Source organism: Streptomyces specialis, assembly GCF_001493375.1.
GTDB classification, from domain to species: domain Bacteria; phylum Actinomycetota; class Actinomycetes; order Streptomycetales; family Streptomycetaceae; genus Streptomyces; species Streptomyces specialis.
This window is the reverse complement of sequence record NZ_LN929897.1, coordinates 854,527-909,654: the sequence shown is the minus strand read 5'-3', so window position 1 is coordinate 909,654 and position 55,128 is coordinate 854,527. Positions and strand designations below refer to the sequence as shown.

Below are 55,128 nucleotides of genomic sequence, written 5' to 3'. Positions count from 1 at the left end.
CGGCCTTTGTAGCCGTGGCCGGGCGAGGCCGTCAAGAAGCGCCCGGGAACCGGGCGGCGCGGTCAGCCCGCGGCGCGGGTCAGCTCCGCCGCGCGGCGCACGAACGATCCGTGCAGGTCACGGACGGCGCGGGGGGTCGATCCCGCGATGCGGCGCTGGAGCACCAGCAGCACCCGGGTCCGGTCCCCCGCCACCGGCCGGTGGACGATCGCGCCACGCCGCTCCAGCGGGTCCCCGGCGACGCTGAAGTCCGGCAACACCGTGGCGCCCAGGCCCTCCGCCACCATCAGCTTGCCCATCTCGGCGCCGTCCGCCGTGCACGTGAACGACGGGCGGTGCCCGCGCAGCAGCCGGTGCAGGTACCGGTGCATCACATAGCCGGACCGCATGGCGATCAGCGGCTCCGTCAGCAGCTCGTCGGTGGTGATCTCCGGGCGGGACGCCAGCGGGCTGTCCGGGTGCAGGCACACCACGGGCCGTCCGCGCAGCAGCCGTGTCGTCTCCAGGTCCGGCGGCTGGTCGTCCCCCTCCAGGTAGTTGACCAGCCCCAGGTCGAACCCGCCTTCCAGCAGCCCGCGTTGGATCTCCTCCTGCCGGGCGTCGACCACCTCGACCCGCGTGGTGGGGTGGGCGGCCCCGAAGGCGCGGATGCCGGGGATCAGCAGGGGCACGGTCGCCGTGTTGACCGTGCCGAGCCGGACCGAGCGGCTGACGCGGTGCTGTTCGTCGGCCGCGCTCCGCAGCCGGTCCACCGCCTCCAGCACCCCGGCGATGTGCGGCAGGAGTTCGCGGCCCTCCTCGCTGATCTTCGCGCCGGACCGCTTGCGTTCCAGGATGTCCACGCCCAGCTCGCGTTCGAGATTGCGGACCGTCTCGCTCAACGCGGGCTGCGACATGTGCAGTTCTTCGGCGGCGCGGCGCAGCGAGCCGAACCGGGTGACCGCCGCGAGGTATTCGAGCTGTTCTATCCGCATGGCGTCCCTTCCGCTGCCCGTGCGAGGGGAACCCTATCGCCCTCCCGCCGACAGCGACTATCGAACGGCCCGTTCCGCCGTTATTCTGTGGATGGCTTTCCGGATCGGTCTCGGCATCCGAGATGTCCGCCGGATTTCCTTGACCCACGTGACGCACCCCTGTTTGGATCGGTGACATGAGGACTCGACCGGAGCTGACGCGGCGGCGGCACGTCGACTTCGCGCGTGTCTCCAGCGCCTCCTGTCGCCGCGCCGCCCGCGCCTGAACCCAGCAGGCCCGCGCGCCCCTTTCCCGTCACCGGTCCCCCGCGTCACCGCACGTCGGCGCGAGCGCCGGGCCGTGCGTGCCCTCCCCGGCCGCGCATGGTCCCTGATTTCACGGTGACTTCCCGGTTTCCTTTCCCACCCCCGGTCGACGGACGCCTATTTCGCGTTTTCCGCCGCCCGTTTCTCCGGCGTGCTTTCCCGCGCGTTCCGGACCCCTTTCAAGATCCCTTTTCACGCTCCGCCCGGAGGAGACACGCATGACTGCCGAATCCGTCCCGGAACCCCTGCGATTCGCCTACTGGGTGCCCAATGTCAGTGGCGGCCTGGTCACCAGCACGATCGAGCAGCGCACCGACTGGGGTTACGACTACAACCGCCGCCTGGCCCGCCTCGCCGAGGACAACGGCTTCGACTACGCCCTCAGCCAGGTGCGGTACATGGCCAGTTACGGCGCCGAGTACCAGCACGAGTCGACCAGCTTCAGCCTCGCCCTGCTGCTGGCGACCGAGCGCCTGAAGGTCATCGCCGCGATCCACCCGGGTCTGTGGCACCCGGGCGTGCTCGCCAAGTTCGGTGCCACCGCCGACCACCTCTCCGGCGGCCGGTTCGCCGTCAACGTGGTCAGCGGCTGGTTCAAGGCCGAGTTCACCGCGCTGGGCGAGCCCTGGCTGGAGCACGACGAACGCTACCGCCGCTCCGAGGAGTTCATCCGCGCCCTGCGCGCCATCTGGACCACCGACCACGCCGAACTGGCGGGCGACTTCTACCGCGTGCGCGATTTCACGCTCAAGCCCAAGCCGCTGACCGGGCCCGGCCGCCCGCACCCCGAGATCTTCCAGGGCGGCAACTCGACGGCCGCCCGCGCCATGGCCGGCCGCGTCTCCGACTGGTACTTCTCCAACGGCAAGGACTTCGCCGGCGTCACCGAGCAGGTGGCCGACGTGCGCGCCTCCGCCGCCGCGGCCGGCCGCACCCCGCCCCGCTTCGGCCTCAACGGGTTCCTCATCGCCCGCGACACCGAGGCGGAGGCCCGTGACGTGCTGCGCGAGATCGTCGCCCGCGCGGACACCGAGGCCGTCGAGGGCTTCGGCGCCGCCGTCCGCCAGGCGGGCCCGTCCACCGCCGACGGCAAGGGCATGTGGCAGGACTCCTCCTTCGAGGACCTGGTGCAGTACAACGACGGGTTCCGCACCGGCCTCATCGGCACGCCCGAGCAGATCGCCGAACGCGTCGTCGCCTACAAGCGCCTGGGCGTGGACCTGTTCCTGCTGGGCTTCCTCCACTACCACGAGGAGGTCGAGTACTTCGGGTCCCGCGTGCTGCCGCTGATCCGCGAGCTGGAGGCCCAGGAGGCCGCGGACCGGCCGGTGCCGGCCGGTCCGCGGCCTCCTGGGCCCCTCTCTCTCCCCCACCTATCTCCTCCTGCCGCCACCTAGGAGTCCCGCTCGCTGGTCGGCGGTCATCTCAATACAAAAAGTATCAAGTGGCGCGGACGACGTTAGGCGTTTTCGGCCGTCTCGGTGGCCGAGGAAAGGTGAGAAGGAGGCAGTTCCCGTAGACCCCACCCCACACCCCAGGAGACCTCCCGATGAGCACCGAAGCACCCGCCGCGCACACCGGCCACGCCCCCGCCGACACGGCGACCGGCACGGTGACCGACGCCGGCGCGGCCACCGCCCGCTGGCGCGACCTGCCCCGCCCGACGACCCCGGAAGGGTGGCTGGAACGCGCGGCCGAGGCCGCCGCCGTGCTGGCCACCGACGCCGCCGCCCGCGACCGGGCCGGCGCCACCCCGTACGCCGAGATCCGCCTGCTGAAGGAGTCGGGCCTGGTGACGCTCCTCGGCCCGGTCGAGCACGGCGGGGGCGGCCAGAACTGGATCACCGCCTACCGGGTGATCCGCGAGATCGCGAAGGCGGACGGCTCGATCGGCCAGCTCCTCGGCTACCACTACCTGTGGAACTGGGCGGCCCGGCTGGTCGGCACCCGCGAGCAGTGGGAGCACGTCGAGGCGGAGGCCGCGAGGAACCAGTGGTTCTTCGGCGGCGCCGTCAACCCGCGCGACAGCGACGTCGTCGTGCGCGACGAGGGCGACACCCTCGTCTACACCGGCCGCAAGTCGTTCTCCACCGGCAGCAAGGTCTCCGACGTCACCGTGCTGGAGGGCGTCATCGAGGGCACCGACCGGCACGTCTTCGCCATCGTGCCGTCGGACACGCCCGGCCTCACGTTCCACGACGACTGGGACAACATCGGCCAGCGCCTCACCGAGAGCGGAAGCGTCACCATCGACGGCGTCCGGGTGCCGTGGGCCTCGGCCGCCGGGTATGTCGACAAGACCTTCCAGCCGCGGGTCTACAACACGCTCAACGTGCCCACCATCCAGCTCGTCTTCATCAGCTTCTACCTCGGGATCGCCGCCGGGGCGCTGGAGACCGCGGCCGTGTACACGCGGACCAAGTCCCGCTCCTGGCTGCACGGCGGGTACGAGCGCGCCGTTGACGAGCCCTATGTCGTGGACATCTACGGCGACCTGACGGCCAAGCTGTGGGCCGCCGAGGCGCTGGCCGACGCCGTGGCCGCCGAGGGCCAGCGGCTGCACGACGACCCGGACGCCGTGACCGAGCGGGCGCGGGGCGAATTCGAGGTCCGGGTGGCCGCCGCCAAGGCCCGCGCGACCGACGTCGCCCTGGAGATCACCAGCCGCATCTTCGAGGTGACCGGCGCCCGCGCGACCGCGTCGGCCGAGGGGCTCGACCGGTTCTGGCGCAACGTCCGCACCCACACCCTGCACGACCCGGTCGCCTACAAGCGCCGCGAGGTCGGCCGCCACGTCCTGGTCGGGGAACTCCCCGAGCCCACCTGGTACTCCTGACCGACCGCGCCCGGTGTGCCGGCCGAGCCGGCCGGCACACCGGCCCACCCCCATCCCGCCCATGACCGCATCCCCCGAGGCCCCCACCGCGCCCGCGCCGTCCGCGCCGGACGTCCACGTCATCGGCGACGACGCGGAGGCCCTCGCCGTGGCGCGAACCCTGGCCGATGAGTTCCGCGCCGGTGCCGCCGAACGCGACGCCCACCGGCGGCTGCCGCGCGCCGAGCTGGACCGGCTCACGGCCAGCGGCCTGCTGGGCGTCACCGTGCCCGCCGACCACGGCGGCGCCGACATCGGCGCCGAGACCCTGGCGGAGATCTTCCGGCTGCTGGCCGGCGCCGATCCCAGCCTGGCGCAGATCCCGCAGAGCCACTTCGTGTACGTCAACGTCCTCCGCGCCCAGGGCACGCCGGCCCAGCGGCGCTTCTTCTTCGGGGAGGTGCTGGCCGGACGGCGCCTGGGCAACGCCCAGTCCGAGGCGGGCACCCGGCACGTCCAGGACATCCGCACCCGCCTGGACCCGGCCCCGGACGGCGACGGTCATCTGCTGACCGGCGTCAAGCACTACGCGACCGGCGCCCTGTTCGCCGACTGGATACCGGTCCTCGCCCGCGCCGCGCACGACGAGGACCGGCTGCACGTGGCGTACGTGCCGCGCGACGCGCCCGGTGTCGTCGTCGAGGACGACTGGGACGGCATGGGCCAGCGCACCACCGCAAGCGGCACGGTCCGCCTGACGGGGGTACGGGTGCCCGCCGACCGTGTCGTTCCGCACCACCTCACCTTCACCGGGCCACAACTCCACGGCGCAGTGGCCCAGTTGCTGCACACCGCGATCGACGCGGGGATCGCCGGGGCGGCCCTGGCGGAGGCGGCCGGGTTCGTCCGGACCACCAGCCGCCCGTGGTTCGAGAGCGGCGCGGAGACGGCGGCCGAAGACCCGCTGGTGATCCAACGGTTCGGGGAGCTGTCCATCGCGGTCCGCGCCACCGAGGCGCTGCTCGCGACCGCCGCCCGCGCGGTGGACACCGCCCGCGCCCGGCTGACCGACACGACCGCCGCCGAGGCGTCGATCGCGGTCGCCGCCGCCAAGGCGCACGCCGGGACCACCGCCGTCACCGTGGCGGACGCGCTGTTCGAGGTGGCGGGCACCCGCTCCGCGCTCAACTCCCTGAACCTGCACCGCTTCTGGCGCGACGCGCGCACCCACACCCTGCACGACCCGGCCCGCTGGAAGGTCCAGCACGTGGGCCGCTGGGTCCTCAACGGCACCCCGCCGCCCCCCGCGCTCCCCACTCCCCCCTCCGCCGCGGCGCACAGCCCCGCCGCCCCGGCACGGCCTGCTGTGACCCGCCCGCCCCGTCAAGGAGACGCCCCGTGAGCCTCGACTTCCACTGGTTCCTGCCCACCAGCGGTGACAGCCGCCATGTCGTCGGCGGCGGGCACGGCGCCGCCGTCACCGCCGCCGGAGGGGACCGGCCGCCCTCGGTCGGGTACCTCGCGCAGGTGGCGCGCGCCGCCGAACAGGTCGGTTTCACCGCCGCGTTGACACCGGCCGGCGCGTGGTGCGAGGACGCCTGGCTGACCACGGCGATGGTCAGCCAGCACACCGAACGGCTGAAGTTCCTCGTCGCGTTCCGCCCCGGTTTCGTCTCGCCCACGCTGGCCGCGCAGATGGCCACCACGTACCAGTGGCAGACCGGCGGCCGGCTGCTGCTGAACGTCGTCACCGGCGGCGAGGCACACGAACAGCGCGCCTACGGCGACTTCCTGGACAAGGAGGCCCGCTACGCCCGCACCGGCGAATTCCTCGACGTGGTGCGGCGGTTGTGGAGCGGCGAGACCGTCGATCTGGCCGGTGACCACCTGCGGGTCGAGCGGGCGAAGTTGACCCGGCTCCCCTCGCCCGTGCCCGAGGTGTACTTCGGCGGCTCCTCGCCCGCCGCGCTGGACGTGGCCGCCCGCCACACGGACGTCTACCTCACCTGGGGCGAACCGCCCGCGCAGGTCGCCGAGAAGATCGCCCGGGTCCGCGCCCTGGCCGCGGCCGGGGGCCGGACCGTGCGGTTCGGCATCAGGCTGCACGTCATCAACCGCGACACCTCCGACGAGGCGTGGGCCGAGGCGCGGCGGCTGCTGGCGGGCTTCGATCCCGCCACGGTCGCCGCCGTGCAGGAGAACCTGGCGCGCAGCGAGTCCGAGGGCCAGCGGCGGATGCTCGCCCTGCACGGCGGCGGGCGCGACCGGCTGGAGATCCACCCCGGGCTGTGGGCCGGCATCGGCCTGGTGCGCGGCGGCGCGGGCACCGCCCTGGTCGGCTCCCACACCGAGGTGGCCGACCTCGTCGAGGAGTACCACCGGCTGGGCATCGACGAGTTCGTCCTGTCCGGCTACCCCCACCTGGAAGCCGCGTACTGGTTCGGCGAGGGGGTGCTTCCCGTGCTGGCCGACCGGGGGCTGTGGACCCACCCCGACGCCGGGCGCCGGCCCGAACCGGCCGCCCGGGTCCAGTTCGCCGCCGCCTCCTGACCCGTCCCCCCGGCCCGCCGTTCCTCCCGTACTCCCCCGTTCCTCCGTGTCCCGAGAAGGTGCTCCCATGGCGACCGTCCTGTCGATCTCCGGAAGTCCGTCCCCCACCTCCCGTACCGCCCGTCTGCTGCGCCATCTCGACGGCAGACTCGTCCGGGAGGGACACGCCGTGGTCCCGCTGGACGTGCGGGCGCTGCCGCCGGAGGCGCTGACCGGCGCCGATCCGGGTCACCCCGCGATCAGCGAGGTGGCGTCGCTGCTGGGACACGCCGACGGCGTGGTCATCGGCACCCCGGTCTACAAGGCGGCCTACTCCGGGCTGCTGAAGTCCCTGCTGGACCTGCTGCCGCAGTACGCGCTCGCCGGCAAGACGGTGCTGCCCCTGGCGACCGGCGGCACCCTCGCCCATGTCCTGGCGATCGACTACGCCCTGCGTCCGGTCCTGTCCACCATGGGCGCCACCCACATCACGCCCGGCTGGTTCGTCCTCGACCGCGACATCACGCTCACCCCCGACGGTGACGTGTCCGTCGAGCCCGCCGCCGACGGGCCCCTCACCCAGGCCCTGGGCCACTTCACCACCGCGCTGGACCGCGCCGCGTTCGCCCCGGCCGCCGCCGGCGCGTAGGTCACGCGGTCCCGGGCGCGTCCTCGCTCCGCCGCCCGGCGCGGCGGGCGCGCCAGATCGCGAGCGCGGCGATCAGCGCGGCGGCGACCAGCAGCGCCAGCGGCAGCAGGGTGCCCACCAGCCACAGCGACCGGGCCGCGGAGTCGGCGTAGTCGGCCCGGTCGCGCACGCTGTCGTCGGTGACGCGGACATCGACGTCGGAGACCGGGAAGAGCGTCCCCCCGCCGGCCTCCTCCGTGGTCCTGGCGGTGAAGACCCGGCGCTGGGCCGTGTCCAGGACGCTGCCGGTCTCCGAGTCCCCCCAGACCCGCAGGTCGGTGGTGGCCGCGTAGGTGAGCGGCACGGTGTCGGGCAGCCCCGCCAGGGCGGCGGTGTCCGGCCGCTGCCCGGCGGGCATCGTGGCGGCGATGCCGCTGACGGCCTCCTTCGGCAGCGCGGGGGGCAGCGCGGCGGAGAGGTCCGGGTCGGTGAGCGGCCCCTCGGCGCGGATCCGGTAGCGGTACGCGGTGCGGTCGGCCACCGTCTCGGTCCCGTCGTAGACGGCGTCCACCTCGGTGCTCGTCGCGAAGTCCCACCAGCGGTAGTCGCGCTTCCCGGGGTCCAGGGGCCAGCCGATCACCAGTCCCCGGTGGGGCTCGGCCCCGCTGCCCTCCGGGGCCGGCCGCGCGTCCAGGTCGCGGCGGTCCAGTGCCCAGCGGTGCTTGATGTCGGCGAGGGTCTCGTGGTCGGGCCCGTGGAGGGTCTGCCGGTCGGCGAAGACCGCCGTGTCCCCGCTGGTGTCCACCACCCGGACGTGCCGGTCGACGGTCACGGGCACGTCCCGCTTGACCGCGTTGGCCAGATCGCCGGACTCCAGGGCGAGCGCGTCGAGCAGGGTCGCCTTCCCGGTGTACTGGAGCGTGACGTCGAGGTCGGACGGGACCCGGTGGACGGCCGGGTAGACCGCCAGACGCGTCACGGCCGCGGCGGCCAGCAGCAGGACGGCCAGGCCGCCGAGGATCCAGGTGGACTTTCGCATGGTGCGGCTCCCGGTAGCTCCGTGCCCATGGGCAGTGACCTACGGTTATCACACGCGGGGGCCGTCAGCGGGTCACCGGGCACGGCGCCACGCGCCCGATACGCCGTCCCGTACGGCGGCCGGGGCGTCGGGACCGGAGGAGGGCCGCCCGGAGCGGACCGGTGAGGAGAGCGGCGCACGCGCCGTCGCCCTCCCGGGCACGGCGCCCTCGGCGGGCGGCCGGGGGCCGACACTCCGACGCCAACTCCTTTGAGACACAGATGAGCTGGGGTCGGCGTGCCGGGACTTTCCGGGAGAATCGCGTTCGCCAGGCCGGTGCGCCGGTCTCTAGCATGCCGTCATGGACGCCACCAACCGCCCGCCCGCCGAACTCCCGCGGCCGACACCGGCCGAACGGGAGGATCTGCTGCTGGGGTCGCCCCTGGGACGGCAGTTCCTGTCCGGGTTCGTCGACATCGCGCTGGAGAGCACCCTGTTCGACTCCCTCGGCCTGGGCGACGTCCCCGGAACGGCGACGTTCTCGGTCGGCGTGGGCGGCAGGCCCTGGCGGGTCTGGCGGGCCAAGCGCAGGGAGTGGGACGAGGTACCGGCCGACGAGGTGCGCGCGGCCGTGCGCGCCGCCGTGTCGCTCGGGCAGTGGCGTCGGCTGGGCGGGCTGACCGAGGCCGAGTTGCTGAACGAACTGGCGTCGGTGTCCACGTCGTTCGGGTTCGGCGGCGGTGACGTGGCGCTGTGGGGGCTGACCGGGGTCGCCGCCGAGGAGCTTCGTCCGGTCGCCGCGGCGCTCGCCCGGTCGCCCGCGGCGTCCGGCTGGTGGGAGCCGGTCCGGCGGGCGGACCAGCGCCGCCTGACGTGGACCGGCGCCGGAACGGGACTGTCCGGCATCGAGGACATGGTGCGGCGGGCCATGGCGCGGGAGCGCGCGGCGCACCGGGAGGGCATGGCGCGCCGCCGCCCGGCGCCGGGCGAGCGGAACCTCGGCGCTCTGTGGTGGTCGGCGCCCGGGTTCGCCGAGAACACCTGGACGACCGGGGCGCGGGCCGGTCTGCCGACCATCGAACTCGGGCATTTCATCGACACGTTCATGCCGTTCGGCGAGGCCACGGCGGTCGTCGGGAGCCTGACGGTCGACGAGCGGGCGCGGGTCGCCGAGATCCGGCGCCCGGAGGACTGGCGGGCCCTCGTCGCCCGCTTCCCCCGCGAGGTGACCGGCCCCCACGACGGCGAGTGGCGCACCTGGGGGGACGTGGACGGCCCGTGGTACCTGCCCGACTGGGAGGCGCTCGCCGGTCACTTCGACGGTGTGCACGTCACCATCGGCGGCTGTCTGGCGGCCTGCGGCCTGGTCCAGCCCGTCCGGGACGGGTACACGGTGCTCGCGGGCTGGGTTCCCGACGCGACCGTCTGGGTCCGCGACGTGGCGACCGCGTCCCGGCGGCTCGGCCACTGGCACGGCGACCCGCAGTCCGTCGGCGACTGGGACGACGTCCTGGCCGGCTGGCTTCCGGACGACCCGGCCGCGCCGCCGCGCTCACCGCGATGACCGGCCGGCGGGGAGGGGCCGGGGGTCCGGGGGGGTGGGACCGCGGGGCGCGGACCGGGGAGAATGGCTGACCGGGAACCGGCGAGGGGAGACGAGGTGACGGGCAGGCTCAGGCAGCCGACCGGCCGTTACGCGGGCAGGACCGCCGCCGAGCGGCGGGCCGACCGGCGGCGTCGGTTCCTGGCGGCGGGCCTGGAGCTGTTCGGGAACGGCCCCGGCTACCGCGCCACCACGGGCGCGGCCCTCAGCGAGGCCGCCGGGCTCTCCCCCCGCCAGTTCTACGAGGAGTTCCGCACCCTCGAAGACGTCCTGGCCGCGCTCCACTCCCAGCTCAACGACGCCGCCGAGGAGGTGGCGACAGCCGCGTTGGCGGAGGCGTCCGGCCTCCCTCGGGCCGAGCGGACCGAGGCGGTCTTCCGCGCCTACGCCGCCTACGTCACCGGCGATCCGCGCCGCATCCGCGTCATGTTCACCGAGATCGTCGGTGTCGGCCCGCGCATGGACGAGCAGCGCCTCGCCCGCCGCTCCCGCTGGGTCGACTTCCTGTGCGCCCAGGCCGACAAGGCCGCCCGGCGCGGCGAGATCGAGCCCCGCGACTACCGCCTCGCCGCGATCGCCTTCATCGGCAGCGTCAACGGCCTTCTCCACGACTGGGCCGTGGGCTGGGTGGACGCCACCCTCGACGAGGTCGTCGAGGAACTCGTCCGGGCGCTCCCGGCGTTCATGCGTCCGCCCGGCCAGCCCGGCCGTCCCCGCTGACCTGGGGGGCGGCGTTCTCCACGTCCGCCACGGTGCCCGACATGAGGGTGCGCAGGTGCGCGGTGATGTGCTCGGCCGGCCAGTCCCACCAGGCCACGGCGAGCAGGCGCGCGATGTCCTCCTCGCTGTGGCGGCGGCGCAGGAGCCGGGCCGGGTTGCCGCCGACGACGCCGTAGTCGGGCACGTCGTCCACGACGACCGAGCCCGACGCGACGACCGCGCCGTGCCCGATCCGCACCCCTGGCATCACCGTGGCCCGGTAGCCGAGCCACACGTCGTTGCCGACCACCGTGTCCCCCCGGCCGGGCAGCCCGGTCAGCAGGTCGAAGTGCTCCGCCCACGAGCCGCCCATGATGGGGAACGGGAACGTCGAGGGGCCGTCCATGCGGTGGTTGGCGCCGTTCATGAGGAACCGCACGCCCGTCCCCAGCGCGCAGAACTTCCCGATCACCAGCCGCTCGGGCCCGTAGTGGTACAGCACGTTGCGGGTCTCGAACGCCGTGGGGTCGTCGGGGTCGTCGTAGTAGGAGAACTCCCCCACCTCGATCAACGGCGAGGTCACCAGCGGCTTCAGCAGCACCACCCGCGGCTGGTCCGGCATCGGACGCAGCACCGTGGGGTCGGCGGGCACACCGGGCATGACGATCGTTCCTCCGGGTGGGGTGGCGGTCCCGTCATCCTGCCAAGGAACGCCTCACCGGGCGGGGTGATTTCTCACGGAAATCTCAGCCCGGTCGAAGCGTTCTCTCATGGCGGGTGGTGATCATCGGGGCCCAGCCACTGGGGACGAGCACCGAGTACGTGAGGTGACGGCGATGGCCTCTGCCGCCGAGCGGGCACTGGGCAGACCGCTGAGCAAGCACCGGACCGACGCCGGGCGACGGCGACGGTCGGCCCGGCGGGCACTGGCCGCCGGGGCGGGCGGCGCCGCCGCGGGGGTCGCGGCGTTCGTCGCCGGGCTCCCGGCGTGGGCGGGCGGCGTCCTGCTCGTCGCGGGCCTGACGGGCCTGTGCCGGGGCGTCACGCGCGGCCTGGTCCACCGCCGCCGGGGCACGGGGGTCCTCACGCCCCGCGAACGCGGCCTGGTCCACCGCCGCGCCGGCGCCGTGACGATCGCGCCGTGGCGGGGCATCGTCGCGGTCCGCCGCCCCGGCCGCGTCCGGGCGCCGCTCCGGCTCCTGGGCGACGACGTCGTCTGCCGCGTGGTCCTCCGCGACGGCCGCGTCCTGCGCGTGTCGGTGTTCACGCACGACGCCCGGACCCTGGCCGGGACGGTCGCCGCTCACGCCGGCTCCCCGGACCCGCTGCGCGCCCTCCAGGGCGCGGACTTCTGACGTCCGGGCCGGGCCGCGTGGGCTCAGGCCGTGTCGATGTCGCGGGGTTCCAGGGGGCGGGTCGCCGGGCCCTGGAGCACCTGGCCGTCGATCCCGAAGCGTGAGCCGTGGCACGGGCACTCCCATGTCGTCTCCGCCGCGTTGAAGGAGACCAGGCACCCCAGGTGGGTGCAGCGGGCGGAGACGGCGTGGACGGTGCCGTCGTCGTCGCGGTACACGGCGCAGCGGGCGCCGTCGACGCGGACGACCGCGCCGGTGCCCGGGGGGATCGCGTCGGCGGACTCGACGCGCGGGGTGCGCAGCCGGTCGCCGAGCCAGTGCTTGCCGGTCCTGGCCTGGTGCTTGAGCAGCGCGGGCGCCTCGCGGACCGCGTCCCACAGCCGCGTCGGGTCGTACAGGTCCTGCCACGGCAGCGTGCCGCCGGTCAGCCGCGCGGCGAGGAGACGGCCCGCCATGAACCCGCCGCTCATGCCCCAGCCGCCGAACCCGGTGGCGAGGTAGGCGTGCCGGGCGCCGGGGTGGAGCCGCCCGACCAGGGGAACGGTGTCGGTGGGGTCGGCGTCCTGCGCGGCCCAGCGGTGGCTGATGCCGGTGGCCCCGGGGAAGGTGCGCAGGGTCCAGTCGGCCAGCCGCTCGTACCGCGCGGGCACGTCGCCGGTGCCGGGCGTGAAGCTCTCCCCGGTGACGATGAGGAGCCGCCGCCCGTCGCCGTGGGGGGCGGTCCGCACGGAGCGGGTGCCGTTCTCCTCGGTGATGTACATGCCGTGGGGGTCGGAGGCGGCCGGGACGGGAGCGGCGACGACGAGTTCGCGGTGGACCGACATGCGCGCGAACTGCCCGCCCCGGTCGAAGACGGGGTAGTGGGTGGCGACCACGACGTCCCGGGCGGTCACGGTGTGGCCGTTCTCCAGGGTCAGGCGGCAGGGCTCGCCCTCGGTGAGGCCGGTGACCCGGGTGTGCTCGTGGACGCGGACGCCGCGTTCCTCCAGGTCACGGGCGAGCGCGAGGAGGAACGCGCGGGGGTGGAACTGGGCCTGGTCGTCGAGCCGGACGGCTCCGGCCACCGGGAACGGCAGGCCGGTGTCGGTGGTGAAGACGGCGGGCAGCCCGGCCGCGCGGGCGGCCTCGGCCTCTTCGCGCAGCGCGTCGGCCCCGGCGGGGTCGGTGACGTAGGTGAACGCGGGGCGGCGTTCGAGGTCGCAGTCGACGGCCAGCTCGGCGGCGACCGCGGCGGTCTGTTCGGCGGCGTCCCGCTGGGAGCGCGCGTAGAGCCGGGCGCCCTCGGCGCCGCGGGTGCGGACCAGCCCGCTGTAGACGCGGCCGTGGAGCGCGGAGACCTTCGCGGTGGTGTGGCCGGTGACCCCGGCGGCGATCCGGTCGGCCTCCAGGACCACGACGCCGCGACCGGCCCTGGCCAGCGCCCAGGCGGTGGCCAGGCCGGCGATGCCCCCGCCGACGACGGCGACGTCCGCCTCGGTGTCCTCGGTCAGCGGCGGGCGGGGGGCGGGGGGGGCGCGGTGTCCATCCAGTACGACGACATGCGGGTCGGGTTCCCCGCACGGCGGTTCGCTACCGTCCCCGGGGCTTCCGGGCGGCCGGTGTCGCCCGTTCGCGCGCCAGGGCGACGGCCTGCTTGACCGGGCCCCGGTGCGCCGGGCCGTGGCCGGGGAGGATCAGGTCGGCGTCGAGGGGCTCCAGGACGGTCAGCGCGGCGAGCGTCGCGGCCGGATCGTGGCTGAAGAACGGCGCGACGAGGTGGGGGCCGGAGAACCGCGAGGTGGGGTGGCCGGTGATGAGGGCGTCGCCGGTGACGAGCGCGCCGACCTCCGGCAGGTGGTAACAGGTATGGCCCGAGGTGTGACCGGGAGTGAGGACGGGCACCGGGCGGCCGGGGAGGTCGAGCGGTCCCGCGCCGGGGAACGGCCGCGCCTCGGGCACGCTCACGTGCCGGGACGCCCCGGCCCGGCTGATGGCGAGACTCCACCGGAGGTGGCCCGGCCGCCAGATCCGTTTGACGATGTCCAGCGCGGTGGCCTGCTCCAGGAACTCGCGCCGCGCGTGACGCGCCTCCTGCTCCGAGGTGTGGACGGGGAACGCGCCGCGCCGCAGCAGCCCGGGGAGCGACCCGACGTGGTCGATGTGGGCGTGGGTGATCAGCACGGCGGCGATCTGCTCGGGCCGGTGGCCCAGGACACGCAGCGACTCCACGACCAGTTCCTCGTCACCGGGGTAGCCCGTGTCGATCAGCGTCACGGCGTCGCCCTCGGTCAGGACGATCCAGTTGACCTCGGTTCCCCCGACGAGGTACGTCCCGTCGGCGACCTGGGTGACGGTGGGAGAGCCCATCGCGGACTGCCTTTCGTTGACACGGAGTTCACCAGCCTCCGCAGTCCACCAGCGACCGGTGTCCCGTGTCGAGGGGGCACCGGCGGGGAACGGCGGCCGGCTACCGGGGCGTCCGGCCGAAGATCAGCGCGACCAGGGCCAGGCCCACGGCGCCCCCCGCGAGTTGGGCGCCGACAAAGCCGGGCAGGGAGGCGGGGGCGATGCCCGCGAAGGTGTCGCTGAAGGCGCGTCCGGCGGTGACCGCCGGGTTGGCGAAGGACGTCGAGGAGGTGAACCAGTAGGCCGCGCCGATGTAGGAGGCCACGGCCGGGGCGGCGAGGGCGAGGCGGCCGGCGCGGGCCAGGCCGAAGACGAGCAGGACGAGCCCGGCGGTGGCGACCAGTTCGCCGAGCAGCAGGTGCCCGGCGGAGCGGTCGTGCGTGGACCACTCGACGGCGGGCAGGCCGAACATGGCGTTGGCCAGGACGGCGCCGCCGATCGCGCCCACGGTCTGGGCCGGTATGTACAGCGCGGCCTCGCGGGTGGTGACGCCGGGGCCGCCCCGGCGCGCGGTCCACCGCTCGGCGAGGGTGACGACCGGGTTGAAGTGCGCGCCGGAGACCGGGCCGAGGAGGGCGATCAGCACGCCGAGCCCGAGGACCGTGGCCAGCGAGTTGGCCAGGAGCCGCACCCCGGTGTCCTCGGTCAGGGCGGTGGCCTGGATACCGGAGCCGACCACCACCGCCACCAGGGCGGCGGTGCCGACCAGTTCGGCCGTCGCGCGGCGGAACGGCGGCACGCGCGGCGGGGTGTGTCTCTTCCACACATCTGACGCCGCCGGCGCAGACGAGTGTGTGGAGCTGGGTGGGCGACGTGGAGTCGAAAAAAAAAGAGGAGAGAAATGAAGACGGAGGGGTAAGGGGGGGGGACGGGGGGGGGGGGGGGGGGGGGTTCTTGTTTTTTTTTTTTTTTTTTTCAAGCAGAAGACGGCATACGAGATTTCTGCCTGTCTCGTGGGCTCGGAGATGTGGAGAAGAGACAGCCGCAGACACGGTCCGAGGGCCGCCGGGGGCCGGGCTACATCCGTCCGGGGGGACTCGCGGCCCTCGGACCGTGTCTGCGGTGCCGATGCGGGTGCCTTGCGCTACCCATGAGCGGAATCCGTCCAGTGGCGTCCGCCGCCGGACCGGCCGTCTTATCGGGAGGACAAACAGGATGAAGAGCTCCAGGCTCACCCGCGTCGCCGTCACCGCCGGCACCGCCGCGCTGCTCGTGCTCGGTGCCACCGCCGGAACCGCCGCCGCGGGGCAGAAGACGATCTGCAAGGGGGCCGCCGCCGCCGGAAGCGACTACTTCGCCCTCGAGGCGGGCAGTGCCGAGATCAGCGAGGGCTCCGCCTTCGCCGCCCTGAAGTTCATCTGCAAGCAGCACTGACCAGCAGCACTGACCACAGGTCGGGAACGGCCGCCCGGCGGGCTGCGGGACAGCCCGCCGGGCGGCCACGTTCAGGCGGCGTCGGCCGTCAGGCCGCCGACCTGATGTCGAACTCCTCCCACGAGCCGAGCCAGTCCGTGGAACGGGCCCGCAGCGCGTACTGGCGGGAGCCGGTCCAGCCGTTCTCCATCGCCACGAAGCGGCCGTTGACCACGGACCGCAGCGCGAAGTGGCCGGTCGCCTCGTCGATCCACAGCTCGAACCGCTCCCAGCCGCCCACCGAGGTGGAACGGGCCCGTAGCAGGCCGGTGTCGGAGCCGGTCCAGTCCTTCTCGACCGCGAGGTACAGGCCGGTCGCGCCGGAGAAGATCGCGTAGGTCTCGGTGGTGGCGTCCCACTCCAGGTAGAGGTCCTCCCACGCGCCGTTCCAGTCCGAGGAACGGGCCCGCGGCAGGCCGGTGTACGGAGACGCGTACCGGACCTCGGTCGGCACGAACCGGCCGTTCTTCACCGACTGGAGCGCGTACGGCCCCTCGACGTCCTCCGCCGCCAGGGTGGCTACGCCACCAGCAGTCCGCTGAGGGTGAGGAGAAGAGCGGTGCGCCGTCTCGCGTTACGTCTCACGTTGCGTTTCCTTCGAACGTCGGATCGTGCGGCGGGCAACTCCGCGAGGGGGCACACGCGTCGACCGCCAGGATGGTGATGGCACCGCCCCGGCCCACGCGCCGCCCACGACGGCAGACGCCGGATTCCGTCCGGTGACGAAGAAGACCCCCCTCACACCGCGACCCCCCAGGCCCGCGGCGGGGGGGTCAGGGGTTCCCCCGGACGCAGCGGTGTCCCGCCCCCACCCGCGGGCGACACGGCGGCACCCGGTCCCGATCAGCCACCGCCGCCGCCCCCCACGGGTACACAGTCCCCCCCGCCGGCCGGGGCACCCCCGCCCCCCCGCCCCTGCCGAAGGCCCGTTCCCCCCTGGTGGCCCCCTCATCCATGAAAGAAGAGCCGATGCCCACCACCCCCGCCGCGTCCGTGCTGTTCGTCTGCGTCCACAACGCTGGACGCTCCCAGATGGCCGCCGGATTCCTCACCCATCTCGCGGGCGACCGCGTCGAGGTCCGCTCCGCCGGCTCCCTCCCCGCCGATCAGGTCAACCCGGCCGCCGTCGAGGCGATGAGGGAGGCCGGGGTCGACATCTCCGGCCAGACGCCCAAGGTGCTGACCCCGGAGGCCGTCCAGGCGTCCGACTACGTCGTCACCATGGGCTGCGGCGACGCCTGCCCCGTCTTCCCCGGCACCACGTACCTCGACTGGGCCCTCGAAGACCCCGCCGGGCAGGGCGTGGAGGCCGTCCGTCCCATCCGCGACGAGATCAGGCGCCGCGTCGAGTCCCTGATCAGGGAGATCGACGCGAAGCGCGAGGTCTGACACCCGTCACCCGGCGCCCGTCACCGGGCCGCCGGCGCGCGGCGGACGCGGAGGATGTCGTGCGAGCAGCTCCAGGAGAGGGCGCCGGTGGGCTCGGTGAACCGCGTCACGACGTAACGCTCCAGGTCCCCCCGGGTGGGCCGCGGTTCCATCCGGCGCAGCGACGGGTCGTTGAGCAGGAACTCCGCCACGGTCAGCGCGTCGGCCGGGACGTCGGTCCGGAAGCGGGTGCGCAGCGTGGTCATCACGGTGTCCGCGACCATGTCGTCGCCGGAGCGCAGCAGTTCAGCCTCCAGGTCGGCCAGGTCGAAGTGCGTGCCGGTGAAGTGGCGGACCATGCGCATGGTGTCGTTGCCCGGGTTCTGGAGCATGAGGACGAGTTCGCCGCCGGGGGCGACCCAACTCAGCATCCGCAGCGTCGTGCTGAGCCAGTCCGGTCGCGGAACGTAGTACAGGACGTGGGAGCACAGGGCCAGGTCGGCCCGGACGTCGAGGTGCGTGGCTCCGATGGGGGTGCCGATCACCCGCGCGTCGGGACAGGCCCGCAGGACCGCCCGCCGCATGTCCTCGCTCGGCTCGATCACGACGGTCCGCTCGAAGAACCGGCTCACATACCGGGTGGTCCGCCCCTCACCGGCACCGATGTCGAGGAACACGCGGCGCCGCGGGAGGGCCGCCGCCAGGTCGGAGAGGAACGGGTGGGTGAGGGCTTTCTCGTCCGTGCCGGCCAGGAAGAGCTCCAGGCCGTGGCGGTATTCGGGCTCCGCCGGGTCGAGAAGCCGGACGGGGGCGGACGGATCGGGCACGAGCGGCATCCGTGGGCCTCCTCTCGTTGACTGATCTTGACTGATCGGGCTGCACCCAGGTCAACGAGCCGACCGCCCCGGAGGGCATGGCGGAAGCCCGGACCGTCCGGCCCCGCACCGATCCGATCCGATCCGATCCGATCCGAGGCGGGATACTGGACACCAAACACCGTTCCGACAAGCCGGGTTGTGGCGATGGCCACAGGCGCGCGCCCAGCCCGGCAGGAGCATTGACGGGTTTGTTGACGCGGAGTCTCATGAAGGCATGACTCGGCCCACGACCGCCGCGCTGGCGGACCTCATCGACACAGAGGCCAGGAACGACCCCGACTTCGACGCGCTGCGGGACTCCCTGGGCGCGCTGAAGAGCCGCGAGGAGGTCGCCGAGCGGCTGCTCGCCTCGTCCGCCAAGCACTCCTACGACCCGGACAAGGTGCTGGACTGGGACGCCCCATGGGAGGAGGGCAAGTGGTTCTGGCCCCCGGAGCTGCTGTCCCTCTACGACACGCCCCTGTGGTACCAGATGTCCGAGGAGCAGCGGATCGAGCTGTCCCGGCACGAGGCCGCGGCGATCGGCGCGGTGGGGATCTGGTTCGAGCTGATCCTGATGCAGCTCCTGGTCCGGCACATCTACGACAAGCCGTCCACCAGCGCCCATGTCCGGTACGCCCTCACCGAGATCGCCGACGAGTGCCGGCACTCGATGATGTTCGCGCGGGCCATCGAGAAGAGCGAGACCCCGGTGTACGGGCCGAACCGCCTGCACCACAACGTCAGCCGCTTCTTCAAGACCTTCTCCACCACCCCGGGTTCGTTCACCGGCACCCTCCTCGGCGAGGAAGTGCTGGACTGGATGCAGCGGTTGTCCTTCCCCGACGAACGGGTGCAGCCGCTGATCCGCGGCATCCACCGCATCCACGTGGTGGAGGAGGCACGGCACGTGCGGTACGCCCGCGAGGAACTGCGCCGCCAGATGAAGGTCGCGCCCCGCTGGGAACGGCAGATGGCCCGCATGAGCTGTGGCGGCATGGCCAGGACGTTCTCCGAAGTCCTCGTCGATCCGCGGGTGTACACGAACATCGGCCTCGACCGGGCCGAGGCGGTGGCCCAGGTCAAGGCCAGCGCGCACCGGCGGGCGGTGCTCCAGGAGGGCGCCAAGCGGCTGACGACCTTCCTGGAGGAGATCGGCGTGCTCAACGGCCTCGGACGCCGGATGTGGCGCAGCGCCGGTCTGCTCGCCTGACACCTTCCGCGCGCGAAGCGAAGGCCCGGTCCTGGGACCGGGCCTTCTTCCGTAGCGGGGACAGGATTTGAACCTGCGACCTCTGGGTTATGAGCCCAGCGAGCTACCGAGCTGCTCCACCCCGCGTCGACACACCGAACTCTACGCCATCCCGCGCCCCACTCCGACCACCGAGCCTCCGCGGCCCGGTGCGGGAGACTTTCCCTGACGGGAATCCCTCGACGGCGGCGGGTGAACGACGGTGGCGCGACCGGTGGTCGGTGCGGCTCCGCGCCGCTGCGCGGAGTGCGGCGGGTACGAGTACGGCGGGGCGCCCGACTGTGCGGCCTGCCGCGAACTGGTCGACGCCGTCGTGGAGGACGAGTGGCGGTCGTTCCGCAGCGGCTGGGACGCCGGGGAGGAGGAGGACGTCACGCTGGCCGCGATGGTCGCGGACGAGCCCGACCGGCACGACTGGCGGGTGGTGGACGCCGCGCTCGACAGGCTGGTCTGTTCCGCGTGCGGTGACCGGCTGAGCCGCGGCCCGGCCGGCTGCCCGCCCTGCGACCTGGCGCACGGCTTCCGTTACGCGGCGCGCGAGACGGACCGGCCGGGCGTTCCCCCGGGCAACGAGCACGCCGTCCGGGTCAACGTCTCGGTCGTGCGCCGGCCCCACGTCACCTCGGCGAACGAACTCCTCGTGCGGCGCCTGCTGTTGCCGGCCCTTCTGGTCGGGTTCCTGCCGACCACCGAGGAGGCCCAGCGGCTGGGCGCCCTGGTCAGGAGGAGTCCCCCGGCGGAGCGGGCCCGCCGCACCGAGGAGGCCGTCGAGGAGCTGCTCCGCCACCGGCGCGCCGGGTGACCCGGCGGCGGCCCGGGAACCGGCCTCGGCCGCCGGGCGTCTTCGCGCCCGGGGAAGAACGGGCACGGGGGAACGGGGAGGGCACATGGCGCTGGGCGTACGGACACGGCTGGCCGTGGTCATGCTGGCGGGCACCCTGACGCTGGCCGGATGCCGGGACGACGCGACGGACGGGAGCGACGGCACCGACGCCACGGACGGCACGGACGCGACCGACGGCACGGACGGGCAGGACTCCGCCGGTGATCGGTCCTGGCAGTCCGCTGGCGGCGGCGCGGTGCCCGCGTTCCGGGTGTCGCTCCCCGAGGGCACCGAGCTGACCGCCGAGCCCCGCGACGACGAGGACGTGTGTCCCGCCGCCCCCGCCTGGAGTGCCTGGCAGGACGACGGGCGGGCGTTCACGGTGTCCTCCCTCCCGGTCTCCTGCGCGATCGACGAGACGGTGAACGAGTCCCCGCTCAACGGCCGGCACCCCGACTACCGCACCGCCGACGACGTCCCGGACTGGCTGACCGCGGACGCCGACCGGGTACCCACCGCGCTCGGCGAGGCGCTGCTCTTCACGCAGACCTACACCGAGTGCACCAACGCCTGCACAGGTGGCCTGGGCGCAATGGCGCGACGACCGACGAGCCCTCATCTATCCTCGTCGTCGGCAGCGTCAGAGGTGTAGAAGAGACAGGTCCGGAGCGCGGCCACCCGGGGAGCCGGTTCCGCCCGACCCGGCTTCCCGGGGCCGGTACGTCAAGGGGCCGGGACGTCAGGGGGTCGGGACGACCATCGGCGCGCCCGTCACCGGGTCCGGGACGACGACGCAGGGCAGGTCGAACACCTCCCGCACCAGCGCCGCGTCGATGATGTCGGCGGGCGCGCCCTCGGCGACGACGCGGCCCTCCCGCATCGCCACGAGGTGATCGGCGTAGCGGCACGCCTGGTTGAGGTCGTGGAGGACGGCGATGATCGTGCGCCCGCCGTCGCGCAGGCGGGCGAGGAGCGCCAGGAGCTGGTACTGGTGGGCGAGGTCGAGGAAGGTGGTGGGCTCGTCGAGCAGCAGGTAGGGCGTCTCCTGGGCGAGCACCATCGCGATCCACACCCGCTGGCGCTGCCCGCCGGAGAGGCTCTCCAGCTCGCGGTCGGCGAGGTCGCCCACCCCGGCGGCGGCCATCGCCTCGTCCACGGCCCGTTCGTCCTCGGGCGACCAGGTGGCCAGGACCGACTGGTGCGGGTACCGGCCGCGGGCGACGAGCTGGCGGGCGCGGGTGTTCTCGGGCGCGGTGAGGGTCTGGGGCAGGAAGCCGACCTGGCGGGCGATGGCCTTGGGCCGCCAGCGGGTCACGTCCCGGTCGTCGAACGAGACCGTGCCCGCCGTCGGCCGCAGCAGGCGGACGAACGCCCGCAGGAGCGTGGACTTGCCGCAGGCGTTGGCGCCGACGACGGCGGTGAACGCGCCGTCCGGCACGTCGAGGCTCAGACCGGTGGACACCGTCCGCTCCCCGTAGGCGAGGGTGATCCTCCGGGCGGACAGCCGCGCGGGCACGGATACGGGTACGGACGCGGGCGCGGGTACGGACGCGGTCACGGCCGGGCGACCTCCTTGTAGAGCAGCCAGAGCAGGTAGCAGCCGCCGAGCGCGGTGGTGACCACGCCGACCGGCAGGACCACGGGGGCCAGCACGGTCTGGGCGAGCAGGTCGGCCGCGAGCAGCAGGACGCCGCCGGTCAGGGCGGCGGGCAGCAGGGGCACGCCGGAGGCGCCCGCGAGGCGGCGGCCGATCTGCGGCGCGGCGAGCGCGACGAAGACGACGGGCCCGGCGACGGCGGTCACCGCGGCGGTGCAGCCGACGCCCGCGAGGACGCTCAGCAGCCGCAGCCGCCGCAACCGGACGCCGGTGGTGACGGCGAGTTCGTCGCCGAGCGCGGCCTGGCGGGTGGCGTGGGCGAGGACGGCCAGCAGCAGCGCGAGGCCCCCGATGGCCAGGAACGACAGCTTCACGTCCCGCCAGTCGACACCGTTGAGGGACCCGGCGTTCCAGCCGGTCGCGGCGATGGCGACATCGAGGTCGGCGCGGAGCACGATCCAGGAGTTGAGCGCGGTCAGGACGGCGTTGACACCGATGCCGATCACGACCAGCCGCAGACCGTCGAACCCGGCGTCCAGGGACAGCAGGTACACGACGACGGCGGTGAGCAGGCCGCCGGTGGCGGAGACGGTGGCGAGCTGGGCGGGGGTGCCGGCGAGGACGGTGAGGGCGATCAGCGCGCCGGTGTAGGAGCCGGCGTCCAGGCCGATGACGTCGGGGCTGCCGAGCGGGTTGCGGGTGAGGTTCTGGAAGACGGCGCCGGCCAGGCCGAGGGCGGCGCCGAAGACGAGCGCGGCGGTGACCCGCGGCAGCCGCCACTCGCGGACGACGAGGACGGAGTCGCCCCGCCCGGCGAGCGCCCGCAGCACGTCGGCCGGGTGGTCCCAGGAGTCGCCCCGGCACAGGGCGGCCAGGGCAAGGGCCGCGGCGGCGGCCAGCAGTGCGCAGGTGACGACGGCCGTGCGGCGTTCGAACCGGGCCGAGCAGCGTCCCAGCCGCAGCACGAGGGGCCCGGCGGCGCGGGCGGGAGCGGCGTTCACAGCGCGATCGCCCCGCGTCGGCGGACGGCCCAGATGAGGACGGGGCCGCCGAGGAAGGCGGTGACCACGGCCACCGGGACCTCGCCGGTGGGCAGCAGCACGCGGGAGGCGATGTCGGCCGTCAGCAGCAGCAGCGGCCCGAGGACCATGGTGTACGCCATGAGCCAGCGCAGCGAGCCCCGGGCGGCACGGCGGGCGAGGTGGGGCACCATCAGGCCGAGGAAGGTGATGGGCCCGGCGACGGCGGTGGCGGTCCCGGCGAGCACGGTGACCAGGCCGAGGACCGCGATCCGGGGCCGGGGGACGTGGGCGCCGAGGGCGGGGGCGACGCCCTCGCCGAGCGCGAGGGCGTTCAGCGGGCCGGTGAGCAGGAGGGCCCCGGCCAGGGCGAGGGCCATGACGAGGAGCGGCACGGTCGGCGACACCTGCTCGCGGCCGGCCAGGGAGCCCACGGACCAGAAGCGGTACCGGTCCAGGACGTCGGGGAACGTCAGGCGCATGCCGAGGGAGAGGCCGCCGAGGACGAAGCTGAGGGCGGTGCCGGCGAGCAGCAGGCGCAGGGGCGAGGTCCGCCCGACGGCGTGGACGAGGAGCGCGGCCAGCAGGGAGCCGGTGAACGCGAGGGCGAGCTGGGTGGCCTGGTGCCCGGCGACGCCGAGTGCGGCACCGAGGCTGATGGCGAATCCGGCGCCGAACGTCACGCCGAGGACGCCGGGTTCGGCCAGGGGGTTGCGCGTCAGGGTCTGGATCAGCGTGCCGGCGCAGCCCAGGGCGGCCCCGACGCCGACGGCGAGCACGGTGCGGGGCACGCGGACCTCGCGGGCGATGAGCCGGGCGTGGGGGCCCGCGCCGCCGGTGACGGCCCGCCACACCTCGGCGGGCGGAACGGTTCCCGCGCCGACGCAGAGGCTGGCACCGGCGGCGAGCAGCAGGGCGGCGAGGGCCGCGACGAGCAGCGCGACGCGGACACCGGCGGGCGGGGCGGCGGGGGTCTCAGTCCTCAAGTCCGGCGACTCCGCGTCTCCAGTAGCCGGTGCACAGGGCGTCGAGCCGGCCCTTGTGCCAGGCGCGCAGCGGCTTGATGTCCTCGGCCTCACCGGCGGCGAACAGGAACGCGCGCCCGGCGGGCAGCCGCAGCCCCGTGACGGTGCGGGCCAGCGCGGAACGGTCACCGGCCCGCACGAGGCGGTGGACGGTGACGCCCGCGCGGTCCGGCAGCGGGTAGTCGTGTTCCGACGCGTCGCCGGTCTCCACGACCAGGTCGGCGGAGACGTCCGCGCCGGCCTCCTCCAGCCAGCGCGCGGCGGCGGGCAGACCGGTCCCGTCGACGGCCAGCACGTAGTGGTCGTAGGTGTGCGGGAACGCCTTGGCGCCGGGCGGCCCGGCGATGACGACCTCCTCGCCGACGGCGGCCCGCCGCGCCCAGCCGGAGGCGACACCGCCGTCGTGGAGGACGAAGTCGAGGTCCAGCTCGCGGGCTTCCGCGTCATGGCGGCGGACGGTGTACTTGCGGGTGGTGGGGAACGGGCGCGGCCAGTCGAGCATCTGCCGGTCGTTGGGCACGGGGACGCGGAGGGTGCCGTCGGGGTCCGGGAAGACGATCCTGACGTGGTCGTCGGCCTGGTAGCTGTGGAAGCCGTCGAGTCCCGGGCCGCCGACGGTCAGGCGCAGCATGCGGGGGCCGAGGAGGGTGCGGCCCAGGACGGTGACGGCGCGGACGCCGATGGGGTAGGGGACGCGGACGAGGCCGGTGCCGGAGCGGTGGTGGGCGGCGACGCGCCCCCGCGGGTCGTGGCGGTCCGTCACCGTTCCTCCTCCAGCAGCGGGGCCAGCGCCTCGTCGAGGGCGTCGAGGGTGCGCAGGGCCGACGCGTAGGTGGCCGCCTCGGTGTAGCGGACGGGGAAGGCGCGGCCGGCGCGGACGGCGGGGAGGTTCTGCCACAGCTCGGAGTCGAGCACGTAGCTCACGGCCTCGCCGGGGGTGCCGTCGGGGCCGACGCTGTAGGTGATGACGTCGGCGTCGCCGAGGCTTTCGGGCAGCTCCTCGATGGAGGGGTACTCGGAGACGGACTGTCCGCCCTCGCCGGGGTCGGCGGGCTCGCCGGGGTAGGAGACGCCGATGTCGCCCGCGATGTTGGTGCCCCAGGCGCCCGCGTACTCGCGCATGAACGTGCCGGCGGCGGCGTCCCCGTAGGAGCCGACGTGGCCGAAGTCGAGGCCGGCCAGCGCGTCGGCGTAGCGCTCGGTCAGCTCGGCGGCCCGCTCCTCGTAGGCGGTGCGGGCCTCCTCGAAACGGTCGAGGCGGCCGGCGGCGTCGGCCTGGCGCTCCGACAGCTCGCGCCAGGCGGAGGGCACGGTGGGGCCGATCGCCACGACGGGGGCGATGGACTCCAGGCGTTCCACGTCGACGTCGCCGAGGACGGGCGCGGGGACGCCGATGACGATGAGGTCGGGGTCCTGCTCGGCGATGGCCTCGTAGTTGGTCTCCGCGGCGTTCTCGCCGGCGATCCTGGGGAGCGCGTCGTAGGTGGCGCGGTCCTCCTCGGTCATCAGCGGCCGGCCGCGTTCCCAACTGGAGACCCCGACGAGCGCCGCGTCGGCCTCGATGAGGACGGGCACGGCGTAGCCGGTGGCGATGACCCGCTGGGGGTCCTCGGGGATGGTGATGTCGCCGTTGTCGGCGGCGAAGACCCGGGTGGCGCCCGCGTTCCGGCCGTCGCCTTCGTCGTTGCCGCCGTCGTCGCCGTCGCCGGAGCAGCCGGTGAGGAGGGCGAGCGGGAGGAGGAGAGCGGCGAGGGCTCTCGGCTTGATCGAGCGCATGGTGGTTCCTTGGGGTCGCACAGGCGGAGCAGTGACTTAGGTTAGCCTTACCTCACTTCGACGGGTATCGCTGAGAGGTCACGCCATGTCGCTCATAGGACACCCGCGCACCGATCCCGTGCGCTGCGAGGAGTTCGCCTACGGCCTCGGCCGCCCCGACGGCATCCTCGTGCTGCGCTACCGGGCCGCGGACGTGCTGGAGTTCGGCGACCGGCGGCAGGATTTCCTGCACCAGCTCTACTTCTCGCCCGACGGCGCGCTGACGGTGCCGCACGGCTCCCGGGTGTGGTTCACCGCGCCGGGCGAGGCGTTCTGGGCGGAGCGGGCCGTCGAGCACGAGGTGCGGGCCGGGGACGGGGGAACGGTCTACCGCGTCTGCCTGCGCCAGGTGCCGCGGGCGCTGGAGGGTCTGCGGGCCGGCCCGGTCTCCGTGGCCCCCGAGGCGGCCCGGCTGCTGACGACGGTGATCGCCCGCGCGGGCTGCCCGGAACGCGAGGCGCTCGCCGCGCGGGAGCGGTTCATGGCGGGTCTGGCCGCCTCGTCCGACGCCTACGTCACGCACCACGCGACGGGCGCGGGCCTCGCGCTCGCCGTGGCCCGGGAACTGGCCCGCGACCCGGCGGACCCCACGGAACTGCGCGAGTGGGCCGGGCGGCTGCACGTCAGCGTCAGAACGCTCCAGCGCGACTTCGTCCGGGAGTTCGGCGTCCCGTTCTCCCGCTGGCGCACCGCCCTGCGCCTGCGGGCGGCACGCGCCCTGCTCCCCGACCGCCCGGTCACCCAGGTCGCCCACCTCGTCGGCTACGCCAGCCCCTCGGCGTTCGTCGCCGCCTTCACCCGGCAGTACGGCCACACCCCGGGCCGCGCCCCGGGCCGGTAGTCCCTGGTGACGCCCCGCGGGAAGCGGGCGGTGCCGCACCCGCCTCCACCGGCACACACCCCGTTCCGTCACAACTCCATCACAGCGGCGCACTTCGCGCCCACGTTCTCCGGCGTCACGGCAGGCTCGACCGCATGACGAACCCGCACTTCGCGCCCTGGGGCACGCAGCCCCCTCGTTGGTCGTTTTTTTTTTTTTCCGCCAGAAGGCGGCATACGAGTTTTCTGCCTGTCTCGTGGGCTCGGAGTGGTGTAGAAGAGCCAGCGCCCCAACGGGTGGCAGCGCCTCACCCGCGGGCAGAAGATCGGTGTCGTCATAGGCGGCCTGGTCGCCCTCGGCGTGCTCGGGAACCTCGTGAACCCGCCCGCCGAGAAGGCCGAGGAAGACGTCACGGCCGCCGGCGGGAACGCCGACACCGCCCCGGAGCAGCGGGCCGAGCCGCTTCCCGGCACCGACGAGGAGCCGGAGACCCGCCCCGAGGCCGACGCGGAACCCCCGGCGCAAACGGCGGAACCGGCCGAAACGGTGGAGACGGTCGAGACGGCCGAACTCCCCGACTTCACGGGGCAGCAGCTCCAGGCCGCCCAGGACGCGGCCCAGGCGGCGGGGTTCTTCTTCCTGACGTCCCACGACGTCTCGGGCCAGGACCGCATGCAGGTGTGGGACAGGAACTGGCAGGTCTGCACCCAGTCACCCCCGGCGGGCGAACACCCCGCGGACACCGAGATCGACTTCGGCACCGTGAAGCTCGAAGAGACCTGCCCCTGAGCCCCCTTGGCGCTGACGCGGCGCCCCCCTCAGCCGCGCAGCGCGGCGAGGATCTCGCTCTCGCGCACCTCCCCGGACAGGGTGGGGCCGCCCGGGAAGAGGAACACCGGCGGGGCCGGGAGGTCCAGCCGGCGGACGCGGGCGAGTTCGGCCCGCACCGCTTCCGCGCCGCCGCCGGTGGCCGTGACGCCCAGCTCGGCGGCGAGCGCGGCGAGCGTGGTGGCGTCCGCGATGTTCAGCCCGTCCGTGAAGTAGGCGCGGAACAGCCGCTCGGCCATCTCCTCGCCCCTGCCCTGCGCGGACGCCCGCGCGACGATCCGGTGCGCGTCGAAGGTGTTCGTGAACACCGCCCGCCGGAAGTCCAGCGCGAGGCCGTCGTCCGCCCCGAACGAGGTGTCCCCGGCCAGCCGGGCCGCGACGGCTTCGCCGCGCTCGCGCGCCCAGACGCCGACGAGCGGCTCACCGGCGGGTGACGCCTCCGGCCGGAGCTGGAAGGGGCGCAACACGGTCTCGGCCGTGCCGCCCTCCGCGCGGTACCGGCGCAGGGCCCGGGTGTACCGGGTGAAGCCGATGTAGCAGTGGACGCAAGAGAAGTCGAGGACGACCTCGACGCGATGCGGGGTGTTCATGACCGGGCTCCCGGGAGTGAGGTGGGTACGGGGGTGGCTCGCCGGCGCGTCACCAGGGCATCGGCCCGCGTGCCGTGACATAGCCGCCGGTCGGCCCGTCGGGTCCGGTCATGGCCATGCGGACGATGATGTCGGCGCCCTCCTCGACGGTCTGAGCGCCGGTGTGGCCGTTGAGGTCGGTGGCGGTGTGGCCGGGATCGACGGCGTTGATCCGCATCCCCGGCAGGGCCCGCGCGTACAGGGTGTTGATCATGTTCAGGGCGGCCTTGGAGGAGTTGTACGGCAGCGAGGAGACCCAGAGCGGGACGAGCGAGGCGTGGGCGGCCGGGTCGGCCGCGACGGCCAGCGAGCCGAGGCCGCTGCTGACGTTCACCACGGTCGGCGACGCGCTCAGGCGCAGCAGCGGCAGAAAGGCCCGGGTGACGCGGACCGCGCCGAAGACGTTGGTGTCGTAGGCGGCGAGCATGTCCTCGGCGGTGATCTCCTCGACGGGTCGCAGGGCGCCGACGACACCGGCGTTGTTCACCAGGACGTCCAGCCGCCCGGCCCGCTCGCGGACGCGCGCGGCGGCGGCGCGCACCGAATCGTCGTCGGTGACGTCGAGGAGGAGGCAGTGGCCGCCGACGGACCGGGCGGCCTCCTCGCCCCGGCGGGCGTCGCGGGCACCCAGGTACACGGTGTGCCCCTCCTGGACCAGGCGGCGGGCGGTCTCCAGGCCGAGTCCCCTGGTGGCCCCGGTGATGAGGGTCGTCGTCATGCCGGACAGTCTCGCCACGTCGCGGCGGGCCCGGCAGTGCCCTGTTCTTCCTGGTAACGCCAGTACCACTCCCGCGGATCGCGCCGCGCCGATACTGGTGCCATGAGCGCGCGCGGCGGCAGGCAACCACGGCGGCACGGTGGCGACCTGGGTGAGGCGCTGCGCCGCTGGCGTGACCGCGTCCCTCCCGGCGCGGTGGGGCTCCCCGACGGACGGGCCCGCCGTACGCCCGGCCTGCGACGCGAGGAGCTGGCCCTGCTGGCGGGCATCTCGCCCGAGTACGTGACCCGCCTGGAGCAGGGCCGGGCGACGTCCCCGTCCGTCCAGGTACTCGGGGCCCTCGCGCGGGCGTTGCGGCTGTCGGAGGCCGAACGCTCGCATCTGTTCCTGCTGGCGGGACAGCCCGAACCGGCGAACGGCCGCCGGTGGGGCCGGATCACGCCGGGCGTGCGGCGGCTGCTCGACCAGATGGCGGGCACACCCGTCGGTGTCTACGACGCGGCCTGGACGCCCCTCGCCTGGAACCCCCTCTACGCCACCGTGACGGGCGACCCGTCCGCCCTGGCGGGCCGGCACCGCAACCTCGTCTGGCGGCACTTCGTCGGCCCGCCCGGCCGTGTGGCCCACACCGCCCGGCAGCGGACCCGCTTCGAGACCGCGGTCGTCTCCGACCTGCGGGCCGCCCGCGCCCGTTACCCCGCGGAACCGGCCCTGCACCGCCTCGTCGCCGACCTCCGCGACGCCAGCCCGCGCTTCGCCGCCCTGTGGGACACCCACGAGGTGAGCGGCCACGCCCCGCACACCAAGACCATCCACCACCCCGACGCCGGGGCGCTCGACCTCGACTGCGACATCCTCACCGAGTCCGGCGGCGACCTGCGCGTCGTGATCCTCACCGCGGCACCGGGCGGGGCCGCCGCCGGCAAGCTCCACCTGCTCGACCTCCTCGCCACCCGGCAGACGCCCGCACCCCACCCCGGGACGCACCGGACGACCGGGAACTGACCGCCCGGCGCGCCCTGTTCGCCCCGACGGACGGTTGATCGCCCGCCTCCGGCGGGCGGAGTTCCCCTTGTCAGGCGCTGACGAGCCGAGGGACCGTTTTCGTCCCGGTCCGCACAGGAGCCCACCTTAGAAGGTAGCCACAAACAATAATTGTGAAGAACAATGGTTCGCCATTGTCGAACACTGGTCGCCTCGCTACCGTCTCTCCCACCTGCTCGTGCCGCACCGAAGAGCCGTTCGTGGCACCGGCGCGTCAACGCCCGCTCCCGGACGTGCGCCACCGATGTCGCTCAGCCGCCGGCTCCCGCGGTGCGACGGTTCGCCGGCCCCCTCTCACGGGGCCGGCCACGTGCACCTCCGTTCTGCCCACGAGAACAAAGGAGTTCCCCCATGCATCACCGCACGATTCACCGCAGATGGCGGCTCAAGGCCGCCGTGACCGGTGTCCTGGCCGGTGCCGCGCTGCTCTGCGCCGGGTCCGTACCCGCGCTGTCCGGGACGGCCGTCGCGGCGGACACGGCGGCGGAGGAGGAGGAGTTCCGGCGCGGCCCGGACCCGACGCTCGCCGCGATCCAGGCCCAGGAGGGGCCGTTCGACTACGCGACCACCACGGTCTCCGACCGGCCGACCTTCGACGGCGGCACGATCTACTACCCCACCGACACCAGCCAGGGCACCTTCGGCGCGATAGCCATCTCCCCCGGCTACACCTCCACCCAGTCGGCGGTCGCCTGGTACGGCCGCACCCTGGCGTCGCACGGGTTCGTCGTCTTTACCATCGACACCGAGAGCCGCTACGACCAGCCCAACTCCCGCGCCGAGCAGCTTCTGGACGCGCTGGACTACCTCACCGACACCAGCACCGTCCGCAGCCGGATCGACCCCGACCACCTGGCTGTGGCCGGTCACTCCATGGGCGGCGGCGCCGCCCTGCGCGCCGCCCAACTCCGCCCGGAGATCCAGGCCGTCGTCCCGCTGACCCCGTACCACACGACCAAGACCTGGTCCTCGGTCACCTCACCCACGCTGATCTTCGGCAGTGAGAACGACACCGTCACCCGCGTCGGCCAGCACGCCGAGCCGTTCTACACCAGCCTCGGCACCCAGGAGCGCGCCTACCTGGAGCTGAACAACGGGACGCACACCACCCCCGTCAGCTTCAACTCCACCATCGCGCAGTACACCGTGGCCTGGCTCAAGCTCTACGTCGACAACGACACCCGCTACGAGCAGTTCCTCTGCCCCGCGCCCAGCGCGGGCGGCACCATCCAGGAGTACCGCAGCACCAACTGCGCCGCCTGACCCCGCCCTTCCCCTCTCGATCCCCCGGCCCGGACGGAAACCCCACGCCCCCGTCCGGGCCGGGCACACGCCGTCCCGGAGCCCACGCCTCCGCGGGAGCGGCGATCGGTGTCCCCCCACGGCGGGTCTCCCCGGGCGAGGTGGGCCATCCTGGTCCCAGCCAGTTCGCAGAAGCGGCCCGGGAAGAACCTCGACCAGGGAGTCCGTCATCGCCCGCCAGCAGCGCACCTCCTATACACATTTCCGAGCCCACGAGTCTCCCTCTCACACTGTCTTTCTTTTATCGCATCCACGTAGCCCTCACAGTACTCCACTGTCCTCTTCGTCGGCAGCGTCAGATGTGTATACGAGACATCCTCCTGTACCGCGTGGGTCAGCGCTCCGGGCGGCTGTTCAACGCCTCCCTCCAGGAATCGGGCCTACGGCTGCGGCACTACGCGCTGCTGCGCTTCCTCGCCACCTCCGAAGGCGCTCCGCAACGCGAGCTGAGCGCGCGCCTCGGCTACGACCCGAGCGCGATCGTCGGCCTGGTCGACGACCTGGAGAAGCTCGGCTTCGCCGAACGCCGCCCCTCCCCCGACGACCGGCGCAGCCGGATTGTGGTCCTGACCGGCAGTGGCCGCGCCTACCTGCGCGACACAGACGAGGCGTGCCTGCGCGTGACGAACGAACTGCTCGCGCCGCTCGAACAGCCCGAGCGGGAGACACTGCACGCGCTGCTCACCCGCATCGCGAACCTCGGCCCCGGCTGACCCTCCCCCGCACGCCGCCGGCCCGGCCGCGGCGGGCCGGATCGTCACACGACGTTCGGTGTCCCGGCCCGGTCGTGGTGGTGGTGGTGGTGCGCGTGTCCGTCGTCCGGGCCGAGGCCGTCCCACTCCGGGAAGGGGTCCTCGTACCCGCACCAGACGGCTGCCCCCGCCCGCCACTCGGCATCGTCGAGCAGGCAGGCGGCCAGCGCCGACCGCAGCGCCTCCTTGTCCAGGTCCGTACCGATGAAGACGAGTTCCTGACCCGATGACAGGCCGCCCTCCGCCGGGGCGGCACGGACACCGGACGGCTCGAACCGCGCGACGGATCCCGCCTGGGACCACAGGCCGGTGATCCGCGGCCGGGTCGCCAGCCAGAAGAAGCCCTTGGAACGCAGCACCGAGCCGAACGCGCCGCTGTCGAGCCGCTCGGTGACGAAGGCCCACAGGCGGCCGGGATGGAAGGGCCGGCCGGAGCGGAAGAGAAGGCTGGAGATCCCGTACTCCTCGGTCTCCGGCACGTGATCGCCGTTGAGTTCGGCCAGCCAGCCCGGGGCCTCCTGGGCCTTGGCCAGGCTGAAACCGCCCGTGCCGAGGATCTCCCGGAGCGGGACCCGGCCGTGGCTCGCGCGGATCACCCGGGCCGCCGGGTTGAGGCGGCGCAACGCCGCCTCCAGGCGGACGGTGTGGTCGGGACCGACGAGATCGGTCTTGTTGAGCACCAGCACATCGGCGAACTCGACCTGATCCGCCAGCAGATCGCTGACGGTCCGCTCGTCGTCCTCGTACTGGTCCAGGCCGCGGTCGGTCAGAGCGTCCCCGCGCGTCAGCTCGGGAACGAAGTTCGCCGCGTCCACCACCGTCACCATGGTGTCCAGGCGCGCCAGGTCGCCCAGGGTGGCCCCGTCGTCCCGGGGGAAGGAGAAGGTGGCCGCGACCGGCATCGGTTCGGAGATGCCGCTGGATTCGATCAGCAGATAGTCGAACCGGCCGGCGCGCGCCAGGCGGTCCACCTCCTCCAGGAGGTCGTCCCGCAGCGTGCAGCAGATGCAGCCGTTGGTCATCTCCACCAGCCGCTCCTCCGTGCGGGACAGGGAACCGCCGTCCCGGACCAGCGCCGCGTCGATGTTGACCTCGCTCATGTCGTTGACGATGACCGCGACCCGGAGCCCCTCGCGGTTGGCCAGCACATGGTTGAGCAGGGTCGTCTTGCCCGCACCGAGAAAGCCGGAGAGAACGGTCACCGGAAGCCGGACGTCACCTCGTGTCACGAGAACCCTCATCGCTAGTGAAAATGATTACCGTTTCTGTATGATACGCGCAGGGCTCGCGGCGGGCAGCGCCGAGGACCGCGAGACCCTGGGGACCGACAGGCATGGAGACCGCGTTGAGCCGCCGCACGCCTTCCCTGGGCGCCGCCCAGGAGACGCTCCTGATACCGCTCTACGGCCGCGCCGTGGAGCAGCACAAGCCCGAGCCCGCGCTCCGCGACCCCCGGGCCGCGGAGATGGTCGAGGCGATCGACTACGACTTCTCGCGCTTCGACGGCCTGCCGAGCCTGACCGGCACGGTCCTGCGCACCCTGCTGTTCGACTCCTGGACACGCGACTTCCTGGCCCGGCACCCCGCCGGGACGGTGGTGGAGATCGGCACCGGTCTCAACACCCGCCACGAGAGGGTGGACAACGGGCGGGCGCTCTGGTTCGACCTCGACCTGCCGGATGTCATCGAGCTGCGCCGCGCGTTCTTCACCGACACCCCGCGCCGACGCATGCTCGCCGCCTCGGTGACCGACGACGACTGGCTCCGCGTGATCCGCGAACACTCCCCGGGTCCCTGCCTGTTCTCGGCCGAGGCCGTGCTGCCCTTCCTCCACGAGGCCGACGTCCGAGGCGTGATCGAACGGATCGCCGCCGCGTTCCCGGGCAGTTGGCTGGCGCTGGACACCATCAGTCCCCCACTGCTCGAAGCCCAGGACCAGCACGACGCCCTCAGCAAGGTCGAGGCCCGCATGCGATGGGGCTGCGCCGACGCGGACATCATCACCGCATGGGTCCCCGGCAGCCGCCTCCTCGGCACCCACACCATGTCCACGCTGCCCCCCGGCGTCCACGACGCGCTACCGGCCCCGACCCGGCAGATGCTGACCGACCTGGCCCACCAACACCTCCCCCAGGTGGAGGGCTACCGCATGCACCTCATCCACCTCTCCTCACCACCGCACCACCTCACCCACCGCCGACCCGATGCGTGCGGCGACCGGTGAGACGGGCAGTGGGCTGGGCAGGCCAATGGGGAGTTGGTCACCCCGCCCCTGGCCGGAGTGGCGAGGCAGTTGCCGGTGAGGAGGCACGGGTCGTGACCGGTGGCGGCCGGCAGGGGTCTGCGGGAAGCCCGGATCGGGTTCCATGGTGGTGACGTAGTCGGCCCTGGGGTTCACCATGGCCGGGACGACCTTCAGTGGCCGACTGACCGGGAGATCGCTCCGGCCCGGTTTCGGCGCGCTGCTCGGGAACTTCCGCATCCGGGGGGAGCTGTGGACGTTTCCCGATCGCGGGACGGGCGGTGCGATGCGCGTAACGGGTACCGCGGACGGTCGCGGCCTCGAGGCGGTCCCTTCTCTACTTCTCCGTGCTGGGCGCGGAGAGGTGAAAAAGAGACGGGTCGAGGTCGGGGAGGTAGGAGGCGGCGCGGAGGAACTGGTCGCGCAGCCAGCGGTGGGCGGGGTCGGACTCGCGTGACGGATGCCACCACAGCGCCAGCCTCATGACGGGGGACTCGAACGGGAACTCCACCGCCTTCACGCCGGGCGGCAGGCCGACGGTCGAGACGAGCCGGCGTTGCAGCAGCGCGAGGTTGTTCGTCCCGGTCACGAGGCTGGGGACGGCCAGGAAACTGTCGGTGCCCAGCCGGACGTCCGGCTCGATGCCGTGCATCCGCAGGGTCCGCGCGCCCAGCGTCGACATCGTCGCGTGGTGGTAGGTCATGACCCAGGGAAGCGTGCTCAGGGCGTCGCGCGTCAGGCCCTCGGTGGCGGCGGGGTTGCTCTCGTCGAGCAGACAGACCCACCGGTCCTCGAACAGGTCGAGGTGGGGGACGTCGCTGAGGGCGCCGTGGGGCATGATCATCGTGTCCACGTCCCGGAGGAACTCGTCCGGACGCTCGGTCGCGGCCGTCGCCAGGGGCGCGAACCTGACCCGGACGCCCTCGCCGCTCGCGTCGATGATCCGCAGGAGCTCGTCGCCGATCACCGGCAGCGCGTAGTCCGAGGCGGCGACCACGAACTGGCGCCTCGTCCCGCGCGGGGAGAACCCGGGCCGGGTGCCGAACACGCCATCGACCGCGCGCGCCGCCACCTCGACGTGTTCACACAACTGCCGGGCGAACGGCGTGAGTTCACTCCGGTTGCCGACGCGGGTGAGCAGGTCGTCCTCGAAGTGCCGGCGGAGTCGCGCCAGAGCGGCGCTCATCGTCGGCTGGCTGACCATCAGCTCCTCCGCCGCGCGCGTCACGCTCCGGTGCCTCAGCAGCGCGCGCAGTGACGTCAGCAGGTTCAGATCGACCCGGTTGAGGCGCACCCGCACATCACTTCCCTCGCACGGTTCCCACAGGTCATCGAGGCGGCCTATGGCGACCATCGGGTTTTGCGGCTTCCCGCCACATGACGTCCGTCACATAGTAACGGCGGTTGGCACCGGACGACCGGGACGACCGGGACGGCCGGGCACAGGCAACGAAGCGGAGGGCCAGGATGTCGAGCCGAGTCGGAGTGGACGTCGGAGGCACGTTCACCGACCTCATCATGTGCGACGACGCCACGGGGGAGATACGGGTGGCCAAGCGGCCGACCACCCCGCGGGCCCCCGAGAAGGGCGTGCTGGACGCCGTGCGGGCCGGAGTCGGCACGGAGCGGGTCGGCTCGCTGGCCTACTTCCTGCACGGCACCACCATCGGCCTCAACGCTCTCCTCACCCGCGAGGGGGCGACCGTCGGCATCATCACCACCCGCGGCTTCCGCGACGTGATCGAACTGCGCCGGGGTGACCGCACGGACGCCTTCGATCTGTTCTGCCGCGAGCCGGAGGTGCTGGTCCCCCGCCACCGGCGCTTCGAGGTGACCGAGCGCGTCGGCTTCCGCGGCGAGGTCCTCACCCCGCTCGCCGAGGCCGACGTCCGCGCCCTCGTGCCGGAACTGCGCGCGGCGGGCGTCGACTCGGTCGCCGTCGTCCTCCTGCACGCGTACGCCAACCCGGTCCACGAGCGCCGCGTCGCCGGACTCCTGGCCGAGGCGGGCTTCACGGGACAGATCTCGCTGTCCCACGAGGTGGCCGCCGAGTACCGCGAGTACGAACGCACCACCACGACCACCGTCGACGCGTACGTGCGCCCGAAGACGTCCACGTACCTCGACGCCCTGGAAGCCGGACTGGCCGGTCTCGGCTGCGAGGCGGAGGTGCTGGTCACCCGGTCCGGCGGGGGCGCGCTGCCGCTGCGGCAGGCCCGCGACCGCCCGTTCGAGACCATCATGTCCGGGCCCGTCGCCGGTGTGCAGGGCGCGGCGGAGATCTCCCGGCTGCTCGGCCTGCCGTACGCGATCACCGCGGACGTCGGCGGCACGAGCTTCGACACCGCGCTCGTGGTCGACGGCCGCCCGCAGCTCCAGTACGAGGGCAGCATCGAGGGCATCCCCGTCCTCGCGCCCTGGGTCGACGTCCGCTCGATCGGTGCGGGCGGCGGCTCCGTCGCCTTCGTGGACGAGGGCGGTCTGCTGCGCGTCGGCCCGCGCAGCGCCGGCGCGAGCCCAGGACCGGCCTGCTACGGGCAGGGCGGCACCGAGCCCACCACGACGGCCGCGGCCTGCCACCTCGGCATGTTCGGGCCGGGACAGCTCGCGAACGGCTGGGTGCTCGACCGCGAGGCCGCCACCCGTTCCCTGGCGGGGATCGCGGAGCGGCTCGGCCTGTCCGCCGACGATGTCGCCGCCGGCGTCATCCGCATCGCCGCGGCGGCGATGGCCGGCGCCATCCGGGAGGTGACCGTCGAGCGCGGCATCGATCCCCGCCGGTGCGCGCTCATGCCCTTCGGTGGCGCCGGCCCCCTGTTCTCCGGCGTGGTCGCCGACGAACTCGCCATCGACACCACGGTGGTGCCGCCGTTCGCCGGCAACTTCTCGGCGTGGGGCCTGCTGGGTGCGGAGATCACCCACACGGCCGCCCGCACCAAGGTCCTCGACCTCGGCGAGGAGGCCGTGGGGCAGCTCGACGCGCTGCTCGCCGAGCTGTACGCCGACCTCGTGGAGCGCGCCGGCGCACAGGCGCGGGAGGAGACGGTCTTCGAGGCGGCCCTCGACATGCGCTACGCCGGGCAGGACCACGCGCTCACGGTCGGCGTCCCGCTCGACGGCCGGCGCGTCGCCGCCACCGCGGCCGGGCTGGAGGCGCTGTTCACCGCGGAGTACGACGTCCAGTACGGCCACGTGATGGACGAGCGGGTGCAGGTCGTCGCGACCCGCGCGACCCTGCGCCGCCCGCTGCCGCGACGGCGCGTCGGCGCGCCGGCGCCCCGCGCGGACCTGCCCGCCCGGCCCTCCCTGACCGCGTACTCGTTCGCCGAGCGGCGCCGGCGCGACTTCGCCGTCGTCGACCGCGACGCCGTCACCGAGGTCCTCGCCGGGCCCGCCATCGTCCTGGAACAGACCACCACCACCTACATCGACGCGGGTCACGAGGCACGGCGGGACGGGACGTCCGGCTGCCTGGTGATCACGCGCCGGACGAGGAGCTGACCTCCGATGACGACCCACACCGCCGAACGCGTCCTGCACCGCGGCACGGGCACACTCCTGTCCGGCTACGACCCGGGCGGCGCGGACCCGGTCACCACCGAAGTCGTCCGCCACGGCCTCAACTCGGCAGCCGAGCAGATGAAGCGCACGCTGGTGCGCACCGCCTTCTCGCCGATCATCTACGAGGCGATGGACTTCGCCGCCGCGATCTACGACCGCGACGTGCGGCTGCTGGCCCAGGCCGCCGCGCTGCCCATCTTCATGGGCACGATGAGCTACTGCGTCCACGGGGCCGTGGACGCGGTCGGTGGCGAGGAGGCCCTCAAGCCGGGCGACGTCATCCTGTACAACGACCCGTACGGCTCCGGCTCGCACCAGAACGACATGGCGGTCGTCATGCCGGTCTTCCACGAGGACCGGCTCGTCGGTTACACCGCCATCAAGGGCCACTACCTCGATGTGGGCGGCAAGGACCCGTACATCACCGACTCCGTCGACGTCTTCCAGGAAGGCACGATCTTCCCGGGCGTCAAGATCGTCGACGGCGGCGAGTGGGTCGGCGACATCTTCCGGCTCGCGCTGGCCAACAGCCGCCTGCCGAAGATGATGGCCGGCGACCTCAACGCCGAGATCGCCGGGCTCAAGGCCGGCGCCCGCGAACTGACCCGCATCATCGAACGCCACGGCCACGGCCCGTTCATGTCGGCCGTGGAGCGGATGTTCGACCACGGCGAGACGGTGGTCCGCGGCTACATCGAGTCGATACCCGACGGCCGCTACACCGGCCGCGGGGTCCTCGACTCCAACGGTGTCGACGACGACCTGATCCCGTTCGAGGTCGATGTCGTCATCGACGGCGGCGACATCACCGTCGACTTCGGCCGCGTGCCCGAGCAGCAGGGCGGACCGATCAACACGCCGATGCCGCAGGCCGTGTCCGCCTGCCGCATCGCGCTGTCGATGCTCGCCGGCGGCACCGACATCCCCAACGAGGGGCATTTCCGGCCGCTGACCGTCGTCACCGTGCCGGGCACGATGATGCACCCGGTCAGCCCCGCGCCGGTCTTCCTCGGCTGGGCCGCCCACGAGGCGATGGAGGTCATCTTCGACGCCATCGCGACCGTCGTCCCCGAGGCCGTACCGGCGTGGAGCGGCGGCAACCTGCCCCAGCTCGCCTGGGGTCCGCGCTCGCACCACGGCCGGCCGTGGGCCGACGGCTGCGCGATGCCCGTCGGCCAGGGCGCCTCGGCGCACGGCGACGGCGCGCACGCCCTCCAGTTGCACGCCGCGGCACGCATGCGCGTCACCGGCGCCGAGATCCTGGAGACGCGCAACCCGTGGCTGGTCGAACGCGCCGAACTGCGCGTCGACTCCTGCGGGCCGGGCCGCCATCGCGGCGGCCTCGGGGTCGTCTGGTCGTACCGCGCCCTTGAGGACTTCTTCTACACCGCCGGCGTCGAGCGGACGAAGACCGCGCCGCCCGGGTTCGCCGGCGGCCGGCCGGCCCGCTCCACCGAGCTGCGCCTGGAGTACGCCGACGGCTCGCGCACCGGCTTCGACAAGGTCACGCGCCTGCCCTGCCCCCGGGGTTCGGTCCTCACCGTCAGCACCGGCGGTGGCGGCGGCTACGGGCCGCCGTCGGAGCGCGCGCCCGAGGACGTGCGCGCCGACCTGCGGCTGGGCTACATCACCGAGGAGTTCGCGCGGGAGCACTACCCCCACGTGGACCTGGCCGGGGAGGACGCGTGACCACGGACGAGTTCGTCGACGTCGACCCGCCGTTCCTGTTCCCGGACTACCCGATCACCCGGCTGCGGGCGCCGCTGGAGCCGCCGGTCGTGCTGCCCCGAGGCTGGTTCCACCACCAGCGGGGCCCGGCGTTCGGACGCGTGCGGGTGCTGCCCGGTGACAACGACCTGACCACCGGCCACCCCGGCGTGCCCATCGGCCAGCGGATCATCCTGCGCGGCCGGGTCCTCGACAGCGACGGCCGCGGCGTACCCGGCACGCTCATCGAGATCTGGCAGGCCAACGCCGCCGGGCGCTATGTCGACCGGGCCGACCCGGGCTACTTCCCGCTCGACCCGAACTTCACCGGCGCCGGGCGCACCCTGACCGACAACGGCGGCAACTACCGCTTCACCACCATCAAGCCGGCGGCCTATCCCGGAGCGCCCGGCACCTGGTACCGGCCGGCGCACATCCACGTGTCGCTCTTCGGCCCGTCGCTCGGGCACCGCCTCATCACCCAGTGCTACTTCGAGGGCGACCCGCTGATCGCCGGTGACCCGATCGCCCGCTCCATCCCCGACCCGCGGGCGCTGGACCGGCTGGTGGCGAAGTTCTCCTTCGACCAGCAGTACGCCGGCGGCTCCGACTCGGCCATGGTCTACGACTGGGACATCGTCCTGCGCGGCCCGGCCACCACCCCGGTGGAGGGCTGACGTGGCGGTCACCACCGTTCTCGGCGCCGGTGACGTGTTCCCCGACCTGCCGAACGGCCGCGAACTGCTCGCCCCCCTGGGCGACCTGCTGTCCCGCGGTGACATCGTGTTCGGCAACTGCGAAGGGGCCTACACCGACCGGCCGGAGCCGGCACCGACGCACAAGCACCTCTCGGTCGCGCCGTCGCGCCACGGCGACTTCCTGGGCGACGCCGGTTTCACCGTGATGAGCCTGGCCAACAACCACGCCGTCGACGCCGGCCACCGGGGACTGCGCGACACCATGGCGCTGCTGCGCGCCCAGGGCATCGCCGTCTCCGGCGCGGGCGAGAACCTGGCCGAGGCGACCGCGCCGACGGTGGTCACGCACGGGCGGACCCGCGTCGCGTTCGTCTCGTACTGTTCCGTCTTCCCCAAGGGCTACGAGGCGCGCGGCACCCGGCCCGGCCTGGCGGGGCTGCGGGTGCTGACCGGCTACCACGAACCCGACCCCAACTTCTGGGAGCCGGGCATCGCGCCCACGATCACCACCACCCCGCACCCCGACGACCTCGCCCGCCTCGACGCGTCGCTCGCACAGGCCCGCCGACTGGCCGACGTCGTGGTCGCGTCCTTCCACTGGGGCTACTCGTCACGGCTGCGCGACGTGCGGGACTACGAGCCGGCGCTCGCCCGGCACGCGGCCGACGCCGGGGCGGACGCCGTGCTGTGCCACCATCACCACGCGCTGCGCGGCATCGAGGTGCGCGACGGCGCGCCGATCTTCTACGGCCTCGGCACGCTGGTGCACCACCTGCGTGTCACCGACGGGACACGGCGCGCGAACGAGCGGCGGCACGGCGCGCTGTCGTCCATGGCCGAGCACGACTTCCTGCCGTACTTCCCCTACCGGGAAGAGGCCCGCGCCACGGGCGTCGCCGTGCTGGAGATCGACGGCGACACCGTCGTCGGCGCGGGGCTGGCCGCCGCGCGCATCGGCGCGGTCGGCGCGACCGTTCCCCTCGGCGCCGGCGACCCCCGCGGCGCCCACGTCCTCGACTACCTCGACACCCTCAACGATCACGCCGGCCTCGACACCGAGTTCGCCCGGCGCGACTGGCACGGCTGGGCGTACGCCGCCGTGCCCCTGAACGGAGGAGCCGCATGAGCACCGCCGCCCACCCGCCGCGCACCGGGCCCCTGGCCGGAGTGCGGGTCCTGGACTTCACCGCCGCGATGGCCGGCCCCGCGTGCTGCATGATGCTGGCCGACTTCGGCGCCGACGTCATCAAGATCGAACCGCCCGCCGGTGAGGGCGGCCGTGTCTGGGGCACCGGCCGGTTCGGGCCGGACGGCGACCTGTCGGGCCTGTTCGTCGCCTTCAACCGCAACAAGCGCGGCGTCGCGCTGGACCTGAAGTCCGCGGCGGGGCGGGCCGCCGTCGACCGGCTGATCGAGAGCGCCGACGTGATCGTCGAGAACTTCAAGCCGGGCGTCGCCGACCGGCTCGGCATCGGCTACGAGCGGGCCCGGGAGCTGCGCCCCGACATCGTCCACTGCTCCATCTCCGGCTTCGGCCAGAACGGGCCGCTGCGCGAGCGCCCGGGCCTGGACAACCTGCTCCAGGCCTACGCCGGACACCTGAGCGTCACCGGGGAACCCGGCCGGCCGTCGGCGCGCATCGGCCCCTCGGCGATCGACCTGCTGACCGGCTCGAACGCGGCGTTCGGCATCATGGTCGCGCTCTGGGAGCGGCGGGTCAGCGGCCAGGGGCAGTCCATCGACACATCGCTGTACGACACGTCCCTCCACCTGATGAGCCACTTCATCGCCGAGTACACCGGCACCGGCCGCCTGCCGGAGAAGTCCGGCCCGTACTTCGCCTTCCTCTCCCCGTACGGCATCTACCGGGCGTCGGACCGGGAGTTCTTCTTCGGGTGCAACGGCCGGCGCAACTACGAGGACTTCTGCCGCCGCATCGGCCGCGAGGACCTGATCACCGATCCGCGGTTCGGCGACAACGGCAGCCGCATCGCGCACCGCGACGAACTCAACGAGATCCTCGTCCCCGTCTTCGCCGCCGAGCCCGCGGAACACTGGATCGACCTGTGCGTCCGCCTGTCCATCCCCACCAGCCTCGTGCACGACCTGTCCGAGGTGCTGGAGCAGGAGCAGCTCGCCGCCCGTGAGATGGCGGTCGACGCCGGCCACGGCCTGCGCACCGCGGGCCTGCCCGTCAAGCTCGGCCGCACGCCCGCCCGCGTCCTGCGCGGCGCGCCGCACCTCGCCGAGCACCAGGCGGAGGTGCTCGGCGAGGCCGGGGCGGTGACGCCGTGAAGGGGACGAGCGTCGCCGGAGTCGGCTCCGTCGGCTTCGGCAGGCACGACGAGAGCGCCGGCTCCCTGGCCGGCCGGGCCCTGTCGGCCGCGCTCGCCGACGCCGGCCTGCGCCGCGACCAGATCGACGGCCTCGTCGTGCAGATCGGCTCCCCCCGCGGCATCGACTACGACGAGGCGGCCACCCTGCTCGGCCTCGACGTCCGCTACGCCTCCCAGACCTGGAGCCACGGCCGGTTCGCCTCGACGGTGCTGATGACCGCCGCGATGGCCGTGGAGTGCGGGCTGGCCGACTACGTGGCCTGCCTCGGCGTGTTCCGCAACAGCCCCCTGCCCCCGTACGGCGAGGCCGGCCGGGCGGACTTCGCCGAGGGCATGCGGGAAGGCGGCGGCGCGCACGCCGAGACACCGTACGCGGGCCTGGCCGCCCCCATCGGCGGCGCCGCCCTCGCCACCCGGCGCTACCTGGCGCTGTACGGCGTCGACCGTGACAAGCTCGGGGCCGTCGCGATCGCGCAGCGCGGCCACGCCGCTCTGAACGAGGCCGCGCTCAAGCGGGACCCGATGACCGAGGCCGACTACCGCGCGTCGCGCTGGATCGTCGAGCCGCTGCGGCTGTTCGACTGCTCGGTGCCGTCCGACTGCGGCACGGTGATGATCGTCACCAGCGCCGAACGGGCCCGCGACCTCGCCGGCACGCCGGTGCGGATGCTCGCCTACCAGGGCATCAACGCCGGCCCCGACGAGTTCATCTTCGGCCGGCCCGGTCTTGGCATCAACCAGGCCGACGTCTTCGACTACCGGCCCGGGACCGCCCGCGTCCACGCCGAACTGGCCATCGCCCCGGCCGACATCGGCACCTTCGGCTGCTACGACGGCTTCACCAGCCAGGTCTGGTGGGCGCTGGAACGCTTCGGCTTCTGCGAGCCCGGCGACGCGCCCGACTGGACCCAGGACGGCCGCATCGCCCTGGGCGGCGACCTGCCGGTCAACACGTCCGGCGGCCACCTGTCCGAAGGCCACAGCAACGGCTGGGGCCAGCTCGCCGAGATCGTCACGCAGGTACGCGGCCGGGCCGGCGCCCGCCAGGTGCCCGGCCTGCGGCTCGCCCAGTGGGGCAGCACCCTCGGCGACTCCATCGTCTTCGGGAGAGACGAGTGAACGCCGTACCGATCGTGCCCCACGACCCCGGCGCGTACGCCGAGGGCCTGCGCGACCTGATCCCGCGCCACGCCCCCGACCTGCGGGTGCCGTTCGACGCGCTGCGCGAGGGGCGGATCGTGCTGCGCCGCTGCTCCGGCTGCCGCCGCACCCGTTACCCGGCCGGGCCGGTGTGCCCGTACTGCTCCGACACCGCCTGGACCTGGGACGACGTGCCGGGCACGGGCGTCGTGCACACCTGGATCCGGTACCGGCGCAGCTACCTCGCCGCGTTCGAACACCTAGTGCCGTACTGCGTCGTCTGCGTCCAACTGGACGACGGACCACGCCTGTTCGGCCGCTGGATCGGCGAGCGGGAGCCGGTGAGCGGGCAGCGTGTCCGCCCCGTCATCGAGCAGTGGCCGACCGGCGACTGCACCACATCGTTCACAGGAGAAACCGAATGAAAGCCGTCGTGCTGCGCCGGACCGGAGGGCCGGAGGTGCTGGCCGTCGAGGAGGTCGACCAGCCCGTCCCCGGCCCCACCGACGCGCTGGTCAAGGTGCTCGCCTGCGGGGTCTCCGGCCACGACGTCGCCGAACGCGGCGGCGTCTACCGCCGCGGCGTCGTGCTCCCCAAGGTCCCCGGCCAGGAGATCTGCGGAGACGTCGTCGCCGTCGGTGACCGGGTCGGGCACCTGTCGGTCGGGGACCGGGTCGCGAACAAGCCGTGGAACAGTTGCGGCCTGTGCCGCGACTGCCGGACGGGCCGCGAGACCTCCTGCCCCGACCGGGCGCAGACCGCCCACGGCGGCTACGGGGAGTACGCCGTGCTGCCGGCCGAGACCCTGGTGCGCATCGCCCCCACCATCGACCCGGCCGTCGGGGCGATTCTCGGGGCGGCCGTCGGTGTCGCCCTCAACGCGGTGCGCGACACCGGGCGGGTCCGCCTCGGTGACACCGTGCTCGTCACGGGCGCCTCGGGCGGGGTGGGGTGGTCGGCCGTGCAGCTCGCGGCCCTGGCCGGCGCGCGCGTCATCGCCCGGACCCGGTCGTCGGACAAGGCCGAGGCGCTGATCGCGGCGGGCGCGCACCAGGTGCTCGTCGACGGCGGGGAGGAGTGGTTCCGCGACATCGGAAAGCTCACCGAAGGGCGGGGCGTCGATGTCGTGATCGACACGGTCGGCAGCCGGGTCTTCACCCCGGCGTTCCGGAGCCTCGCCCAGCACGGCCGGTACGTCCTGGTCGGGCAGTTGTCCGGCGAGGAGGTCTCCATCAACCTCGCGCGTGTCTTCTTCAAACGGGCCGAGCTGCTCGGCGTCGGCAGCGTCACCCGCGCGCAGATCGAGGACGTCGCCTCCCTGGTCGCCGCCGGGCGGCTCCAGCCGCGGATCGCCGGGACGTTCCCGCTCGAAGCGATAGCGGAGGCGCACCGGATGGCCGAGGACGGCCACCAGCTCGGCCGCGTCGTCGTCACCCCGGGAGGCCCGCGATGAGCCGCACGCCCGGCCGCCCCCTGATCCCCACACCGTCGCAGACATCGGGTCCGCTCTACGGCTTCGCGCTGATCTTCGAGGGCTGCGACCGCGCGGTCGGCCCGGACGACCCCGGCGCCATCGAGATCCACGGCCGCGTCACCGACGGCGCCGGCGATCCCGTCGCGTACCCGGAGGGCTTCGTCGAACTCTGGTCCGGGCCCCTGTGGGCGCGCGGGCGCACCGACGAGAACGGCGAGTACCGCGTCGTCATGGGCCCCCCGGCCCCCGCGCCACCGCTCGACGGCCGGCCGCAGGCCCCGCACTTCCGCGTCGACGTCTTCGGCCGCGGCCTGCTGAAGCCCGCCCGCACCCGGCTCTACCTGCCCGGTCAGGACCTCGCCGAGGACCCCGTACTGGCGCTGGTCCCCACGGCGGCGGCCCCCCGCCTCGTCGCCGTCCGCGACGGCGACGGGCTGCGCTTCGACATCCGGCTCCAGGGCGAGGGCCAGACACCGTTCTTCACCTCGTGACCGCGTGCCCCGGTGGCTCTTGGCGGGCTCGTCGCTGCCCGCGCGAGCGTGCCGGCCCCGGAGGGCGCGTCAACGCGCGGCCGGGGGCGGGCCGTTGCCGCCCTGTTCCGCCGCGAGGTGGCGGGGACGGCGGGTGAGCACCAGCGGATCGCCCTCGGTGATGGCGATCGTGTGCTCGGAGTGAGCGGTGCGCGAGCCGTCGGCCGAACGGATCGTCCACCCGTCCCGGTCGAAGACGATCTTGTCGGTGCCGCGGGCGAACCAGGGCTCGATCGCGAGCGCCAGGCCGGGGCGCAGTTTCCAGCCGCGCCCGGGCCGCCCGTCGTTGGGCACGTGGGGGTCCTCGTGCATCGTGCGGCCGAGGCCGTGGCCGCCGAACTCCAGGTTGACCGGGTAGCCGTACTCCGCGGCGACCGCGCCGATGGTCGCCGAGATGTCCCCGATCCGGTTGCCGGGCCGGGCGACCTTGATCGCCGCCTCCAGGGCGACTTCCGTGGCCTCGATCAGCCGCAGGTCCTCCTCGGCCGGGGTGCCGACGACGACGGAGAGGGCCGAGTCCGCGACCCAGCCGTCGACGCTCACCGCGATGTCCATGCTCAACAGGTCCCCGTCGCGCAGCTTGTACCTGTGCGGCAGTCCGTGCAGCACGGCGTCGTTGACCGAGAGGCACACCACGTTCCGGAAGGGACCTTCGCCGAACGAGGGGGCGTAGTCCCAGTAACAGGACTGGGCGCCGCGCTCCTTGATCCGGCGGCGGGCGTGATGCTCCAGATCCATCAGATCGACCCCCACCGCGGCGAGGTCGCCGAGCTCCTCCAGCACCTGACCGACGAACTGTCCGGTGACGTGCATGCGCTCGATGTCCTTCGGAGCCTTGATCTCGATCACCGCGGTCCTCTTTCCCCAGAGTATTGACCGGTATATTTATACCAGACCGGGGTGGGGGGTGGTTGCTACCATGACCGCATGGTTCGCCATCCGCTCGCCCCCGAACAGATCGAGGCGGGCCGACGCCTCGGAGCCGCCCTGCGCTCCGCCCGGGCCGGACGCAACCTCGCCGAGGTGGCCCTGGCGGCGGGCATCTCGCCGGAGACCCTCCGCAAGATCGAGACCGGCAGACTGCCGACACCCGCGTTCGGCACCATCGTCCGACTCAGCGAGGTCCTCGACGTCCCCCTCCCCGACCTCGCCAACGCCTGGCGCACGGACCCAGCCCTGAGCAAGGCCTCCTGACCCCAGGACCCCACTCCCGGCACACGATTGGTGAAGGAACCTGCGCTCACCGGGTGAAGCGCCCGGGTCAGACCCGTGCCCCGGTCCGGGTCACGCGTTCCTCCGCGTGGCGGCCGGTGCCCGTAGCTCAGTCGGCGGCACCGGCCGGGACCACCCATTGGGTCGGCTGGCCGGTCACGCTCGCGATCATGTCGTAGTCGCCGTCGTAGTGCAGCACCACCGCTCCGTGCCGCTCGGCGGTCGCCGCGATGACCAGATCCGCCACCGAGAGCGCCTTCCAGTTCCCCGAGCCGACGAGTCGCGTCTGCACCTCCAGTGCCCGGTCCCACACCTCGTCAGGGGTCGTCAGCCAGTCGAAGCCGCGCATCTCGTCACGGATCCGTTCCGCGTCCGCCTTGGACCGTGCGCTGTGCATGACCTCGACCTCGACGGCCCCGCACACCGCCAGCAGCCCCGCGTTGTGCAGCGGATCGATCACCGCCCGGACCACCGGCTTCGGATAACGGGCCAGCGCCGACTTGTCGATGAGATAGCGACCCGTCACGCCGCCCGGCCCGCGCCATCCGTGTCCTCGACGGGACCGGTCAGATCAGGCAACCCACCCTCGGCCAGCCATCCCAGGAACGAGGCCCGCTTCCGACGCTTGATCACATCCTCCAGGGCGGCGTTCACCGTGGCGACCTTCGTCGAGGTACCGAAGACCTCAGCCGCCTGGACCAGCAGCTCGTCATCGATGTCGATCACTGTTCGCGTCATGGGCCACTCCTCCAGCCTGCCCTCTCCACCCAGGGCACCACGCCAACGATATCAAATTCCGACCCGATTGATATCGCCGATGGGTCGAGCAGGTCAAGCGCCGGGAAGGCGGACGAGTCGGCCTGTACGCCGGGTTTTGTCGCTCCGGGGTCTTGCGGCCCGGGAGGAGGCGGTCATCCATCTAGGGCCGGTGTCGCCACCGGCCTCAAGCGGTCTACCCGCGGACTCGGGCGGGCAGCCCTCGGTCGTCCGCGCAGGGTCGTCGGTGTGACGGCCCCTCTTGACCTTGCTCCGGGTGGGGTTTACCGAGCCGCCCAGGTCACCCTGGGCGCTGGTGGTCTCTTACACCACCGTTTCACCCTTACCGGGGCTCATCGCCCCGGCGGTCTGTTTTCTGTGGCACTTTCCCGTGGGTCACCCCAGGTAGGCGTTACCTACCACCCTGCCCTGTGGAGCCCGGACGTTCCTCGGCGAGATCCAGAGGATCCCGACGCGACCGCCCGGCCGGCTCGTCCGCCGTACCGGCCATCCTACCCGTGGCCAGGATCGAGCCCGCCAGGATGAGGGCGAAGGCGGCCACGATGGTGCCGGTCAGGGGTTCGGCGAGGAACGCGACGCCGGCCGCGACGGCCACCGCCGGGTTGACGTAGGTGAAGACCATCGCCCGGGAGGTGCCGACCTCCCGGATCAGTTCGAGGAAGACGACGAAGCCCAGCGCCGTGCAGATCACCCCGAGACCCGCCAGCGAGGCCAGGACCTCGGTCGAGGGCATCGTGTCGGGCAGCGAGACGAGGCCGGGCAGGGCGTAGACCAGGGCCGCCAGGGTCAGGCAGGCGGCCGTCAGCGGGAGCGTCGGCACGTCCCGCAGGGTGCGGGCCGCGATCAGGGGGGCGCCCGCGTAGCACAGGGCCGTCAGCAGGACCTCGGTCACCGGCCAGGTGCTGCCGCCGCCGATCCGCGGGGCGGCCAGGACCGCCACGCCCGCCAGGCCGACGGCCAGGCCGGTCCAGCGCAGGGCGCCGAGCTGTTCGCGCCCGCCGGTCAGCCGGGCGAGAACGACGGCCACGACCGGCACGGCGGCGATCAGCAGGCCCGTCATGGAGCTGGACAGGTGGCGTTCGGCGTCCGAGAGCAGGAACCAGGGCCCGATGATCTCGCAGGCCGCGAACGCCATGACCGGCACGGCGTACGGGCGCAGCCGGGGCAGTTCGCGGTAGGCGAGCGGCAGCAGGAGCAGCGCGCCGATCGCGGTCCTGGTGAAGACGACGACGGGGACGGGCACGCCCCCGACCGCGACCTTGATCATCAGGTACGGGATGCCCCAGATGACGCTCATCAGGGAGAACAGGATCCAGCCGCGCGGAGACATGGCTCCAGCATCGGGGGGAACGGCACCCGGCGTCCCGGACACCGCAGCGTTGCGCGCCCGGCGCGACGCCCGGCACGGGCCGGAACCACCGACTCGGCCGGACGGCGGGCCGCGTCCGGCGGCCCACACGCCCGGGTGACGCGGTACTGCGCCGACCGGGCGTACGGCGGCGAGCGCGACGTCCGGCCAGTATCGTCGCCTCCGGACGGAGAACATGAGGCCCGTGGGGAACGCGAGGAGTGACGCGAAGTGCTGGTGCTGCTGCCGCCGTCGGAGGGGAAGACCGGGGCGGTACGAGGGGCCCCCGTCGATGTGGGCGCCCTCTCGCTGCCCGCGCTCGCCCCGGCGCGCGAACGGGTGCTGGCGGAGCTGATCGCCCTGTGCTCCGGCGGCGCGCACGGCACGGACGATGTGACGAAGGCGCGCGAGGTGCTCGGGCTGAGCGAGGGGCTGGCCGGTGAGGTCGCGCGGAACGCGGCGATGCGCACGGCTCCCGCCCGCCCGGCCGGGCAGCTCTACACGGGTGTGCTGTACGACGCGCTCGGTCTCGGCTCGCTCAGCCCGGCGGGCAAGCGGCGGGCGCGGGAGTCGCTGCTGGTCTTCTCGGGCCTGTGGGGCGCGGTACGGATCACCGACCGCCTCCCGGCGTACCGCTGCCCGGCCGGGGTGCGGCTGCCGGGGCTCGGGCCGCTGGCCGGGTTCTGGAAGGAGCCGCTGGCGAGGGCGCTGCCGGAGGCGGCCGGTGCCGGGCCGGTGCTGGATCTGCGGTCGTCGGCGTACGCGGCGATGTGGCGGCCGGACGGCGAGCTGGCGCGGCGCACGGTGACCGTGCGGGTGCTCCAGGCGCGGCTGGTGGACGGCGTGGAGAAGCGGTCAGTGGTGAGCCACTTCAACAAGGCGACCAAGGGCCGTGTGGTGCGCGCCCTGCTGGAGGCCGGGCCGCTGCCGCGCACCCCGGCGAAGCTGGCCGGGGCGGTGCGCGACCTTGGTTACGTGGTGGAGGAGAGCGCGCCCGGCCGGCTGGACATCGTCGTCACCGAACTGTGAGCTGCGCGGTCCGCAGGTGCGCGGTGTCGTTGAACCGGCGCAACGAGGCGTTGCCGTCCGGGAAGTACGCCACCTCGGACAGGGCGGCCGGGGACAGCTCCATGCGGAACATCGACAGGGCGGGCGCGCCGAGCGCCAGCCGCACCAGCGTCTTGACGGGCGTGACGTGCGAGACGACGAGAACGGTCCGGCCGGCGTAGCGGGCCAGCGTCTTGTCCCGGGCCACCGCGACCCGCCGGGCGACCGCGGCGAAACTCTCGCCGCCGCCGGTCGGTTCGGCGTCGGGCGAGGCGAGCCACCGGGCGAGGTCCTCGGGGTGCCGCTGCTGGATCTCGGCGAACGTCAGGCCCTCCCAGGCACCGAAGTCCGTTTCCCGGAAACCTTCTTCGACCCGGACGTCGAGGCCGAGCCGGTCGGCGAGCGGCTGCGCGGTCTGGCGGCAGCGGGCCAGCGGCGAGGTGACGACGGCCTGGACGCCGGTGTGGGCGAGGGCTTCCGCCGCGGCCTCGGCCTGGGCCAGCCCGGTGGCCGACAGGTCCGGGTCCTCGCCGCCGCTGCCGGAGAACGCCTTCCGCGCGGTGAACGGCGTCTCGCCGTGCCGCAGCAGCAGGAACGAGGTCGGCGTGCCGCTCGCCGGGCCCCAGCCCACGGCGGGCGGCAACTCGGCTTCCTCCTCGGACGGTTCGGCGGCGACCGGCGGCCGGGGCGTCCACTGCTCGCCGCGTTTCCCGGCGTCCATCGCCTCGTTGGCCAGGCGGTCGGCGTACTTGTTCCGCTCCCGGGGGATCCACTCGTACGTCACGGCGCCGGCCGGGAAGACGTCGCGGGCTTCGAGCGCCAGGGGGCGCATGTCGGGGTGCTTGATCTGCCAGCGGCCCGACATCTGTTCCACGACCAGCTTGGAGTCCATCCGGACGCGCACCGAGGCTCCCGGATCGACCTCGCGCGCGGCGCGGAGACCGGCGATCAACCCCCGGTACTCCGCCACGTTGTTGGTCGCCCGGCCGATGAACTCGGCGGTTTCGGCGACCACTTCACCGGTGGCCGCGTCGCGTACGACGGCGCCGTATCCGGCCGGTCCCGGGTTGCCCCGGGAACCGCCGTCCGCCTCGACGATCAACTCGCGCATCGGTGTCGCTCACAGCCCCGAGTCGGTGGTACGGACCAGGATGCGGCGGCAGTTCTCGCAGCGCACCACCTCGTCGGGGGCGGCGGCGCGCACCTCGTTGACCTCGGTGATGTTCAGCTCCAGGCGGCAGCCCTCGCAGCGCCGCTGGTACAGCCGCGCGGCGCCGACGCCGCCCTGCTGCGTGCGGAGCTTCTCGTAGAGCTTCAGCAGGTCGGCGGGGATCGTGGCGGCGAGTTCGGCGCGTTCGGCGGAGATCCTCTCGGTCTCGGACTCGATCTCGGTCACCGCGGCGTCGCGGCGGGCCGACGCGTCGGTGACCCTGGCCTCCAACTCCTCCAGCGTCGCCGCCAGTTCCCTGGCCCGGGCCTGGGCGGCCTCGTGCCGTTCCATGATGTCGAGGACGACGGTCTCCAGGTCGTCCTGCCGCTTGGCGAGCGACGCGATCTCGCTCTGGAGGCTCTCCAGGTCCTTGGGGCTGGTGACCATCCCGGAGTCGAGACGCTGCTGGTCGCGGGCGGCGCGCTGGCGGACCTGATCGACGTCCTGCTCGGCCTTGGTCTGCTCCCGCGCGGTGTCGCTCTCCTCCGTCCGCGCCGCCACCAACAGAGCGCGCTGCTGGGCGATGTCGCTGTCCAGGGCGCGGATCTCGTCGTGCTCGGGCAGGTTTTCGCGCCGGTGCGCGAGCTGGTTCAGCCGGATGTCGAGGGCCTGGACGTCCAGCAGGCGGTTCTGATCGGCGGGCGCGGCGTTCAGTTGGGGGCTCCTTCGCTGGGGTGGCGGGAGGGGTGGTGGATGCGCCAGGGGTCGGTCACCCGGCGGGACACATGGGTGCGGAGTCCCCAGCCGTGCCGCTGCGAAACGGCGTCGAGCTGGGCCGCCGCCTGCTCGCACCAGGGCCATTCCGTCGCCCAGTGGGCGGCGTCGACGAGCGCGAGCGGCGAGTGCTCGCGGGCCTCGGACGCCGGGTGGTGGCGGAGGTCGGCGGTGAGGAACGCGTCGGCGCCCGCCGCGCGCACCTCGGCGAACAGGCTGTCGCCCGAGCCGCCGCACACGGCGACCGTACGGATGGGGCGGTCGGGGTCACCGGCGGAACGGATGCCCTGCGCGGTGGCGGGCAGCCGTTCGGCGGCGAGCGCGGTCAACTCGGCGAGGGTCAGCGGCTGGTCCGGCTCGCAGAGCCGGCCGAGGCCGCGGCGCCCCGCCGGGTCGTCCGGGTCGGGGACCAGCGGGCCGGTGACGCGCAGCCCGAGGGCTCCGGCGAGGGCGTCGGAGACGCCGGGGGCGGCGCGGTCGGCGTTGGTGTGCGCGACGTAGAGCGCGATGTCGTGCTTGATGAGGGTGTGCACGACGCGGCCCTTGAAGGTGTCGGCCGCGACGGAGGTGGTGCCGCGCAGGTAGAGCGGGTGGTGGGTGACGAGCAGCCCGGCGCCGAGCGCCACGGCTTCGTCGGCGATCTCCTGGACCGGGTCCACGGCGAACAGCACCCGGCCGGTCTCCGCGTCCGGGTCGCCGCACACCGGTCCGACCGCGTCCCACTGCTCGGCCCGCTCGCGAGGCCATAGGGTGTCGAGCGCGGTGATCACGTCGGAGAGTACGGGCACGGGGTCAGGCTACCTGTCCGGCGGGACCCGGGAACCGCGCCCACCATGTCGTGGGGAGACGCGCGCGGAGGAGCGCGAGGAGACACGCGGAGCGCCGCGCGGTTCCACCCGAGTGACATACACAACTGACCCCAGTTGATCATGGGATTCGGGGAAGCGTCACCCTTATGCGTGAAGCGGCAGAAGCCGGGTTGTCCGGTCCGCAGTACCAAGCCCTACCGTCCTCGCTGGAGGTGAGCGACATATGACGGCCCGAGCCCCGCAGCCCGCGCCTCTGACGATCGCGGCCGGAGGCGCGTACGCGGCCCGGCTGGTCGCCAGGGACGGCGGTGACGGCTGGTGCCCCGAGCGGTGGACGCTGGACGGCCCCGAGCCGTACACGGTGCGGCTGCCGGCCGGTCAGCCGGAGGAACCCGGCACGCCGCTGGTGCCGCTCGCCGACGGGCGGGTCCTCATCAGCCGCCGCGCGGACGGCCGTCACCATCTCTCCCTGCTCTACCCCTCCGGTCCTGACACGGGTGAACTCCCCCTGGGCGCCGTGGAGTCGCCGGAGCTGCACCTGCTGCCACCCGCCCCGGACGGCATGCGGGTCTTCGCGCTGGCGCCCCGGGAGGACGGTGACGGAACGGCGCTGTGGCTGGTGTGCGGCGGCGCGTTCGGGCCGGAGCTGGTGACGGTGCTGGACGGGCGCTGCTCGGGCGGCGCGTGGCTGGACGCGGCGGGCAGGCTGCTGGCGCTGGACCGCACGGACGCCTCCGGGCGCACCCGGGCGGTGACGGTGGACGTGGAGCAGGGCGGGGAGCCCGCCGAACTGCTGCGGATCGCGGAGGACAGCGACGACCGGCTGCTGCTGGCCGACCCGGACAGCGGGCTGCTGCTGGTGCGTTCGGACGCGCCGGGCGCGGACCGGATCGGGTGGGGCGTGCTGGGCAGCCACCGGCCGGTGCGGTTCCCGGAGGCGCTGCGGCCGGGTGACGGGGTGCGGCTGACGCCGTTCGCCGTCCAGCCGGGGCAGGTGCTGACGCCCGAGAGCTGCGGTGTCGCGCTGCGCGTGACGACGGCCGAGGCGGACTGGGTGGCGGTGTGGCGGCCCGCCCACCGCGCGTTGCGGCACCTGCCCGCTCCGGCCGGGTGGCTGGCGGGCACCGGGCGGTGGACGGCCGACGGGGACCTGCTGCTGCCGTACGTCACCGAGGACGTGCCCTGCGGCCTGGCCCGCCTCGTCGTCCCCGAACCGGAACCCGAGACCGCGCCGGAACCCGAGCCGGAGGCCGCGCGGTCCGCCGCCGGGCCGGAGGGCGCGGAGCCGGAGAGCGGGCAGCGGGCGCACGCGCCCGGGGCGGGGACGGACGCGTCGCGGGCCATCACCAAACCCGTCCCGCTCCAGCAGGCGCCGCTCGCGCGGGTGTGCTGACCCCGGCTGGTGACAGCCGTGACGCATGGTGCAGCATGGGGGCCACACTCGGGTACCACAGGGGGACGCGTGGCGGATGACGTCTTCGCCGCCTTCGAGTCGGCCAAGGGCTTCATGCCGGCCGACGAGGGCCGCGCGCTGTACGAGGCGGCCGTCGAGGCGGCCACGGACCTGGGGCTGCCGCTGCTCGAAATCGGCAGCTACTGCGGCCGGTCCACGCTGTTGCTCGCCGACGCGGCCCGCCGCGCGGGCACCGTCGCCGTCACGGTGGACCACCACCGGGGCAGCGAGGAGCAGCAGGTGGGCTGGGAGTACCACGACAAGGAACTCGCCGACCCCGAGGACCCGACCCGGCTGGACACCCTGCCGTTCTTCCGCCGCACCCTGGCAGCCGCAGGGCTCGAGGAGTACGTCGTCGCCGTGGTCGGCCGGTCCCCGCAGGCCGCGGCGACGACGTACTCCTAAAGCCCATCGGCTGCCAGGGTGCGGCGGAAGCACGGGAGGGCGTCCCGGCGAGTAGGGTCCCCGGGGCCCGCGCGATCCTAGTGCTGGTACCCCCAATCCACCTCCTACTGCTTACTGCCCCGTATCTCTGTGCCACGGCGACGGCCGATATGCGCGCTATCCTCTGCGTCGGCAGCGTCGGATGGGTATAAGAGACAGGGGGGGGGCGGGGGCGGCGGCGGGCGGTTCGGCCTGGTCTTCGTGGACGGCGGCCACACCGACGCCCACGCCACGGCCGACTACGAGAGCTGGGTCCCGCAGCTCGCGGAGGGCGGCCTGCTGGTGATCCACGACGTGTTCCCCGACCCGGCCGACGGCGGGCAGGCACCGTTCCGCATCTGGCGACGGGCCGTCGCCAGCGGCGCCTTCACGGAGGTCGGCACCTGCCGTTCGCTGCGCGTGCTCAGACGCACGGGTGAGGGCTGTTGACCGGCACCCAGATCACGACCGCATCACAAGCGTGTCGCCTGGGAAACAGTAGGCCCCCTTCCCCGGGACCCGGGGGGACAACATCCGTACGATGGGGCCTCGCTCAGTCTGACCAGACCATGACGACCATAACGACGAAGGATCTGACGTGAACAACCGCTCGCTCTCCCGAGGCGATGCAGCAGTGATCGGAGCAGCGGTCCTGCTCTTCATCGCCTCTTTCCTGGAGTACTACGGCTTCAAGGGTGCCGACGACGGCAGGAACGGCTGGTCGAACTTCTTCTTCCCGCTCATGCCCACGGTCTTCCTGGGCGGGCTCATCGCCGCGGTTCTGATCGTCGTCCCGGCCTTCGTCTCCCCGCAGGTGCAGGAGCGGCTGATCGGCGGCCTGAAGCTCCGGCAGTGGGGCACGGCGCTGGCCGT

Annotated in this window: 55 protein-coding genes, 1 tRNA gene, 1 other RNA gene and 4 pseudogenes (1 of these 61 only partly in view); 35 read left to right on the top strand and 26 right to left on the bottom strand. The window is 73.5% G+C overall.

Translation table 11 applies throughout. The features are described from left to right. Positions 1–62: 62 nt before the first annotated feature. Complete coding sequence (locus tag BN2279_RS26805) at positions 63–974, bottom strand: LysR family transcriptional regulator (protein WP_059013589.1); 912 nt, start codon at positions 972–974, stop codon at positions 63–65. 176 nt (positions 975–1,150) lie between these two features. Here BN2279_RS26805 and BN2279_RS31290 point away from each other — a divergent pair, with 176 nt between their 5' ends. The 6 genes from BN2279_RS31290 (at position 1,151) to ssuE (ending at position 7,273) form a co-directional block, all read left to right on the top strand. Beyond that, positions 1,151–1,240, top strand: coding sequence for a putative leader peptide (locus tag BN2279_RS31290; RefSeq protein ID WP_324612874.1), 90 nt, complete (start codon positions 1,151–1,153; stop codon positions 1,238–1,240). 258 nt (positions 1,241–1,498) lie between these two features. Further along, positions 1,499–2,677 (top strand): dimethylsulfone monooxygenase SfnG, encoded by a 1,179-nt coding sequence (sfnG, locus tag BN2279_RS26800; protein ID WP_059013588.1) that lies wholly within the window; start codon positions 1,499–1,501, stop codon positions 2,675–2,677. Positions 2,678–2,829: 152 nt separating this feature from the next. Next, a complete protein-coding gene (locus BN2279_RS26795; RefSeq protein ID WP_079032528.1) occupies positions 2,830–4,116 on the top strand; it encodes an acyl-CoA dehydrogenase family protein in 1,287 nt (428 codons plus the stop codon). Between the two features lie 61 nt (positions 4,117–4,177). Next, the gene (locus tag BN2279_RS26790; RefSeq protein ID WP_079032527.1) at positions 4,178–5,497 is read left to right on the top strand and encodes an SfnB family sulfur acquisition oxidoreductase; all 1,320 of its coding nucleotides are present in this window, start codon (positions 4,178–4,180) and stop codon (positions 5,495–5,497) included. Beyond that, positions 5,494–6,645: an LLM class flavin-dependent oxidoreductase gene (locus BN2279_RS26785; protein WP_059013587.1), complete on the top strand. Its 1,152-nt coding sequence runs from the start codon at positions 5,494–5,496 to the stop codon at positions 6,643–6,645. The genes BN2279_RS26790 and BN2279_RS26785 overlap by 4 nt, the downstream gene beginning before the upstream one ends. A gap of 67 nt (positions 6,646–6,712) precedes the next feature. Next, entirely contained in the window at positions 6,713–7,273 is a 561-nt protein-coding gene (gene ssuE / locus BN2279_RS26780; RefSeq protein WP_059013586.1) for an NADPH-dependent FMN reductase, read from the top strand. A gap of 1 nt (position 7,274) precedes the next feature. Here the strand turns inward: ssuE and BN2279_RS26775 are convergent, their stop codons facing one another. Continuing rightward, the gene (locus BN2279_RS26775) at positions 7,275–8,291 is read right to left on the bottom strand and encodes a porin PorA family protein (RefSeq protein ID WP_059013585.1); all 1,017 of its coding nucleotides are present in this window, start codon (positions 8,289–8,291) and stop codon (positions 7,275–7,277) included. 340 nt (positions 8,292–8,631) lie between these two features. Here BN2279_RS26775 and BN2279_RS26770 point away from each other — a divergent pair, with 340 nt between their 5' ends. After that, positions 8,632–9,834 (top strand): hypothetical protein, encoded by a 1,203-nt coding sequence (locus tag BN2279_RS26770; RefSeq protein WP_059013584.1) that lies wholly within the window; start codon positions 8,632–8,634, stop codon positions 9,832–9,834. A 96-nt stretch (positions 9,835–9,930) separates the two neighbouring features. Next, the gene (locus BN2279_RS26765) at positions 9,931–10,593 is read left to right on the top strand and encodes a TetR/AcrR family transcriptional regulator (protein WP_059013583.1); all 663 of its coding nucleotides are present in this window, start codon (positions 9,931–9,933) and stop codon (positions 10,591–10,593) included. Here BN2279_RS26765 and BN2279_RS26760 read toward each other — a convergent pair. Further along, positions 10,556–11,233 carry a CatB-related O-acetyltransferase gene (locus BN2279_RS26760; RefSeq protein ID WP_059013582.1) on the bottom strand — a complete coding sequence of 226 codons (678 nt, stop codon included), beginning with the start codon at positions 11,231–11,233 and terminating at the stop codon, positions 10,556–10,558. The two genes, BN2279_RS26765 and BN2279_RS26760, sit on opposite strands and share 38 nt — an antisense overlap. A 175-nt stretch (positions 11,234–11,408) precedes the next feature. On the opposite strand from BN2279_RS26760, the gene BN2279_RS26755 reads away from it, so the two are divergent. After that, positions 11,409–11,927 (top strand): hypothetical protein, encoded by a 519-nt coding sequence (locus BN2279_RS26755; RefSeq protein WP_059013581.1) that lies wholly within the window; start codon positions 11,409–11,411, stop codon positions 11,925–11,927. 23 nt (positions 11,928–11,950) lie between these two features. Here BN2279_RS26755 and BN2279_RS26750 read toward each other — a convergent pair. The 3 genes and pseudogenes from BN2279_RS26750 to BN2279_RS26740 form a co-directional block, all read right to left on the bottom strand. Further along, positions 11,951–13,467 (bottom strand): annotated as a pseudogene (locus BN2279_RS26750) (FAD-dependent oxidoreductase). 29 nt (positions 13,468–13,496) lie between these two features. After that, positions 13,497–14,273, bottom strand: a complete 777-nt coding sequence (locus BN2279_RS26745; protein ID WP_059013580.1) for an MBL fold metallo-hydrolase — start codon at positions 14,271–14,273, stop codon at positions 13,497–13,499. Positions 14,274–14,373: 100 nt separating this feature from the next. Further along, the gene (locus BN2279_RS26740; protein WP_059013579.1) at positions 14,374–15,078 is read right to left on the bottom strand and encodes an aquaporin; all 705 of its coding nucleotides are present in this window, start codon (positions 15,076–15,078) and stop codon (positions 14,374–14,376) included. 389 nt (positions 15,079–15,467) lie between these two features. Here BN2279_RS26740 and BN2279_RS26735 point away from each other — a divergent pair, with 389 nt between their 5' ends. Then, positions 15,468–15,686, top strand: a complete 219-nt coding sequence (locus BN2279_RS26735; protein ID WP_059013578.1) for a hypothetical protein — start codon at positions 15,468–15,470, stop codon at positions 15,684–15,686. Between the two features lie 88 nt (positions 15,687–15,774). On the opposite strand, the gene BN2279_RS26730 is transcribed toward BN2279_RS26735, so the two are convergent. Beyond that, on the bottom strand, positions 15,775–16,197 hold the full coding sequence (locus BN2279_RS26730; protein WP_059013577.1) for a fascin domain-containing protein: 423 nt from the start codon (positions 16,195–16,197) through the stop codon (positions 15,775–15,777). A 497-nt stretch (positions 16,198–16,694) separates the two neighbouring features. Between BN2279_RS26730 and BN2279_RS26725 the strand changes: the two genes are divergently transcribed. Then, positions 16,695–17,114, top strand: a complete 420-nt coding sequence (locus BN2279_RS26725; protein ID WP_059013576.1) for an arsenate reductase ArsC — start codon at positions 16,695–16,697, stop codon at positions 17,112–17,114. 20 nt (positions 17,115–17,134) lie between these two features. Here BN2279_RS26725 and BN2279_RS26720 read toward each other — a convergent pair whose 3' ends face one another. Then, positions 17,135–17,929 carry a class I SAM-dependent methyltransferase gene (locus BN2279_RS26720; protein ID WP_059013575.1) on the bottom strand — a complete coding sequence of 265 codons (795 nt, stop codon included), beginning with the start codon at positions 17,927–17,929 and terminating at the stop codon, positions 17,135–17,137. A gap of 256 nt (positions 17,930–18,185) precedes the next feature. On the opposite strand from BN2279_RS26720, the gene BN2279_RS26715 reads away from it, so the two are divergent. Next, positions 18,186–19,163 (top strand): AurF N-oxygenase family protein, encoded by a 978-nt coding sequence (locus BN2279_RS26715; RefSeq protein WP_059013574.1) that lies wholly within the window; start codon positions 18,186–18,188, stop codon positions 19,161–19,163. Positions 19,164–19,215: 52 nt separating this feature from the next. On the opposite strand, the gene BN2279_RS26710 is transcribed toward BN2279_RS26715, so the two are convergent. Further along, positions 19,216–19,289, bottom strand: a tRNA-Met gene (locus tag BN2279_RS26710). A gap of 115 nt (positions 19,290–19,404) precedes the next feature. On the opposite strand from BN2279_RS26710, the gene BN2279_RS26705 reads away from it, so the two are divergent. After that, complete coding sequence (locus tag BN2279_RS26705) at positions 19,405–20,004, top strand: hypothetical protein (protein ID WP_059013573.1); 600 nt, start codon at positions 19,405–19,407, stop codon at positions 20,002–20,004. A gap of 85 nt (positions 20,005–20,089) precedes the next feature. After that, the gene (locus tag BN2279_RS30060; protein ID WP_059013572.1) at positions 20,090–20,677 is read left to right on the top strand and encodes a hypothetical protein; all 588 of its coding nucleotides are present in this window, start codon (positions 20,090–20,092) and stop codon (positions 20,675–20,677) included. An 87-nt stretch (positions 20,678–20,764) separates the two neighbouring features. Here the strand turns inward: BN2279_RS30060 and BN2279_RS26695 are convergent, their stop codons facing one another. From BN2279_RS26695 to BN2279_RS26675, 5 genes are read right to left on the bottom strand one after another with little or no spacing between them, the layout of a single operon-like run. Next, positions 20,765–21,541 carry an ABC transporter ATP-binding protein gene (locus tag BN2279_RS26695; RefSeq protein WP_059013695.1) on the bottom strand — a complete coding sequence of 259 codons (777 nt, stop codon included), beginning with the start codon at positions 21,539–21,541 and terminating at the stop codon, positions 20,765–20,767. A 38-nt stretch (positions 21,542–21,579) separates the two neighbouring features. Beyond that, positions 21,580–22,623, bottom strand: coding sequence for a FecCD family ABC transporter permease (locus BN2279_RS26690; protein WP_079032526.1), 1,044 nt, complete (start codon positions 22,621–22,623; stop codon positions 21,580–21,582). Further along, positions 22,620–23,627 carry a FecCD family ABC transporter permease gene (locus BN2279_RS26685; protein WP_059013571.1) on the bottom strand — a complete coding sequence of 336 codons (1,008 nt, stop codon included), beginning with the start codon at positions 23,625–23,627 and terminating at the stop codon, positions 22,620–22,622. The genes BN2279_RS26690 and BN2279_RS26685 overlap by 4 nt, the downstream gene beginning before the upstream one ends. Next, positions 23,617–24,429, bottom strand: coding sequence for a siderophore-interacting protein (locus BN2279_RS26680; RefSeq protein WP_059013570.1), 813 nt, complete (start codon positions 24,427–24,429; stop codon positions 23,617–23,619). Before BN2279_RS26680 ends, BN2279_RS26685 begins: the two co-directional genes overlap by 11 nt. Then, positions 24,426–25,442, bottom strand: coding sequence for an ABC transporter substrate-binding protein (locus BN2279_RS26675; RefSeq protein WP_059013569.1), 1,017 nt, complete (start codon positions 25,440–25,442; stop codon positions 24,426–24,428). Before BN2279_RS26675 ends, BN2279_RS26680 begins: the two co-directional genes overlap by 4 nt. A gap of 85 nt (positions 25,443–25,527) precedes the next feature. Between BN2279_RS26675 and BN2279_RS26670 the strand changes: the two genes are divergently transcribed. Together BN2279_RS26670 and BN2279_RS31285 are read left to right on the top strand one after the other, a co-directional pair. Next, positions 25,528–26,322, top strand: a complete 795-nt coding sequence (locus BN2279_RS26670) for a helix-turn-helix transcriptional regulator (RefSeq protein ID WP_234348093.1) — start codon at positions 25,528–25,530, stop codon at positions 26,320–26,322. A gap of 354 nt (positions 26,323–26,676) precedes the next feature. Then, on the top strand, positions 26,677–27,090 hold the full coding sequence (locus BN2279_RS31285) for a hypothetical protein (RefSeq protein WP_159037346.1): 414 nt from the start codon (positions 26,677–26,679) through the stop codon (positions 27,088–27,090). 29 nt (positions 27,091–27,119) lie between these two features. On the opposite strand, the gene BN2279_RS26660 is transcribed toward BN2279_RS31285, so the two are convergent. Beyond that, the gene (locus BN2279_RS26660; protein WP_059013567.1) at positions 27,120–27,719 is read right to left on the bottom strand and encodes a DsbA family protein; all 600 of its coding nucleotides are present in this window, start codon (positions 27,717–27,719) and stop codon (positions 27,120–27,122) included. Positions 27,720–27,768: 49 nt separating this feature from the next. Beyond that, positions 27,769–28,476, bottom strand: coding sequence for an SDR family NAD(P)-dependent oxidoreductase (locus BN2279_RS26655; RefSeq protein ID WP_059013692.1), 708 nt, complete (start codon positions 28,474–28,476; stop codon positions 27,769–27,771). A 102-nt stretch (positions 28,477–28,578) separates the two neighbouring features. Between BN2279_RS26655 and BN2279_RS26650 the strand changes: the two genes are divergently transcribed. From BN2279_RS26650 to BN2279_RS26640, 3 genes are all read left to right on the top strand, one after another. Next, complete coding sequence (locus BN2279_RS26650; protein ID WP_059013566.1) at positions 28,579–29,481, top strand: helix-turn-helix domain-containing protein; 903 nt, start codon at positions 28,579–28,581, stop codon at positions 29,479–29,481. Positions 29,482–29,871: 390 nt separating this feature from the next. Then, positions 29,872–30,783 carry an alpha/beta hydrolase family protein gene (locus tag BN2279_RS26645; protein ID WP_059013565.1) on the top strand — a complete coding sequence of 304 codons (912 nt, stop codon included), beginning with the start codon at positions 29,872–29,874 and terminating at the stop codon, positions 30,781–30,783. A 338-nt stretch (positions 30,784–31,121) separates the two neighbouring features. Beyond that, on the top strand, positions 31,122–31,535 hold the full coding sequence (locus BN2279_RS26640) for a MarR family winged helix-turn-helix transcriptional regulator (RefSeq protein WP_059013564.1): 414 nt from the start codon (positions 31,122–31,124) through the stop codon (positions 31,533–31,535). A 44-nt stretch (positions 31,536–31,579) separates the two neighbouring features. Here BN2279_RS26640 and BN2279_RS26635 read toward each other — a convergent pair whose 3' ends face one another. After that, positions 31,580–32,803: a GTP-binding protein gene (locus tag BN2279_RS26635; protein ID WP_234348092.1), complete on the bottom strand. Its 1,224-nt coding sequence runs from the start codon at positions 32,801–32,803 to the stop codon at positions 31,580–31,582. Between the two features lie 104 nt (positions 32,804–32,907). On the opposite strand from BN2279_RS26635, the gene BN2279_RS26630 reads away from it, so the two are divergent. Next, positions 32,908–33,798, top strand: a complete 891-nt coding sequence (locus tag BN2279_RS26630) for a class I SAM-dependent methyltransferase (protein ID WP_059013562.1) — start codon at positions 32,908–32,910, stop codon at positions 33,796–33,798. 355 nt (positions 33,799–34,153) lie between these two features. Here the strand turns inward: BN2279_RS26630 and BN2279_RS26625 are convergent, their stop codons facing one another. Continuing rightward, on the bottom strand, positions 34,154–35,116 hold the full coding sequence (locus BN2279_RS26625) for a LysR family transcriptional regulator (protein ID WP_059013561.1): 963 nt from the start codon (positions 35,114–35,116) through the stop codon (positions 34,154–34,156). 167 nt (positions 35,117–35,283) lie between these two features. On the opposite strand from BN2279_RS26625, the gene BN2279_RS26620 reads away from it, so the two are divergent. The 9 genes from BN2279_RS26620 to BN2279_RS26580 are packed head-to-tail and all read left to right on the top strand — an operon-like array spanning position 35,284 to position 45,223. Beyond that, the gene (locus BN2279_RS26620) at positions 35,284–37,317 is read left to right on the top strand and encodes a hydantoinase/oxoprolinase family protein (protein WP_059013560.1); all 2,034 of its coding nucleotides are present in this window, start codon (positions 35,284–35,286) and stop codon (positions 37,315–37,317) included. A 6-nt stretch (positions 37,318–37,323) separates the two neighbouring features. After that, the gene (locus tag BN2279_RS26615) at positions 37,324–39,066 is read left to right on the top strand and encodes a hydantoinase B/oxoprolinase family protein (RefSeq protein WP_079032524.1); all 1,743 of its coding nucleotides are present in this window, start codon (positions 37,324–37,326) and stop codon (positions 39,064–39,066) included. Then, positions 39,063–39,761, top strand: coding sequence for a dioxygenase family protein (locus BN2279_RS26610; protein WP_059013559.1), 699 nt, complete (start codon positions 39,063–39,065; stop codon positions 39,759–39,761). Before BN2279_RS26615 ends, BN2279_RS26610 begins: the two co-directional genes overlap by 4 nt. Position 39,762: 1 nt before the next feature. Continuing rightward, a complete protein-coding gene (locus tag BN2279_RS26605) occupies positions 39,763–40,908 on the top strand; it encodes a CapA family protein (protein ID WP_059013558.1) in 1,146 nt (381 codons plus the stop codon). After that, the gene (locus BN2279_RS26600; RefSeq protein ID WP_079032523.1) at positions 40,905–42,077 is read left to right on the top strand and encodes a CaiB/BaiF CoA transferase family protein; all 1,173 of its coding nucleotides are present in this window, start codon (positions 40,905–40,907) and stop codon (positions 42,075–42,077) included. The genes BN2279_RS26605 and BN2279_RS26600 overlap by 4 nt, the downstream gene beginning before the upstream one ends. Then, complete coding sequence (locus BN2279_RS29650) at positions 42,074–43,237, top strand: thiolase family protein (RefSeq protein WP_059013557.1); 1,164 nt, start codon at positions 42,074–42,076, stop codon at positions 43,235–43,237. Before BN2279_RS26600 ends, BN2279_RS29650 begins: the two co-directional genes overlap by 4 nt. Further along, a complete protein-coding gene (locus tag BN2279_RS29645) occupies positions 43,234–43,683 on the top strand; it encodes a Zn-ribbon domain-containing OB-fold protein (protein ID WP_059013556.1) in 450 nt (149 codons plus the stop codon). Before BN2279_RS29650 ends, BN2279_RS29645 begins: the two co-directional genes overlap by 4 nt. Beyond that, positions 43,680–44,711: a quinone oxidoreductase family protein gene (locus BN2279_RS26585; protein WP_059013555.1), complete on the top strand. Its 1,032-nt coding sequence runs from the start codon at positions 43,680–43,682 to the stop codon at positions 44,709–44,711. The genes BN2279_RS29645 and BN2279_RS26585 overlap by 4 nt, the downstream gene beginning before the upstream one ends. Then, entirely contained in the window at positions 44,708–45,223 is a 516-nt protein-coding gene (locus BN2279_RS26580; protein ID WP_059013554.1) for a peptidase associated/transthyretin-like domain-containing protein, read from the top strand. The genes BN2279_RS26585 and BN2279_RS26580 overlap by 4 nt, the downstream gene beginning before the upstream one ends. Positions 45,224–45,292: 69 nt before the next feature. Here the strand turns inward: BN2279_RS26580 and map are convergent, their stop codons facing one another. Further along, positions 45,293–46,111 (bottom strand): type I methionyl aminopeptidase, encoded by an 819-nt coding sequence (gene map / locus BN2279_RS26575; RefSeq protein WP_059013553.1) that lies wholly within the window; start codon positions 46,109–46,111, stop codon positions 45,293–45,295. A 78-nt stretch (positions 46,112–46,189) separates the two neighbouring features. On the opposite strand from map, the gene BN2279_RS26570 reads away from it, so the two are divergent. Next, positions 46,190–46,456: a helix-turn-helix transcriptional regulator gene (locus BN2279_RS26570; RefSeq protein WP_059013552.1), complete on the top strand. Its 267-nt coding sequence runs from the start codon at positions 46,190–46,192 to the stop codon at positions 46,454–46,456. A 127-nt stretch (positions 46,457–46,583) separates the two neighbouring features. Here the strand turns inward: BN2279_RS26570 and BN2279_RS26565 are convergent, their stop codons facing one another. The 4 genes and pseudogenes from BN2279_RS26565 to BN2279_RS26555 form a co-directional block, all read right to left on the bottom strand. Next, positions 46,584–47,000, bottom strand: a complete 417-nt coding sequence (locus tag BN2279_RS26565) for a PIN domain nuclease (protein WP_059013551.1) — start codon at positions 46,998–47,000, stop codon at positions 46,584–46,586. Next, a complete protein-coding gene (locus BN2279_RS26560; protein WP_059013550.1) occupies positions 46,997–47,212 on the bottom strand; it encodes a type II toxin-antitoxin system VapB family antitoxin in 216 nt (71 codons plus the stop codon). Before BN2279_RS26560 ends, BN2279_RS26565 begins: the two co-directional genes overlap by 4 nt. A gap of 109 nt (positions 47,213–47,321) precedes the next feature. Continuing rightward, positions 47,322–47,724, bottom strand: an RNA gene (gene rnpB, locus BN2279_RS26875) — RNase P RNA component class A. A gap of 86 nt (positions 47,725–47,810) precedes the next feature. Continuing rightward, a pseudogene (locus BN2279_RS26555) lies at positions 47,811–48,518 on the bottom strand (DMT family transporter); the annotation flags it as partial. 312 nt (positions 48,519–48,830) lie between these two features. Between BN2279_RS26555 and yaaA the strand changes: the two are divergent. Then, a complete protein-coding gene (gene yaaA / locus BN2279_RS26550) occupies positions 48,831–49,628 on the top strand; it encodes a peroxide stress protein YaaA (RefSeq protein ID WP_059013548.1) in 798 nt (265 codons plus the stop codon). On the opposite strand, the gene BN2279_RS26545 is transcribed toward yaaA, so the two are convergent. The 3 genes from BN2279_RS26545 to BN2279_RS26535 are packed head-to-tail and all read right to left on the bottom strand — an operon-like array spanning position 49,615 to position 52,358. Further along, positions 49,615–50,757: a bifunctional RNase H/acid phosphatase gene (locus BN2279_RS26545; RefSeq protein WP_059013547.1), complete on the bottom strand. Its 1,143-nt coding sequence runs from the start codon at positions 50,755–50,757 to the stop codon at positions 49,615–49,617. The genes yaaA and BN2279_RS26545 overlap by 14 nt on opposite strands. A 9-nt stretch (positions 50,758–50,766) precedes the next feature. Beyond that, on the bottom strand, positions 50,767–51,510 hold the full coding sequence (locus BN2279_RS26540) for a zinc ribbon domain-containing protein (protein WP_059013690.1): 744 nt from the start codon (positions 51,508–51,510) through the stop codon (positions 50,767–50,769). Continuing rightward, complete coding sequence (locus BN2279_RS26535; RefSeq protein WP_059013546.1) at positions 51,507–52,358, bottom strand: Nif3-like dinuclear metal center hexameric protein; 852 nt, start codon at positions 52,356–52,358, stop codon at positions 51,507–51,509. Before BN2279_RS26535 ends, BN2279_RS26540 begins: the two co-directional genes overlap by 4 nt. A 244-nt stretch (positions 52,359–52,602) precedes the next feature. On the opposite strand from BN2279_RS26535, the gene BN2279_RS26530 reads away from it, so the two are divergent. From BN2279_RS26530 to BN2279_RS26515, 4 genes and pseudogenes are all read left to right on the top strand, one after another. Next, positions 52,603–53,772 (top strand): hypothetical protein, encoded by a 1,170-nt coding sequence (locus BN2279_RS26530; RefSeq protein ID WP_059013545.1) that lies wholly within the window; start codon positions 52,603–52,605, stop codon positions 53,770–53,772. 114 nt (positions 53,773–53,886) lie between these two features. Next, positions 53,887–54,222: pseudogene (locus BN2279_RS26525) on the top strand (class I SAM-dependent methyltransferase); the annotation flags it as partial. 231 nt (positions 54,223–54,453) lie between these two features. Next, a pseudogene (locus BN2279_RS26520) lies at positions 54,454–54,705 on the top strand (class I SAM-dependent methyltransferase); the annotation flags it as partial. 148 nt (positions 54,706–54,853) lie between these two features. Beyond that, on the top strand, positions 54,854–55,128 hold the beginning of the coding sequence (locus BN2279_RS26515) for a DUF5336 domain-containing protein (protein ID WP_059013544.1). It continues 529 nt past the right edge of the window; only the first 275 of its 804 coding nucleotides appear in the window; its start codon is at positions 54,854–54,856; the stop codon falls past the right edge of the window.

Excerpts from the sequence above, each read along its gene's own strand:
- BN2279_RS26805 (WP_059013589.1), bottom strand. The coding sequence starts at position 974 with ATGCGGATAGAACAGCTCGAATACCTCGCGGCGGTCACCCGGTTCGGC.
- BN2279_RS31290 (WP_324612874.1), top strand. The coding sequence starts at position 1,151 with ATGAGGACTCGACCGGAGCTGACGCGGCGGCGGCACGTCGACTTCGCG.
- sfnG (WP_059013588.1), top strand. The coding sequence starts at position 1,499 with ATGACTGCCGAATCCGTCCCGGAACCCCTGCGATTCGCCTACTGGGTG.
- BN2279_RS26795 (WP_079032528.1), top strand. The coding sequence starts at position 2,830 with ATGAGCACCGAAGCACCCGCCGCGCACACCGGCCACGCCCCCGCCGAC.
- BN2279_RS26790 (WP_079032527.1), top strand. The coding sequence starts at position 4,178 with ATGACCGCATCCCCCGAGGCCCCCACCGCGCCCGCGCCGTCCGCGCCG.
- ssuE (WP_059013586.1), top strand. The coding sequence starts at position 6,713 with ATGGCGACCGTCCTGTCGATCTCCGGAAGTCCGTCCCCCACCTCCCGT.
- BN2279_RS26775 (WP_059013585.1), bottom strand. The coding sequence starts at position 8,291 with ATGCGAAAGTCCACCTGGATCCTCGGCGGCCTGGCCGTCCTGCTGCTG.
- BN2279_RS26770 (WP_059013584.1), top strand. The coding sequence starts at position 8,632 with ATGGACGCCACCAACCGCCCGCCCGCCGAACTCCCGCGGCCGACACCG.
- BN2279_RS26760 (WP_059013582.1), bottom strand. The coding sequence starts at position 11,233 with ATGCCCGGTGTGCCCGCCGACCCCACGGTGCTGCGTCCGATGCCGGAC.
- BN2279_RS26755 (WP_059013581.1), top strand. The coding sequence starts at position 11,409 with ATGGCCTCTGCCGCCGAGCGGGCACTGGGCAGACCGCTGAGCAAGCAC.
- BN2279_RS26745 (WP_059013580.1), bottom strand. The coding sequence starts at position 14,273 with ATGGGCTCTCCCACCGTCACCCAGGTCGCCGACGGGACGTACCTCGTC.
- BN2279_RS26735 (WP_059013578.1), top strand. The coding sequence starts at position 15,468 with ATGAAGAGCTCCAGGCTCACCCGCGTCGCCGTCACCGCCGGCACCGCC.
- BN2279_RS26725 (WP_059013576.1), top strand. The coding sequence starts at position 16,695 with ATGCCCACCACCCCCGCCGCGTCCGTGCTGTTCGTCTGCGTCCACAAC.
- BN2279_RS26720 (WP_059013575.1), bottom strand. The coding sequence starts at position 17,929 with ATGCCGCTCGTGCCCGATCCGTCCGCCCCCGTCCGGCTTCTCGACCCG.
- BN2279_RS26715 (WP_059013574.1), top strand. The coding sequence starts at position 18,186 with ATGACTCGGCCCACGACCGCCGCGCTGGCGGACCTCATCGACACAGAG.
- BN2279_RS30060 (WP_059013572.1), top strand. The coding sequence starts at position 20,090 with ATGGCGCTGGGCGTACGGACACGGCTGGCCGTGGTCATGCTGGCGGGC.
- BN2279_RS26675 (WP_059013569.1), bottom strand. The coding sequence starts at position 25,442 with ATGCGCTCGATCAAGCCGAGAGCCCTCGCCGCTCTCCTCCTCCCGCTC.
- BN2279_RS26670 (WP_234348093.1), top strand. The coding sequence starts at position 25,528 with ATGTCGCTCATAGGACACCCGCGCACCGATCCCGTGCGCTGCGAGGAG.
- BN2279_RS26660 (WP_059013567.1), bottom strand. The coding sequence starts at position 27,719 with ATGAACACCCCGCATCGCGTCGAGGTCGTCCTCGACTTCTCTTGCGTC.
- BN2279_RS26655 (WP_059013692.1), bottom strand. The coding sequence starts at position 28,476 with ATGACGACGACCCTCATCACCGGGGCCACCAGGGGACTCGGCCTGGAG.
- BN2279_RS26650 (WP_059013566.1), top strand. The coding sequence starts at position 28,579 with ATGAGCGCGCGCGGCGGCAGGCAACCACGGCGGCACGGTGGCGACCTG.
- BN2279_RS26645 (WP_059013565.1), top strand. The coding sequence starts at position 29,872 with ATGCATCACCGCACGATTCACCGCAGATGGCGGCTCAAGGCCGCCGTG.
- BN2279_RS26640 (WP_059013564.1), top strand. The coding sequence starts at position 31,122 with ATGTGTATACGAGACATCCTCCTGTACCGCGTGGGTCAGCGCTCCGGG.
- BN2279_RS26630 (WP_059013562.1), top strand. The coding sequence starts at position 32,908 with ATGGAGACCGCGTTGAGCCGCCGCACGCCTTCCCTGGGCGCCGCCCAG.
- BN2279_RS26620 (WP_059013560.1), top strand. The coding sequence starts at position 35,284 with ATGTCGAGCCGAGTCGGAGTGGACGTCGGAGGCACGTTCACCGACCTC.
- BN2279_RS26615 (WP_079032524.1), top strand. The coding sequence starts at position 37,324 with ATGACGACCCACACCGCCGAACGCGTCCTGCACCGCGGCACGGGCACA.
- BN2279_RS26600 (WP_079032523.1), top strand. The coding sequence starts at position 40,905 with ATGAGCACCGCCGCCCACCCGCCGCGCACCGGGCCCCTGGCCGGAGTG.
- BN2279_RS26585 (WP_059013555.1), top strand. The coding sequence starts at position 43,680 with ATGAAAGCCGTCGTGCTGCGCCGGACCGGAGGGCCGGAGGTGCTGGCC.
- BN2279_RS26580 (WP_059013554.1), top strand. The coding sequence starts at position 44,708 with ATGAGCCGCACGCCCGGCCGCCCCCTGATCCCCACACCGTCGCAGACA.
- BN2279_RS26570 (WP_059013552.1), top strand. The coding sequence starts at position 46,190 with ATGGTTCGCCATCCGCTCGCCCCCGAACAGATCGAGGCGGGCCGACGC.
- BN2279_RS26560 (WP_059013550.1), bottom strand. The coding sequence starts at position 47,212 with ATGACGCGAACAGTGATCGACATCGATGACGAGCTGCTGGTCCAGGCG.
- BN2279_RS26545 (WP_059013547.1), bottom strand. The coding sequence starts at position 50,757 with ATGCGCGAGTTGATCGTCGAGGCGGACGGCGGTTCCCGGGGCAACCCG.
- BN2279_RS26530 (WP_059013545.1), top strand. The coding sequence starts at position 52,603 with ATGACGGCCCGAGCCCCGCAGCCCGCGCCTCTGACGATCGCGGCCGGA.